General features: G+C 69.9%; 37 protein-coding genes and 4 pseudogenes (1 of these 41 running past the window's edge). 27 read left to right on the top strand and 14 right to left on the bottom strand.

Annotated features, from left to right (window positions below; all coding sequences use genetic code 11):
* Both T398_RS21865 and T398_RS21860 read right to left on the bottom strand, forming a co-directional pair.
* On the bottom strand, positions 1 to 30 hold the 5' portion of the coding sequence (locus tag T398_RS21865) for an isocitrate lyase/PEP mutase family protein (RefSeq protein ID WP_496449575.1). It extends 825 nt beyond the left edge of the window; 30 of the gene's 855 nt are visible here — the first part of the coding sequence; its start codon is at positions 28 to 30; its stop codon lies off the left edge, out of view.
* A gap of 18 nt (positions 31 to 48) precedes the next feature.
* On the bottom strand, positions 49 to 831 hold the full coding sequence (locus tag T398_RS21860; RefSeq protein WP_496449574.1) for a thioesterase II family protein: 783 nt from the start codon (positions 829 to 831) through the stop codon (positions 49 to 51).
* 631 nt (positions 832 to 1,462) lie between these two features.
* Between T398_RS21860 and T398_RS21855 the strand changes: the two genes are divergently transcribed.
* From T398_RS21855 to T398_RS21810, 10 genes are read left to right on the top strand one after another with little or no spacing between them, the layout of a single operon-like run.
* A complete protein-coding gene (locus tag T398_RS21855; protein WP_496449572.1) occupies positions 1,463 to 2,800 on the top strand; it encodes a lysine N(6)-hydroxylase/L-ornithine N(5)-oxygenase family protein in 1,338 nt (445 codons plus the stop codon).
* Entirely contained in the window at positions 2,793 to 3,860 is a 1,068-nt protein-coding gene (locus T398_RS21850; RefSeq protein ID WP_496449570.1) for an NAD(P)/FAD-dependent oxidoreductase, read from the top strand. The genes T398_RS21855 and T398_RS21850 overlap by 8 nt, the downstream gene beginning before the upstream one ends.
* Positions 3,841 to 6,144, top strand: a complete 2,304-nt coding sequence (locus tag T398_RS21845; protein ID WP_496449568.1) for a class I tRNA ligase family protein — start codon at positions 3,841 to 3,843, stop codon at positions 6,142 to 6,144. Before T398_RS21850 ends, T398_RS21845 begins: the two co-directional genes overlap by 20 nt.
* Entirely contained in the window at positions 6,141 to 9,449 is a 3,309-nt protein-coding gene (locus T398_RS21840) for a non-ribosomal peptide synthetase (protein ID WP_496449566.1), read from the top strand. The genes T398_RS21845 and T398_RS21840 overlap by 4 nt, the downstream gene beginning before the upstream one ends.
* The gene (locus T398_RS21835) at positions 9,442 to 10,965 is read left to right on the top strand and encodes an AMP-binding protein (RefSeq protein ID WP_496449565.1); all 1,524 of its coding nucleotides are present in this window, start codon (positions 9,442 to 9,444) and stop codon (positions 10,963 to 10,965) included. Before T398_RS21840 ends, T398_RS21835 begins: the two co-directional genes overlap by 8 nt.
* Positions 10,962 to 11,246: a phosphopantetheine-binding protein gene (locus T398_RS21830; protein WP_496449563.1), complete on the top strand. Its 285-nt coding sequence runs from the start codon at positions 10,962 to 10,964 to the stop codon at positions 11,244 to 11,246. Before T398_RS21835 ends, T398_RS21830 begins: the two co-directional genes overlap by 4 nt.
* A 1-nt stretch (position 11,247) precedes the next feature.
* Positions 11,248 to 11,862 carry a GNAT family N-acetyltransferase gene (locus T398_RS21825; RefSeq protein ID WP_496449561.1) on the top strand — a complete coding sequence of 205 codons (615 nt, stop codon included), beginning with the start codon at positions 11,248 to 11,250 and terminating at the stop codon, positions 11,860 to 11,862.
* On the top strand, positions 11,859 to 12,947 hold the full coding sequence (locus T398_RS21820) for a C45 family autoproteolytic acyltransferase/hydrolase (protein ID WP_496449559.1): 1,089 nt from the start codon (positions 11,859 to 11,861) through the stop codon (positions 12,945 to 12,947). The genes T398_RS21825 and T398_RS21820 overlap by 4 nt, the downstream gene beginning before the upstream one ends.
* A complete protein-coding gene (locus T398_RS21815; protein ID WP_496449558.1) occupies positions 12,922 to 14,259 on the top strand; it encodes an ATP-grasp domain-containing protein in 1,338 nt (445 codons plus the stop codon). The genes T398_RS21820 and T398_RS21815 overlap by 26 nt, the downstream gene beginning before the upstream one ends.
* Entirely contained in the window at positions 14,256 to 15,545 is a 1,290-nt protein-coding gene (locus tag T398_RS21810; RefSeq protein WP_496449556.1) for an MFS transporter, read from the top strand. Before T398_RS21815 ends, T398_RS21810 begins: the two co-directional genes overlap by 4 nt.
* Positions 15,546 to 15,577: 32 nt before the next feature.
* On the opposite strand, the gene T398_RS21805 is transcribed toward T398_RS21810, so the two are convergent.
* The 6 genes from T398_RS21805 to T398_RS21780 all read right to left on the bottom strand — a co-directional run bounded on the left by T398_RS21805 (position 15,578) and on the right by T398_RS21780 (position 20,817).
* Positions 15,578 to 16,159 carry a prepilin peptidase gene (locus T398_RS21805; RefSeq protein ID WP_496449555.1) on the bottom strand — a complete coding sequence of 194 codons (582 nt, stop codon included), beginning with the start codon at positions 16,157 to 16,159 and terminating at the stop codon, positions 15,578 to 15,580.
* A gap of 90 nt (positions 16,160 to 16,249) precedes the next feature.
* Entirely contained in the window at positions 16,250 to 17,101 is an 852-nt protein-coding gene (locus T398_RS21800) for an oxygenase MpaB family protein (protein WP_496449553.1), read from the bottom strand.
* Positions 17,098 to 18,336 carry an MAB_1171c family putative transporter gene (locus tag T398_RS21795; RefSeq protein WP_496449551.1) on the bottom strand — a complete coding sequence of 413 codons (1,239 nt, stop codon included), beginning with the start codon at positions 18,334 to 18,336 and terminating at the stop codon, positions 17,098 to 17,100. The genes T398_RS21800 and T398_RS21795 overlap by 4 nt, the downstream gene beginning before the upstream one ends.
* 5 nt (positions 18,337 to 18,341) lie before the next feature.
* On the bottom strand, positions 18,342 to 18,911 hold the full coding sequence (locus T398_RS21790) for a hypothetical protein (RefSeq protein WP_496449589.1): 570 nt from the start codon (positions 18,909 to 18,911) through the stop codon (positions 18,342 to 18,344).
* A gap of 5 nt (positions 18,912 to 18,916) precedes the next feature.
* Positions 18,917 to 19,438, bottom strand: a complete 522-nt coding sequence (locus T398_RS21785) for a hypothetical protein (RefSeq protein WP_496449550.1) — start codon at positions 19,436 to 19,438, stop codon at positions 18,917 to 18,919.
* A 338-nt stretch (positions 19,439 to 19,776) separates the two neighbouring features.
* Positions 19,777 to 20,817, bottom strand: a complete 1,041-nt coding sequence (locus T398_RS21780) for an alkaline phosphatase family protein (RefSeq protein WP_496449548.1) — start codon at positions 20,815 to 20,817, stop codon at positions 19,777 to 19,779.
* 428 nt (positions 20,818 to 21,245) lie between these two features.
* Here T398_RS21780 and T398_RS21775 point away from each other — a divergent pair, with 428 nt between their 5' ends.
* The 12 genes and pseudogenes from T398_RS21775 (at position 21,246) to T398_RS21720 (ending at position 45,739) form a co-directional block, all read left to right on the top strand.
* The gene (locus T398_RS21775) at positions 21,246 to 21,455 is read left to right on the top strand and encodes an MbtH family protein (RefSeq protein WP_026185846.1); all 210 of its coding nucleotides are present in this window, start codon (positions 21,246 to 21,248) and stop codon (positions 21,453 to 21,455) included.
* A gap of 531 nt (positions 21,456 to 21,986) precedes the next feature.
* A pseudogene (locus T398_RS21770) lies at positions 21,987 to 23,084 on the top strand (condensation domain-containing protein); the annotation flags it as partial.
* Positions 23,085 to 23,351: 267 nt separating this feature from the next.
* A pseudogene (locus tag T398_RS21765) lies at positions 23,352 to 27,017 on the top strand (amino acid adenylation domain-containing protein); the annotation flags it as partial.
* Between the two features lie 303 nt (positions 27,018 to 27,320).
* A complete protein-coding gene (locus T398_RS21760; protein ID WP_496449587.1) occupies positions 27,321 to 27,839 on the top strand; it encodes a lantibiotic dehydratase in 519 nt (172 codons plus the stop codon).
* Entirely contained in the window at positions 27,836 to 31,090 is a 3,255-nt protein-coding gene (locus T398_RS21755) for a non-ribosomal peptide synthetase (protein ID WP_496449546.1), read from the top strand. The genes T398_RS21760 and T398_RS21755 overlap by 4 nt, the downstream gene beginning before the upstream one ends.
* Entirely contained in the window at positions 31,087 to 32,442 is a 1,356-nt protein-coding gene (locus T398_RS21750; protein ID WP_496449545.1) for an FAD-dependent oxidoreductase, read from the top strand. The genes T398_RS21755 and T398_RS21750 overlap by 4 nt, the downstream gene beginning before the upstream one ends.
* A gap of 5 nt (positions 32,443 to 32,447) precedes the next feature.
* A complete protein-coding gene (locus tag T398_RS21745; protein WP_496449544.1) occupies positions 32,448 to 33,182 on the top strand; it encodes a DUF6875 domain-containing protein in 735 nt (244 codons plus the stop codon).
* Complete coding sequence (locus T398_RS21740; RefSeq protein WP_496449542.1) at positions 33,179 to 36,538, top strand: amino acid adenylation domain-containing protein; 3,360 nt, start codon at positions 33,179 to 33,181, stop codon at positions 36,536 to 36,538. The genes T398_RS21745 and T398_RS21740 overlap by 4 nt, the downstream gene beginning before the upstream one ends.
* Before the next feature lie 35 nt (positions 36,539 to 36,573).
* Positions 36,574 to 41,028 (top strand): SDR family oxidoreductase, encoded by a 4,455-nt coding sequence (locus T398_RS21735; RefSeq protein ID WP_496449586.1) that lies wholly within the window; start codon positions 36,574 to 36,576, stop codon positions 41,026 to 41,028.
* Positions 41,021 to 42,370: an MFS transporter gene (locus tag T398_RS21730; protein WP_496449540.1), complete on the top strand. Its 1,350-nt coding sequence runs from the start codon at positions 41,021 to 41,023 to the stop codon at positions 42,368 to 42,370. The genes T398_RS21735 and T398_RS21730 overlap by 8 nt, the downstream gene beginning before the upstream one ends.
* A gap of 13 nt (positions 42,371 to 42,383) precedes the next feature.
* Positions 42,384 to 43,439, top strand: coding sequence for a methyltransferase (locus T398_RS21725; protein WP_496449538.1), 1,056 nt, complete (start codon positions 42,384 to 42,386; stop codon positions 43,437 to 43,439).
* On the top strand, positions 43,439 to 45,739 hold the full coding sequence (locus T398_RS21720) for a lantibiotic dehydratase (protein WP_496449536.1): 2,301 nt from the start codon (positions 43,439 to 43,441) through the stop codon (positions 45,737 to 45,739). Before T398_RS21725 ends, T398_RS21720 begins: the two co-directional genes overlap by 1 nt.
* 21 nt (positions 45,740 to 45,760) lie before the next feature.
* Here the strand turns inward: T398_RS21720 and T398_RS21715 are convergent, their stop codons facing one another.
* Together T398_RS21715 and T398_RS21710 are read right to left on the bottom strand one after the other, a co-directional pair.
* A complete protein-coding gene (locus T398_RS21715; RefSeq protein WP_496449535.1) occupies positions 45,761 to 45,946 on the bottom strand; it encodes a hypothetical protein in 186 nt (61 codons plus the stop codon).
* A gap of 167 nt (positions 45,947 to 46,113) precedes the next feature.
* Positions 46,114 to 46,434: a transposase gene (locus T398_RS21710; RefSeq protein WP_018812469.1), complete on the bottom strand. Its 321-nt coding sequence runs from the start codon at positions 46,432 to 46,434 to the stop codon at positions 46,114 to 46,116.
* A 1,101-nt stretch (positions 46,435 to 47,535) separates the two neighbouring features.
* Between T398_RS21710 and T398_RS21705 the strand changes: the two genes are divergently transcribed.
* The gene (locus T398_RS21705) at positions 47,536 to 48,324 is read left to right on the top strand and encodes a transposase family protein (RefSeq protein ID WP_496449534.1); all 789 of its coding nucleotides are present in this window, start codon (positions 47,536 to 47,538) and stop codon (positions 48,322 to 48,324) included.
* Here the strand turns inward: T398_RS21705 and T398_RS21700 are convergent.
* The 3 genes from T398_RS21700 to T398_RS21690 form a co-directional block, all read right to left on the bottom strand.
* Entirely contained in the window at positions 48,234 to 49,490 is a 1,257-nt protein-coding gene (locus T398_RS21700) for an ISAs1 family transposase (protein ID WP_496449532.1), read from the bottom strand. The two genes, T398_RS21705 and T398_RS21700, sit on opposite strands and share 91 nt — an antisense overlap.
* 180 nt (positions 49,491 to 49,670) lie before the next feature.
* Positions 49,671 to 51,194: a glycerol kinase GlpK gene (gene glpK / locus T398_RS21695; protein ID WP_496449530.1), complete on the bottom strand. Its 1,524-nt coding sequence runs from the start codon at positions 51,192 to 51,194 to the stop codon at positions 49,671 to 49,673.
* A gap of 39 nt (positions 51,195 to 51,233) precedes the next feature.
* Positions 51,234 to 52,001 (bottom strand): IclR family transcriptional regulator, encoded by a 768-nt coding sequence (locus T398_RS21690; RefSeq protein WP_496449529.1) that lies wholly within the window; start codon positions 51,999 to 52,001, stop codon positions 51,234 to 51,236.
* 183 nt (positions 52,002 to 52,184) lie between these two features.
* On the opposite strand from T398_RS21690, the gene T398_RS21685 reads away from it, so the two are divergent.
* The 4 genes and pseudogenes from T398_RS21685 to T398_RS21670 form a co-directional block, all read left to right on the top strand.
* Positions 52,185 to 53,012 carry an MIP/aquaporin family protein gene (locus tag T398_RS21685; protein ID WP_496449527.1) on the top strand — a complete coding sequence of 276 codons (828 nt, stop codon included), beginning with the start codon at positions 52,185 to 52,187 and terminating at the stop codon, positions 53,010 to 53,012.
* Between the two features lie 38 nt (positions 53,013 to 53,050).
* Positions 53,051 to 54,568 carry a glycerol kinase GlpK gene (glpK, locus tag T398_RS21680; RefSeq protein ID WP_496449525.1) on the top strand — a complete coding sequence of 506 codons (1,518 nt, stop codon included), beginning with the start codon at positions 53,051 to 53,053 and terminating at the stop codon, positions 54,566 to 54,568.
* A 72-nt stretch (positions 54,569 to 54,640) separates the two neighbouring features.
* On the top strand, positions 54,641 to 56,365 hold the full coding sequence (locus tag T398_RS21675) for a glycerol-3-phosphate dehydrogenase/oxidase (RefSeq protein ID WP_496449523.1): 1,725 nt from the start codon (positions 54,641 to 54,643) through the stop codon (positions 56,363 to 56,365).
* Positions 56,366 to 56,961: 596 nt separating this feature from the next.
* A pseudogene (locus tag T398_RS21670) lies at positions 56,962 to 57,303 on the top strand (IS701 family transposase); the annotation flags it as partial.
* Here T398_RS21670 and T398_RS21665 read toward each other — a convergent pair.
* Positions 57,242 to 57,671, bottom strand: a pseudogene (locus T398_RS21665) (methyltransferase type 11); the annotation flags it as partial. The pseudogenes T398_RS21670 and T398_RS21665 sit on opposite strands and share 62 nt — an antisense overlap.

Genomic DNA, 57,671 nt, shown 5'->3' with positions numbered 1-57,671 from the left:
ACGGTGCTGGTCAGCAGCGTTGAGCGGCATGTGGTGAGCCCTTCTCGGTCAGATAAGTTCGGTATGGGTCCCGGCGCTCGTCGCGCCGAGAGCGTCGTCTCGCAAGAACGACCGGATCAGCTTTACTGGCGCGGACGGCTGTTGCACAAGGTAGAAGTGGCCGCCCTCGGCCCAGTGGCGGTCCGGCTCCTCCTGGCAGTCCCGACGCCATGGGTCGAGTGCTGACGCGTCGATATGCGGGTCGTCGCGGCCGTTCACCAGGCTGACCGGCAGGGAGAGGGGAGCGGCGGGCCGGTAACGGTAGCGGGCGACCAGGCGGAAATCCGCCGCCACCGCCGGCAGCAGCAGCTCCCGAAGGTCGTCGTCGCCGAGTACCTCGTTCGGGAGGCCTCCGAAGAACGCCACGGCCTCGGCGAACTCCCGGCCCTGTAAGTGGGCGATGCGGCGCACCCGCTCCGACGGCAGGAGACTCGGCGCGGCACACCCGGAGGCGATGAGCCGATGAAGCTGCGGGTGGCCGCGGAGCCGACGGGCGACCTCGAAGGCCACCAGAGCGCCCAGGCTGTGACCGAACAGGTAGCTGGGACGGTCCATGGCCGTCGACAGGGCGACCGCTGCGGCCGCTGCCAGGTCGGCGACGCTGGCCAGCGCGGACTGGTCGTCCCGGCGAGGACCGGGCGGACAGACCGCCACGACCTGCGCGTCGTGGTCGAGCAGTCGTTGCCAGTCCAGGTACGCCCGGGGATTGCCGCCAGCGTGCGCGAAGCAAAAAACGCGGGCCGGCGCCGCGGAGTTGGTCGGATGGTAGGCAAACCAGTTTACGTCGGACATTTGATTCCTTCGCCGAACATGGATAGCTCCTACTCCCAGGAGAGATTAGCGCACCGTCACAACCATCGAGTGCCGGTGATCGTTCATTAGTCGGTCGGTCAAAGTGTTCATACATCGTTTCAAGTCGCCGCCGGGGCGAAACGGACTTTTCTCCGCCGCGATTGTAGCCACAAGCTCCGAGTGTTGCGGGTGATTTGTGGGCTTGACGGCCAGCAATGCGCTGGGTATGTTACGGCGGTGCGACACGCCGAGTAGGGGATAGAGGCGCAGCGTCTGGATGGTAAGAGCAGCCCGTACGGGGGTGTTGAGTGCTTGTTTCATACAATGCAGCCGGATAGCCTCCGGTTCTTCTCCGAGGTATTTGCCGAGCCTGCAGCACGTAAAGTCTTTGCTGCGGCGACCTTAATTCGAAACACGCTGCCCCGTGCTAGTGGCAGCCTACGTAGAGCGCGGGCTCCGTCAGCGGCCCCGACCGTGTTTCATCGCGGCGCAGCAGAAAAGACCGTGCCAAAGAATGCTACCTGCCCCACATTATAGGCTGAGGGGCGGTCCCCATCATGCTGCTCTCGAGACGCTCGTCGTAAAGGGTTCGCGACGTTTCAGTCGCCTAAGAGGAAGCACGGAAGGTTGGATGCATATGGCCTTGGATGCGCAGCCCGGAAGGCCTCCGGACTATCGGTGCGTCGGCGTCGGAGTCGGCCCGTCTAATTTGAGCCTGGCCTCGCTGCTCCATGGTCGGCGCGATGTGCCTAATGTCTTTTTTGAGAAGCGCCGTGAATTTGGCTGGCATGATGGTCAACAAATCCCCGGATCCTCGCTGCAGGTGTCCATCCTCAAAGACCTGGTCAGCCTTGCGGATCCGACCAGCGCCTTTTCTTTTCTATCCTATCTGCACGCGCAGGGGCGCATCTATCACTTCATCAACGCTCAGTTCGAGGCCGTGCCCCGGCAAGAGTTCCGCAACTACCTGGAGTGGGTCTGCCAGCGCAACCCGAACGTTCTCCTCGGCGAGAAGGTGACCTCTGTCGACTTCGACGGCTCCTTCGTCGTGACCACGTCGAAGCGGACCATAACCACGGAGAATGTCGTGATCGGGGTAGGGAGTCAGCCATGGGTCCCGCCGCAGGCCAATCTCGGCGTCAACGACACGCAGTTCCATGTAAGTGACTTCATCACGAAGGCGCAGAATCTGGCGGGCCTCCGGGTCGGTGTCGTTGGCGGCGGGCAGTCCGGCGCGGAGGCGTTTCTCGATCTCATCAGTCGTAGCGGTGCCGGGTTGCCGCGTCGCGTTTCCTGGATTTCCCGCAGGAGTAACTTCTTCCCCATTGATGACTCTCCATTCACAAACGACTACTATATGCCATGCCACTCGGACCACTTCGCCAATCTGCCGCTACCGAACCGCGAAGCCTTCAACGTCCGGCACGTGCTGACGAGTGACGGCATTTCGGAGAGCACGCTTCGCGCGATCTATCAGGTCAGCTACGTTCACCGGTTCGTGCAGGGCCGCCAAGACCTGATCGCGCTGTATCCGAACCGGGCCCTCACCGACGTGACCCCAACCGGCGGGTCAGGGTGGACGATCACCACCCGACACAATGACGATCCGAACGTCGTCGAGCAGGTGGAGGTCGACCTCATCGTATGGGCCACCGGGTTTCGGCCAGCGAGCACCGACTTCCTGGCACCCATCGCCCACCGCCTGCAGCATGAGGGGCTAGAGCTCGCCGTCGACGATTCCTTCGCGGTCCGTTGGGACGGCCCGCCGGACCGCAACATCTTCGTCCAGAACGGCGCGCGGCAGCAGCGCGGACTTGCCGACCCTAATCTCAGCCTTGTCGCCTGGCGCAGCCAGCGCATCGTAGACCGGATACGGGGGGTGCGTAGCACCGAGCAGCTTCCCTCCTTTATCGAGTGGTGGGCCAAGGCCCCCGCTGATGAGCTCGACTCGGAGATCAGCATTGGCTGACATCGACGTCGCCATCGTCGGGGCGGGAATCATCGGCTGCCTCACCGCTCGGCAGTTGGCTGCCCGGGTGCCTGGGAGTCGGGTTGTCGTACTCGATCGAGACATCATCGCCAGCGGAGCAACCCGCCATTCCGCGGGGCTGCACTTTCCGCGCGGTGGCAGCGAGCAGGTACGCCGGATGTCCGCCTACAGCCAGCAATACTACGAACGGCTGGCGCGGTCCCGGACAGGCATGCCGATCCGCCCGGTGCCAATGGTCGTGCTCACCGCCGACCCGGTCCGGCTGCACGAGTCCTATTTCGCCGAGGCCGGGCTCCGCCGCACCGCCTTGCCAACCTTCGTACGCCTCTCCGATGGCATCGAGGCGTGGCGCGGCGACGGCTGCCAGTACGCCGACGTCGCAGCATTGACCCAGCAACTCGCCGCCAAGCTGCGAGGATCCGTGCAGTTCCACGAGGGCACCAGGGTGACTCGGCTCACCCCCGACCCGGATGGCGTCACCGTATCGTTGGGTACGGGGGCGGACTTGCGCGCTGGCCAGGTCGTCCTGGCGCCTGGGCCATGGCTGGCCGACCCGGCCTGGAGCGATCTGACCGCACCGCTCGGGGCGCGGGTCAAGAAGGTGGTGGCCCTGCACATCGAGCAGGCCCCAAGCATCGACGACGACGTCGTGGTCTTCGAGGACCAGGACGCCTTCCTGCTTCCCCTGTTTGAGCGCGGCCACTGGCTGTTCAGCTACACCTGCCGGGAATGGGACGTACGACCCGACGAACTCACCACCGGGCTTTCCGCCCGGAACCTCGACGAGGCCCTTACTTGCCTGCGTCGACACGCGCCCGCACTGGCTGGGCGCTGCGTCGGAGGCCGGGTGTTCTGCGACGCCTACAGCGGGGACGGCGAGCCTCGGGTCCGGTATCTCGACCCGGATCGGCGGCTGGTTTTTGCCGGAGCGGCGAACGGCTCCGGCTACCGGTTGGCCCCGGCCATCGCCCGAGCCGTCTGTGGCCTACTCGACGTGTCCACACGACAAGGAGCTTTTCGTGATCATCAGCACCTATGACGACACGGCGCTACACGACGCTTTCGGTATCGAAATGAGCGAAATATCGGATATCGGAGTCGGCGCGGGGTGGGGTCGGGTGGCGCCAGGTTGCCGCTCCGACGCCCACCAGCATGACGAGATCGAGGTCTTCGTCATCGTCGCCGGCCAGGGCGAACTGATCGTTGACGGTGCGCGGCACCCGGTTGGACCGGGGACCGTCGCCAAGTTCGACCCCTTCGAGACCCACGTGCTGGAGAACGTCGGGGGCGAGGATGTTGTCTTCGCCACCTTCTACTGGCGCGCCGCCGGCTTCGCCATCCAGGCGGCGGACCGTTCGCCGCGGCGCCGGTTCGACGAGCGGCCGGTCTTTGTCTTCTCGACGCCTCCCACTCCGAACGGGGACCTCCATCTCGGTCACCTGTCCGGCCCGTACCTCGGAGCCGACGCCTACGTCCGGTTCCAGCGGATGAACGGCGTCCAAGCATGGCATCTGACCGGCAGCGACGACTACCAGAGCTACGTCGTGGGAGCCGCCCGCCGGGACAGCTGCCAACCCGCGCAGACTGCGGCACACTTCAGTGCGGAGATCGCCGCCACTCTCAGCCTAATGGATATCGAACTAGATCAGTATACGGTAACCGGTCGGGACCCGACCTACCGCGACGGGCTTCGGTCCTTCTTTAGCCGGCTGGTCGATTCCGGGCGGGTCGCCCCGCTGCGCGCGCCCGCGCTGTTCCATCCGGACACTGGTGCATACCTGTACGAGGTCGATGTCGCCGGCGGGTGTCCGGGCTGCGGTGAGGGCACCAGCGGCAACATCTGTGAGGAGTGTGGCGAGCCGAACACCTGCGTGGACTTGGTCAACCCGGTCTCACAACCGGAGGGCCGAGCCCCGCGATTCGGCGAGGTGACCCGGTACTCGCTGCCGCTGCACGAGTTCCGCGACGACGTGGCTGCGCATCACCGCCTCGGCCGCGTGCCGGCCCGCCTGCGCGAACTCGCCGAGCGAGTCTTCACCCGGAGGCGGTTTGATCTATCGATTACTCATCCGTCGAGCTGGGGCGTCCCGCCGGCGGAGAACGACGTCACCGACCAGGTGATCTGGGTGTGGCCAGAGATGTCTTACGGCTTCCTGCACGGCATCGAAGTCCTTGGTCAGCGGTTGAACCAGCCATGGCGCGCGGACCATCCCGCACCGGACTGGAAGATCGTCCACTTCTTCGGCTATGACAACAGCTTCTACCACGCCATGCTCTACCCGGTGCTATACCAATTGGCCTTCCCCCAGTGGAAGCCGGACATCGATTACCATCTCAATGAGTTCTACCTGCTTGAGGAGGGCAAGTTCTCAACCAGTCGGCGGCATGGTATCTGGGGAAAGGAGATCCTCGGCCCGGATACCGTTGACGCCGTACGCTTCTATCTCTGCCGTACCCGTCCGGAGGGGCGCCGGACCAACTTCGAGCGAGCCGCGTACCAGAACGAGGTGCGGCGTACTTTGATTGGGACCTGGCAGCGCTGGCTTGACGACGTGGGCCGCCGGGTGGCGGAGCGGTTTAACGGAGCCGCGCCGGACGCAGGCACCTGGACCCCAGAGCAGATCGCCTTTCTGGCTCGGCTCGACGGGCGCCGCACCGCGCTGACCGGATGCCTCGGGCAAGACGGCTTTTCCCTCAATCAGGCTGCGGAGGAACTTGACGGCATTGTCGCCGATGCCCTGCGCCTCGCCAGGATGGACGGAGCCATCGCCGGTATCGCGCGCTGGTGTGACGAGAGCCGCACCACGCTTGCCCTGGAACTGGCCGCTGCCCGGCTGCTGGCACACGCAGCAGCACCGGTGATGCCCCGCTTCGCGGCAAAGCTGGCTGAAGCACTCGGTCTTGAGACGCCGCGCGAGTGGCCCCGGACGATCGAACTGGTGCCTGCCGGCAACAAGATTGACCTTGCGGGACGGGTCTTTTTCACCGAACCGCTGCTGGCTTCGCCGACCATTTCCGCGACCGGGGCAAGCACGGCAACGGAGCCAGCAGAAGAGTCCCCGACTGGTGTGGGGCAGGCCGCCGGCTGGCTGGACGAGCAGGTACGGCAGCTGCTGCGACTGCCCGCCGACGCCCCGCTCGCCGGACGCTCCCTGTCCGCCCTAGGTATGACCTCGTTGCAGATCATGACGCTGCAATACCAGATCCTTGAGCGCTTCGAGCAGGACGTGCCGATCGAGGACCTCACCCGCGTAGATGACCTCGCAGGCCTCGCCCGCCTGCTGTCCCGGCAGCGGGCGGTCTCGGCCGGGAGGCCGGCATGAGCGTCGCGCAACTGTTGGAGGACATCACCGCCCGCGGTCTGACAATCAGCCTCGCCGACGCCGATCTGCGCCTGCAGGGGCCGCGGGAGCGGATCGATGCCGACCTGGTGTCCCGGATCCGGCAGCGCAAGCCCGAGCTGATTGCCCACCTCCGCGGCCAGGCGGGGGACCAGGCGGCCTCGTTCCCGCTCACCCCGTTGCAGCGCAGCTACCTGATTGGCCGCAGCGACGTCTTCGATCTGGGCAATGTGGCTAGTCAGGTCTACCACGAGATAGAGGGTGTGTGGGACATCAACCGGCTGGAAAGTGCGCTGGCGGCCGTCGTGCACCGTCACCCCGGCTTGCGTAGCCGCTTTCCCGCCGAGGATGTCCAAGTCGAGCAGCAGCCACCGCTCGCCGTGACCATCGCGCGGCAGGACCTTCGGGGCGAGTCGCCAGCCGTCCAAGAACAGCGCCTGGCGGAGCTACGCGAGCAACGATCACACCTGGTTTTGCCCGCCGACCGCGCGCCGCTACTCGACGTCGCGGTCACCGTGCTCGCTTCTGACCGCATGGTTATGCACGTCAGTCATGATGGGCTGATTATGGACGGGATCAGCATGTTCCTGTTCTTTCGTGCCTGGTGGCAGGCCTATCAGGGCAACGCTGGGGAGGACCCGGGCGAGCTGCCGTTCCACGAGTACGTCGACGCTCGGAAGCGATCCGCCGGCCAGCCGCCGGTTGCCCGGTCCGAGGCGTATTGGATGTCGCGCCTCGACGACTTCGCCCCCCGGCCGGATCTACCACTGCGTACTAACCCAGCGGAGATTACCTACCCCCGGTTCCGTCAACGCGAGGTACGGCTGGACGCTGCCGGCTGGGTAACGGTCCGCGCCCACGCGGCGGCCGCGGGGCTGACCCCGTCGGCCCTGCTGCTGACCGCGTACGCGGAAACGCTGTCCACCTGGGGGGCGGGTGAACGGTTCACCATAAACACCACCGTGGCCCACCGGCCGCCGATTCATCCCCGCATCTTCGACGCGATCGGTCAGTTCTCCGACACGATCCTGGTCGAGCTCGCGGTGGATCGGAGCACCACCTTCCGGGAACGTGCCCGTACTGTGCAGGCTCGACTACATCAGGACCTGGACAACCGCCACTTCTCCGGGGTGGAGGTGCTGCGCGAGTTGGGCCGCCGTGGCGAGTCCCGAGCGCAGTACACCTTCAATAGCGCCATCGGCCATCCCCAACCGGACGTGGATGGCTCCACCCTGGAACTGTTCGGCAAAGAGGTGTATTCGGTCAGCCAGACACCGCAGGTCTGGCTGAATGCCTTCGCGATGGAACAGCACGGCGGCTTGGTCGTGCAACTCGACGGCGTCGATGCGCTCTACGACGAAGGGCTGCTCGACGCGCTGGCCGACGGCTACCGCTCACTGCTGGAACAACTGCGCGACGAGTCCCGTTGGAACAACCACTCCTTCGACCTGCTCCCGGCCGACCAGCGGCGCCGCCGGCAGCAGGCCAACGACACCGCCGCTCAACTGCTGGACGAGACGCTGACCGACGCGTTCATCGCCCACGCCATGGCGAACCCGGAGGCACCGGCGGTAATCAGTGGGGCCGAGACCGTCAGCTATGGCGAGCTCTACCGCCGGGTCCGCCACGCCGCCTCCTGGTTGCGTGCCCGCAGACTACATCGGGACGAGTTGGTCGGCCTGGTCATGACCCGTGGGCCGGAGCAGATAGTCGGCATCCTGGCCACCGTGCTGGCCGGTGGCGCCTACCTGCCGGTTGATGCAGGGCTTCCCGCCGAGCGGCGTGCGTACCTGCTACGCGACGGCCAGGTTCGGATGGTGCTGACGAACGTCGGCTACGCGGCCGACGAGCCCGACACTGACGTCCTCGACCTGACCCACGAGGTAACGGGCGACCCGCCCCCGGTGGAGCCGCTGCCGGGTGCCGACCTCGATGATCTAGCGTACGTACTCTACACCTCGGGGACGACTGGGCAGCCGAAGGGCGTCATGGTCAGCCGCCGCAGTTTGCTCAACGTGATTACTGACTGTAACCGCCGGTTCCGGGTGGGCCCCGCCGACCGCTTCTTTGCCATCAGTGCCTTCAACTTCGACCTGTCCGTGTACGACGTGTTTGGCGCGCTCTCCGCCGGCGCCGCCCTGGTGCAGCCGGACGCTGACCGGGCGGCGGACCCGGCCCATTGGTTGCACCTCTGCGCCACGGCCGGGGTAACGCTCTGGAACTCCGTGCCGGCCATCGTGTCCCTCGTGCACGAACAGGCAGCCGCAGACGGCGCCGAGCCGCTGGCCCGTCTGCGACTGGTGATGATGAGCGGGGACCGGATCCCGCCGGCACTACCGCCGGCGCTGCGCAAGCTGCGGCCCGGCCTGGAAGTTGTCTCGCTGGGCGGGCCGACCGAGACGACCATCTGGAACATCCTCTACCCGATTGAGCCGGACGGTGGTGAGGGCCACAGCATTCCGTACGGCTGGCCGAACGCCAACAACCGGGCCTATGTGCTGGACCGGAACGGCCTCGACGCCCCGGACTGGGTCACCGGCGAGATCTGCGCTGCCGGGGTCGGGCTGGCTCGGGGCTACTGGCGCGACGAGACCCGTACCGCTGAACGTTTCTGGCACGACGAACAACGCGCCGACCGCATCTACCGTACTGGTGACCTGGGTCGATACCTGCCCGACGGCAGCATCGCCATTCTCGGGCGGTCCGACTTCCAGATCAAAATCAATGGCTACCGAATCGAGGCGGGGGAGGTGGAGACCCGGCTCGTCGACCTCGACGGTGTACGTCAATCGGTAGTGGTCCGCCAGGATGGTGTCGGGGGAGTACGGCTGGTGGCCCACCTGGTCTCCGACGGCAGCCAGCGCCCGGACGAGGATCAGCTGCGGCGGGCGCTGCGCGGGCAGTTGCCGGAGTACATGGTGCCGTCGCTGATGGTGTGGCATGACGAGCTGCCCTTGACCCGTAATGGCAAAGTAGACCGTTCCCGGCTCAGCGCCACCGTAGTTACGGAGACCCCGACCGGCCCGGCCACCGTTGCCCGGGGACGGGCCGCCGACGTCGAGGCGCAGCTGGCCGACCTCTGGATGCAGATCCTCGGTGTTGCCATGGTCGATTTGGGGGCCACTATCTACGAACTCGGCGGCGACTCGATAGCCGCCGCCCGCATCCTTACCGCGGTACGGAAACGGTACGGGGTGTCGATTCCACTGGCCCGACTGCCGGAGATGGAAACCGTCCGAGCGATGGCGGCTCACCTGCTCACTCTGGAGAGGCTCCGGGATGACTGAGTCGATCATGAATCACGTGGTGGCCCATCCGCCCGCCGCCGGCAACCGGATCTCTTTCGTACGGCTTGGTGCCCGCGAATCGATGGACCTGCGCGAGCTCTACGAGCGTGCCGGCCGGGTGGCAGCTGGGCTTCGTCGGATGGGGGTAGGCCCCGGCGACCGCATCGGCATCCTGGCAAGCAACCGGCTGGAGTGGGTACTGCTGGACCTGGCGGCACTGCGTCTGAAGGTCGTTACCGCCGGCCTGGAACCGGGTAAGTTCACCGCCGACGCGCGACTGCGGGCGCGCTACGGTCTGCGCCTGCTCTTCACCGACCAGCAGACCGACGGCGACGGCGTCCACCCCGTCGAGTTGGTGCGTAACCTCGCTGATGGTCCAGACGTGGTGCTGCCGCCGGTGGCGTACGCCTCAGGGGAGGTGACCACCCTGAAGTTCACCTCCGGAAGCACCGGAGAGCCGAAGGGTCTTGCCGCCACGGTGGGCAGCATCGACTCCTCGCTGCGGGCCGTGCAGCACATGTTCGAGCACGGACCGGGCGACGATCTGTTCGTCTTCCTACCTCTCTCGCTACTGCAGCAGCGGTACTGGATCTACTCAGCGCTTCGGTACGGGCACGACATCACCATTTCGACGTATGAGTCCGTGTTCGCCGCCCTGAGCACGGTCCGACCAACTGTCGTGATGGGGGTGCCCGGCTTTTTCGAGACGGCCCGGGCGCACATCGAGGCCCGGGCGGCCCGAGTGACGCCCGCGAGCGGTCGAGGCAAGGACGCTCGCCGCGACGCGGCCGTACGTCTGTTTGGTCCGCAGATCCGTTACCTGTGGACCGGGTCAGCGCCGGCCAGCAACCATACGCTGCGCTTTTTCAGCGAGGTGGGACTGTCGATCTACGAGGGGTACGGCCTCAACGAAACCTGCATCGTCGCCAAAAATTATCCCGGTGCACATCGAGCAGGGAGTGTCGGGAAGGTGCTGCCCGGTAAGGAAGTGCTGTTCGATTCGGATGGTGTAATCAGTGTCCGCAGCGACTACCCGGTCAGCGAGCGATACGAGCACTCCGCCCCGGGCGATTCCGAGCGTGTCTTTGTCGCGCCGAGGACCGTTCGCACGGGTGATGTGGGCTACCTCGACCAGGACGGCTTCCTGTACATTTCTGGGCGAGCCGACGACGTTATCGTGCTCGACAACGGGCGCAAGGTCGTCGTCCAGCCGATCGAGGAGCGCATGCGACGCAGCCCCGCAGTGGCGCACTGCATTCTATTTTGCCCGAGTCAGACTTACCTGGTCGCCGTGATCTCTCCGATGGCGGAACCAGCCGACATGGCGGAGATCGACGCCCAGTTGGCTCGGACGAACGCCGCATCCGGCCCCGACGAGCAGATCCGCAAGGTAGTGGTGAGCGAGCCATTCACCATCGAGAACAACCTGCTCACCTCGCAGTACAAGCCCCGCCGCCGGCTCATTTTTGACCGGTACCGAAACGAGATAACCGACCCTAACGGAGGACTTTCATGAGCTCGGACGTAGCATCTGTCGATTTGAACGGGGCGGCGCGCGACAGCCTCTCCAGCGCGTTGGATGGGGCAGTTGCGCCGGCCGATTTCGCCCCGGACGCCGACCTCGCCGCGGACTATGGGCTGACGTCGCTCAACAAAGTACTCTTTTTGACCGCACTGTGCGAGGACGTCGGGGTGGGCCTGAGCCATCTCACCGAAGAGGACGTGGCGCGGATGCACACTTTGCGGGACGTGGTTGACGCGCTGAGCGGCATAGTCGGTCGGCAGCAGGAGGCCTGAGATGGGCTGGTCTGACATCGCGGCGACAACCCTCGAAAACGAGCACGTCCTGCTGCGCCCGATCACCGCGGCGGATCGCGAGGCGATCCGCGCGATCGCGATGGATCGGCAGATCTGGCGATGGTTCGTGTCGCTCGTCGAGTCAGAGGAAGACTTCGAGCGGTTTTTCGACTGCACTCTTGCCGACCACGAGGCCGGACGCAGAGCCGTCTACCACATCACGGATAAGAGTGCTGGCCTCACTGCCGGTAGCATGAGCTTTGGTAACCTGGCCGAGACCGATCGACGGTTGGAGATTGGGTGGTCCTGGCTTGGTGTCGAGTTCCAAGGCAAGGGCGTCAACCGTTGGGCCAAGTACCTGCTGTTGGAACACGCCTTCGAGCGGATGCAGGCCGAGCGAGTGGAGTTCAAGACGGACATGCGCAACGAGCAGGCACGTCGCGGTCTGCGGAACATCGGCGCTCGCGAGGAAGGCACACTCCGCAGCTACAACTACATGCCCGGCGGCCGGCGGCGGGACGCTGTCTTCTACAGCATCGTCCGCTCCGAGTGGCCCGACGTGAAGGAACAGTTGGCTACCGGCCCGAAGGCTTTGCGCGTCGGCAGGGCGGAATGAGTCCGGCGATCACACGGGTCAGGGCCGAGGGCGACGCCTTCACCGTCGGCCTGTTACACGGCGAAGCCCAGCGAGTCGCACTGCACGCCTTCGTCGAGGATGCCCTCTGCCGGCTGAACCGGCTACTGCCGGAACCGGTCACCCTCGCGCAGTTGCGGCCGACGGTTGCGGCCTACCGCTCGGTGATCGCCGCCGCAACGCCCGCCCTGGCCGAGGAGATAGTCGGCCTGGGACACGGTGCGGGACTCGACGACGACCTCGCGCACCTGCTGCAGCTGCGTCGAGAAATCCTCGGCTACCACCGGGTTCCGACCATCGGTGACTGCACCACCTATGCGCGCACCGGCCCGGCTGGGCAGCCGGTGCTCGCGCAGACCGTCGACCTCAACGGGAACCTCGATGACCAGATCGCCGTGCTGCATGTCGTACGTCCGCATCGGTCGGCCATAGTGTTGAGCTTCGCCGGCCTCCTCGGCTACCTCGGCGTCAACAGCGCCGGTCTGGCTGTCGGGCTTAATCTTGTACTCGGCGGTGTCTGGCGACCCGGGATCCCGCCCTACCTGGCCATCCGGCACCTTCTCGATACCGCTGATACCGTCGAGCAGGCTGTCGAGATCCTCGGGAAGTTGCCGCTGGCCAGCTCCCGATCCATCATGCTCTGTGACACTCGGTTGGCTGCCTATGTCGAGATCCTCGGCGAGGAGATCCGGGTGACCTCTGGTGCCGAACTCACGCATACCAACCACTTCCTGCACCCGGATTTCGTTAGCAGCGACGAGCTGAACATTTTCGCGCGCAATTCGTCCCTCAACCGGCTGGCGGCCATCCGCACGGGCTTGGCCCGGCTGACCGGCGACGCCGAACCGGAGCAGCACTTCGGGCTGCTGTCCCAGCCGCCGGTCTGCGTGCCGGACAGCGGGGACATCCGGCGGGAACGAAGCGTCGCTGCTGTCGTGATGCTGCCCGCCGAAGGCGAGCTACACCTCCGCCCTGGCGACCCGTCCCGTGCCACCACCAGAGTCTTCCGGCCGCAGCCCGACAACTCCGAGAGGTACATAGATGACGCAACAAGCCAACCCGGCTGATAGGTGCCCCCCGGCGTTCATTCTGACTGGCGCGTTCGCCGTCGTTTGTCGTAACCCCCTGTATCTCACGGAGCTACGCAGGCGCGGCCTCAAGATCCTGGTACTGACCGCTGAGAGCTGGCGGAAGCGTGCGACGGCGGCTCGGCAGGATCCGGAGCACGTCGCCCAGATGATTGACGAGATTGCCTTCGTGGAGGGGTCCTTTGACGTCGAGGGGTCGTTCACTGCCGGCGCTATCGCCCAGGCGCAAAACTGGCGCGACCGGTATACGATCCGGGGCGTCTACGCGGTGGGCGAGACGCTGGTGGAGCCCACGGGCATCGTCGCCGACGCTCTCGGGCTGCCCGGCCCGGGCCTTCGGGCGAGCCGGGTCTGTCGCAGTAAGTACCTGCAGCGGTGGTACCTGAGTGAGCTCAGCCCTGTCTCGGTGACTGTTCCAGGCGGGCAGCGCGCCGCGTTCGACCCGTACGCGGCGCCATTTCCGGCGGTGCTTAAGCCAGCGAGCCGGCACTCCAGCTCGGGCGTCATCACCGTCGAAACCCCGGCTCAACTAGCTGAGGTTGTGGCCAGCTACCCGGAACACGAACATTTGTTGGTTGAGGAAAAGATAGTTGGGCAGGAATACTCGGTCGAGTGTCTAGTGCAGGAAGGAAAGACCATTTTCGCCTCGGTGACCCGCAAGGAAACCACCGAGTCACACGCGAACACCTTCGTGGAGATTTCGCATAGCGTTCCCGAGGGCCATGTTGACGTGCAGGCGATGCTCCTCGATGCGAACCAGCAGCTATTGGAACGGCTGGCCTTCGGTAGCGGCATCGCCCACTCGGAGTGGCGAGTGGACGCGCGTGGTCGCGTGTACCTAATGGAAGTCGCCGCCCGCACCCCCGGCGACGGCCTGCTCGCGCTGTACCAACTGGCCACGGGCGCCGCGCTGGAGCCGGAGATCATGCGAATCTCGCTGGGGGAGCCCGCCTCGTACCCCTCACCGCGGCGTTTCACCCGACAGGTCTACCTCGAGCACCCGGTTGGGACCTTGAACGACGTGGCCGTGGACTGGCCCGAGGTTCGACCGCTCTGGCTGAGCGGTTCCGGCGTCTGGCCGGTGGTGCCCCCGGGTGCTTCCGACGAACCGCCTACCCTGCGCGCGGTCTTCGTGCTGAAGGACCGCGGCAGTCGACTGGGTGAGCTGCGCGAGTCCGACGACCGGGTGGTGACCTTCTTCATCGACGCACCGGTGGAGACGGAACTCGACGAGCTCGAACGGCGAGTGCGTGCGGCCATTACCGTGCACGTTTCGGACTCTGCGCAATGATGTACGGCCAGGGTGCCAAGGGCCCCGCCATCACTTCCACGTTTCGGCAGGCGCCGCTGGCGGTGAAGGCTATCCTCGCGGGCGTCTTCATTAACCGGCTCAGCGGCTTCCTCAACATCTTTCTTGTCCTGTACCTGTTAGCCGAGGGATACAGCACCGAGCAGGCCGCGCTGGCACTCGGTGTCTACGGTGGCGGTGCAGTCGTCGGCGTGCTGATCGGCGGCGGTTTGGCCGATCGGCTCGGTGCCCGGAATGCAACTGTGATCAGCATGGCCAGCTCCAGCGTGCTGATCGCCTCGCTGCTATTTCTGCCGAACTACCCGATGGTGCTCCTCGCGGTAGCCCTGGTCGGTCTCGGCGGGCAGCTCTACCGACCGGCATCGGCGACCCTGCTGTCCGAACTCACCCCACACGATCAGCAGGTCATGATCTTCGCTATGTACCGGTTCGGCCTGAATCTAGGTGCAATGGCCGCCCCGTTACTCGGATTTGCCCTCTACAACCTGGGGCGCCAACAGTATGAACTCTTGTTCTGGGGCGAGGCGGCGATTGCGCTGCTGTACGCGGGACTCGCATGGGTCGCTTTGCCCGCCCGCAGCCGCGTCCGGCCGACCGTCGACCCGGCGGAGGACTCAAACCAAGGTAGCTACTCCGACGTGCTGCGGGATCGGCGGTTCCTCAGCTATCTCGTAGCGACATTCCTGCATTCCGCCGTCTACGTGCAATACCTTTCCACCCTGCCACTTGACATGACAGCCGAGGGGTCGCCCATATTCTGGTACACGGCGGCGGTCTCGCTCAACGGGTTCATCGTCATCGCCTTCGAGCTTCTGCTCACCAAGGTCACTCAGAACTGGCCCTTCAAGGTCACGATAGGCTTGGCCTTTGGCCTACTCGGCGCGGGTGTTGCGTTCTATGCGCTCCCGCTGGGTCCAGCAATCATCATCGGCGGCACGCTGATTTGGTCTCTTGGTGAGATCATCGGTGGACCGGCGGCGTTCGCGTATCCCGCCGTCGCCGGACCCGCGTCCCTCAAGTCCCGCTATATCGGTAGCTTTCAGTTTATGTTCGGGCTTGGAACGGCGGTCGGGCCGATGGCGGGAGGTTGGCTCTTCGTTCGGCTAGGTCACAGCGTGTGGCTGGTCATCGCACTAAGCTCCGTGCTGGCCACACTGCTAGCCGTGACGGCCGTACGCCAACCACGAGGCGAGCAGCCGGCCATCGAGACCATTGCCGACGCGGCGGCGGACCGAGAAGAGCCTCCCGTAGCGCGAGCCGGTCAGTGAGTGGCTGTACCTGGCCACCGTCATCGACCTGGCTACCCGCCGCGTGGTCGGCTGGATAGTGAACGGGCCCATCGGGATGCGAGTCCCGCGGTGGACACGTCGGCTGGCCAGCAGCACGACACCCACGACTCCCGCACCCAGGTAGCCCAAGAACACCGCGCTGAAGGCCGTGCCCCAGCCCCACCACCCAGCAGGGCGGTCACCGAGAGGATCAGCTTGGCGTGGCCCAGGCCCATGCCGCGGTTGCGCAGGATCAGCCCCGTGCTGACGAACACCGTAGTGGCGACGGCCGCGCAGATCGCCGCGCCGAGCACGCGCTCCCACCGATCGGTGACCGCTGCGTCGACGGTGAGCAGAGCGAAGACGCCGGCCGCCGCCGGCAGGGTGATGACGTTGGGCAGGCGGTGCACCTGAGCGTCGATGAACACGAGCGGGACGGCGCAGCCGGCCCACCACAGGCCGGCCAGCAGCACCGGCATGGTGGGAGCGGCGAGAAGCACGGTGGTGACCGCGACCGCAGCGCAGAGCTCCAGCAGGTACGGAGGGGCGCCCATCCGCTGCCAGCAGCGGCCGCTCGGTAGCAGCGCGGCCCAGCCGGGTCCGACCGGACTCACCTCGACGCCGCAGCCCTCGCAGGACCGCCGGCTGAACTGGCCCGCTGGGACGACCAGCCTGGCGTGACAGAGAGACCGAGCATGACCAGCTTAACCGTCTTGCTGCGGACCGAGCTGGCTGATCTCGTACCCGTCGGGATAGCTCTTGGTCTTGATCCCGTTGGCGAACAGCGCCGTGGTGTGCGGCGCGCCGAACCACCGTTGGAGCCGCGACCGCAGCTTCAGGGCCGCATGCAGGCCAGCCCGGATCGGCCACGCCGGTGCGGCGACTCGCATCGCGTGCCGGAGCGGCGCGTCGTATATGGCGCTGACCAGCGCGTTGCCCAGCGGTGCGAGGGGCGTGGGGATGCGGGTGAGCATCAGCATGCGGGTGGCTCGCTCGATGGCGGCCGCGTCGTCGTTGGGCTGCAGGTGGGTGGCGTCGTGGGCGTCGAACCAGGTCTCGAACTCTTCGTAGGAGCTCGGGATCTCGGTGCTGCCCATCCGCCGGCCCAACTCCCGATAGAACAGGTAGGTGGCCCGTCGCTCGTGGCAGCAGGGTTGGCGCCAGCCGTACTGCTGCAGCCACCGGGTGGGGATCACCATCAAGCAGCCGAGGACGTAGAGGTAGTCGTCGTTGGGGATGTCGTAGGGGCGGTGGATCTGGTTGACCCGTCGCAGCGCGTCCCGGCCGCGCGGCTGGTCGAACCCGTTGAGCACCATTTCGTACATCAGGAGGCCGGTGTCGTCGATGCGCTTTTGGGTTCGCTCGGTTAGCTCACCAGTGGCGGTGTGCACTGCGGCGATGGCGGGGACGGAGAAGGACCGGTTGAAGGCAAGGTTCAGCCCGAGCTTCATGTCCCAGGGGAACTCGTAGCGCAGCATGGTCTGGTAGATGGCCAGGTAGTCATGCTCAGGGTCCAGAGCGCGGATGCGAGTCAGGTTGGCGTAGCGGTGTCTCATCGTTGGGCATCTCCAACCACTGGGTGCGGAAAGTCCTTCGCGGCTGCGAGCCGGGCCGCGACGAGCGTCCGGGCCACCACGGGGGATTGGGCATAGGCAGCGGTGACCCGCATCAGCCATGCGATCTCGCCGGTGTAGCCACCGCCTGGACGATGGAGATCGTCCGCCGGCTGGGGGACCGCAGCGACAATGCCGGCCTGGTGTCGATGCAGGGCGCAAGCCAAATGGGCCGCCTCTAGGTTCGACCGCCGCTCGTCAGCGGTCAGCCCGGCCTGCTCAGCGAATTGCTCGGCCAGCTCCGTCACCTTGACGTCCATGTACGGGCGGAGCGCGAGACGTCCGTCGCGAATCTCGGCCACCCGGCGGGTCAGTGCGTAGTCGATATCGCGGACCGCCCCGAGCGGTCGGCGCAGGCTTGTATCGAGCTCGAGTTCGGGCAGGGCGCTGACGAGGTCCCGCCAGAGCGGTTCCAGTCGTCGATAGGAGCGGAAGTCGTCCCAGCGCCGAGTGATTGTGAGGATCGGGCCCCAGGCCGGCATGGTGAGGCCGGCCATCATGAGCAACGCGCTGATGGTCACCAGGATTGCGGCGATCTCTCTCTCACTAGACGGTTGGTGGCCGCTCCAGTAAGCGATGAGGTAGACGATCTTGTTGGTGCTGTAGAGCAGTGCGAAGGCGGCACCAACGGCGGTTATGCGGAGGCCGCGCCGGAGCCAGGGGCGTCCGCAGACGCGGGCGAAGCGCCAGCATAGGCGGGTGATGTCGGTGCAGTAGGCAAAGAAGCCGACCAGCATGAAGATCAGCAGGTAGGCAGTTACGACAGGATCCCGCGCGTATTCGACCGTCAGAAGGACCGGGGTGTCGTAGGTGAGCGTGTAGACGAACAGGCCAGCCATGGCGAGGAACGCGCCGCTGGTGACCCACACCCAGAACCGGCTCCGCACTGCGGCCTTCGCCGGTGGCAGGGCGAGGTGAAGCAGCATGTTCTCGGCACTCGCAGCGATCGTCATAGCGCAGGCGTGGGAGATGACTTTGGCCAGGTTGGGTAGCCCTGATGCGTGGTCGATGCCGGCGGCGAGGGGTGGGATGGCGAGGGTGATCCCGGCGGCGAAGGCCCCGAGCGCCACACAAATCGCGCCTCGGACCCGGCCGGGCTGCCGGTGCTGGAGCCGCAGCATGTAGCCGAAGGCGAACCAGCCGGCGACCGCGCAGACGGCGTACAGGGTGGTATCCATCTCGACTACCAGTCGGGGTGTTCCAGCGAGTGCCGCAGCCGGCCGTACAACTCGGCCTGACGGCTGTCCAGCGGCGACTCCTGTCCCTCGTCACGGCCAGCGCGTGCCCGTCGCAACAGCAGCGATCCGATCATCTCGGCCTCGCGCTCCTCGGCGGCTGCGTAGTTGCTCCGGCCGAGGCTGCGCCGGACCAGCTGCGGGTCGAGGTCGGGCAGTAGCAGGCGGGAGGCGTCCGGGTCCAGGACTTCGGTAGCCCGGTGGCCGGCGAGCAGGTGGCCCAGTTCGTGACCGATGATCAGTAGTTGATGCAGGGGTGAGGTGTCCTGCTCGAAGAAGATGGCGTCGAACTCGCCGGTCGGCACGCACATCCCGCATACCGCGTGCGCCGGGAGCCTGATCGGCACCAGATGGATGGGCCGGCCGCGCCGTTCGCCAAGCAGGTCGCACAGCTTCTTGATGTCGAACGGCTCCGGTATCTCCACCTCGGCGGCGATCTGCTCGCAGCGTTTGCGTAGTCGGTGCAACTTCACGTCAGCGTTCCCCCGCTCGTCGGCGTACTGCCACCGAAGGATCAGCACAGCTAACTGCGATCACCCGGCACGGCACCACTTCCGCCCGGGCTGGTGCCCTCGGCTACGGCCTGCAATCGGGCCACCATCTGCTCAATGAGCTGCATATCTGTTGAGGACAGTCCGTTGTCGGTGAGCACTTGGCGCAGGGCCACCTGCTTGACGTCCATTCGCCGCAACTCGCTGAGCAGCGTGATCTGGTCCTGTATCCGTCGTGCCGCCGCGTCATCCACGAAGTAGCCCGAGTTCACGCCGAACGCGAAGGCCAGAGCGCGCACGTGTGAGGTGCGAGGATCGCTCGCTACGCCGCGGCGCAACTCTCCGATGTAGGCGGCGCTGATCGTCACACCAGTGTCGGCCGCCGTCGCGTTGATCTTGTCGGCGATCTCCTTGTTGGTGTACCTGCGGCCCGACTCGTCGGGGTCGCTGAGTTCCTCAGCGGTCGGGCGGATCTTGTCGAACAGGTACTCCAGCCGGGCTGCCAGCGTGTCAAGGGGCGGCAGCTCCTGCTCAACGTGCCCATCGTCGACCATGACTCTTCACCCTCCAGCGACTAAACAACAGTGTCGCAGATGCAAGCGCCAGCAAAACAGATGTTGACGCATGCACGGAACGTGAGCATATCCTCGTTCTTGTTTGGAGCAACGTGCGTTGAGTACAGGACCACACCGCTCAACGCCTGTCGCGTGGCTGGCGCCTGGTCTAGGTCCGGCCACTGGCACGGGGGAGTCGTCAGTGAGAGGGATCAGCTCCGTCACGGGCGCAAAGCGGGGACGCGTCCCGGGACGCTCGCTGGCGCGCTCGGCTGTCAGCAGGGCAGCACCCATCGGCACCCCTGCCCGGATGCAGCACATCCAGGACCGCGCGGCGTTCAACCGGAGTCAGCGTTGACGGCGGAGGATCTCCAGAGCGGTCTTCGTCCGGGCCAGATTCGCTTCCAGACGCTCGTTGCGCCGACGCACTCCGCCGTGCCGGCCAGCAGCGCGGCCAGTCGGGCCCGTACCGGCTCGGCCTCGCTCGGGTCGGCGAGGTAGAGGAGGTAGTCCCGCGGCGAGCCGCCCGGGCCCACCGCTGGACCGGCGGACCAGCGGCGCAGGTGGGACTCCAGCCCCGGCCGCAGCCGATTGAGCTGGATCGTCCGGGTCGGGTCGACGTCGATATGCCCGTGGTCGGCGGTCAGTGCGAAGAGCGTGCCCGGCGCCAGCGCCGTGAAGAGGTCCTCCAGTATGTCGAGGAGCGTCGTCACCGTCTCGCGGTAGGCCTGCGAGGAGGCCCCCTTCAGGTGCGCCACCGCGTCGGCCTGGTTGAGATAGACGACCGGGTAGCGCGGGCGCCGGTCGCCGGCGGGTCCGCCGCGCTGCGCGCCGCCTCCCGCGGGTCCGCGTAGGGCACCAGCCGGGCGCCCTCCATGACCACCGAGGAGAAGGTCGACGGGGGTGAAGGCAAGGCTCTGGTGTACCACGCACTCGCCCCCGCGGTCGGTCAGCGTCCGGTAGTGGCTCGGCAGTGGCAGCACCGCACGCGGGTCGGCGACGGTAGAGCGGAGAGTGTCCCGGCTCCGGTCGCCCGCGTACGAGAACATCAGCGGAGACACCAGTGCCTCGACCGAGGGCTCATACATGATCCACTCGAACAGTCCGGTCCGGCTCACCAGTAGACCACAGTGCAGGGTGGTGATGTTGGCCGCGGTGGTGGTGGGGAACTGGGTCTGCAGTTTGCCGGCGATCCCCTCGCCCAGCAGCCGGCGCAGTAGGGGAGAGGAGTCGGCGTACCGCCCCAGCAGGCTCCAGCCGAAGCCGTCGAGGATGACCAGCAGCAACTCCGGCCGTGGCGGGTCCAGACCGGCCAGCCGCTCCGACAACGTCACGTTCGCCCCGGTCACCGCCCGCCACGTACGGGTGTACGGGGTCAAGCGGGCCACCGTCCGGGCCGGCCCCGCGACGTCCGGGCCGGCCCCGACGTCGCGGGGCCGGGCGCTCCGGCGGATCGCCGAGTGACAGGAGCGTACGGCCGGCGGGCCGGCGCGCGGATGCCACGCGCGCCCAATGGTGGCGCGCCGGTCCGTCCTCGACGGCTGGAAACGCTCCCGCAACGGTCCGTGGACGATCGCGCGCGGCCGCCTTCGACGCGGTGCGCGATGGCGAAAAAAATGACCCCGGGTGTGAGAATCTACCTCGAACGTCCGTCGGTTTGGTTCTGGCGTACCCCCGGCGCGCGGGTCCGGCTATTGTCGATGAGCAAACGGACAAGACAATGGCGCCGATCGGTCAACGCCGACCGGCCGAACCGGGGGTATATTGGCCGATCTAACTTGTGGCTACAGCGCCTTGGAGAGTGTCGATGGAAGAGCCTGGGGACCGGCGCCGCTATCACGTGGTGCTCAACGATGAGGAGCAGTACTCGATTTGGCCGATCGGCTCGGAGATTCCGGCCGGATGGCGTCCGGCGGGCTTCGACGGCGATCGGGCCAGATGCCTCGCGCATATCGACGAGATCTGGACCGACCTGCGGCCGCGCAGCCTGCGGGAGTGGCTGGCCGTGCAGGGCTGACCGCCACCGCACCACCCGACGACCGCGGACGCACCGGGAGAACCGGTACGTCCGCGGTCGTTTTGCCTGCCCAGGTAGCGGGCGACGGTGCCGCTGGCGGTCCCTGCGCGTGCCGGGACGCCCCGTCGCGCCCGCCGCCTGTCTCCTCCGAGGGGCGACGCGCCCTCCTGCGCGCCGGTGTCCTGGTCAGCCGCGCGACCGGGTGTCGTCGCTGCGGGATCGGTGGAGGTGTCGGCGGAAGACACAACCTTCTGCCCACTGATCTGGCTATCGGTGGGGGCGGGAGTCGATTCACCATTGCCTCGGAAATATCCGAATAGTTCATCGGATGCAGGCCACCCGTCGGCGGTTCGGACCGGACATTCCGACCGGTTGACAGACCCGAATCGCTCTCGTAATTTTTGGTGAGTTATTCCCGGCCCAGTTAATTCCGCATATTGCGGCAACAGGGCGCCGGGAATTCGATCCTCCCTGCTTACCGACTGGTCCAGAGGTTTTTATGTCCGGTGTGCCGGACACGAAGGAGTCAATGTGCCGGCAACGCCCTTCGATGCCGCCGTCGATCCGGACAGCCGCTACGACACGGTGACGTTGCAGCCCGGCATGCTGTTCACCCGGGAACACCAGCCCCGCTCGGGTGTCGACATCCTCCAGGTGGCCGTCGACTGGCCCGTGCCGCTGGACCCGACCGCCATGCGAACCGCCTGGCAACACGCCGTCGCGCGCCACCCGGTGCTGCGTACCGCCTTCGTCTGGTCCCCGAACGGCGACCTCGCGCAGGAGGTCCGCCCGGCGGTGACCCTGCCGGTGGCGCACCACGACTGGTCCGCTGCTCCGTCCACCGGCCACGCCGAGCGGCTCGCCCGATTCCTCGCCGACGACCGCGCCGCCGGCTTCGACCCCTCGATCGCCCCACTCGCCCGGGTCGCCCTGCTCACCCATGGGCCGGACCGGCACACCCTGGCGGTCACCCTGCACCACGCCATCCTCGATGGACGGTCGGTGCACATGCTGCTCGGCGAGGTCTTCACCGACCACGACGCGCTCCGGACCGGTCGGCCGTACGACCCGCCGGGGCGACGACCGTTCCGCGACTACGCGGTCTGGGCCGCGCGGCGCCCGCTCACCGGAGACCAGCGCTTCTGGACCCGCCGGCTGGCCGGCGTGCCCCTGCCGACCCCGGTGCCGCAGGACCGGGCGCCGGTCGACCTGCCCCGCGGGGTGGACACGGTCGGCGAATGGGTCCGGACGTTCACCCCGGAGGCCACCGCGGCCGTCCACGAGGCGGCCCGGACCGTCGGCGTCCCGGTCGGCACGCTGGTCACCGCGGCCTGGTCCATGCTGCTGCACCGCCACACCGGACTCACCGAGGTCGTCTTCGGTCACACCCGCAGCTGCCGGAGAGCCACCGTGGACGGCGCCGACGAGATGCTCGGCCTGCTGATCAATACGGTGCCGTTGCGTACCGACGTCGACCCGCGTCGGCCGGTCCGGGACTGGCTTCTCGACGTGCGCCGGCAGGTCGACGAGATCCGCCCGCACCAGCTCGCCCCCCTGCCCCGGATCCAGCAGTGGAGCGGAGTGCCGGCCAGCATCCCGATCTTCGACTCCCTCCTCATGTACGAGCGCCGCGACCTGCAGACCACGCTGAGCCGTACGGTGCCCGACTGGGGTGCTCGGGTCGCCCGCGTCCACCGGCACCCGGGTCCGACGGTCACCCTCTGCGTCTACGGCGAACCGGTGCTGAAGGCCCTGCTCTACCACGACCGACGCCGGCTCAGCGGGGCCGGCGCGGAGGCGGTGCTGCGTCACTTCGCGGTGATCCTCACCGGACTGGCCGACGGGCTCGACCGGCCGGTCGCCGCGCTGCCCCTGCTCGACGCCGCCGACCGGGCCATGCTGGCCGGCTTCCGCGCCGTCGGCGATCCGGTGCCGTCCGGGGCGTACCCGGTGGACGCGACCGTGCCGGACCTCGTCGCCGCCGTGGTCCGGCGGCAACCCGAGGCGGTGGCGGTGGTCGGCGCCGACGGGGTCAGCCTCACTTACCGGGAGTTGGCCGGCCGGGCCGACGCCCTCGCCCGTCGTCTCGTCGCCTGGGGGGTACGCCGGGACGAGCCGGTGGCGGTGGCCCTGCCCCGCTCGGTGGAGCTGGTCGTCACCCTTCTCGCCGTGCTCAGGGCCGGTGGCGGATACCTGCCACTCGACCCCACCGACCCGCCGGCGCGGACCCGGCAGCTGCTCGCCGCCGCCGGGGATCCGCCGGTGCTGGCCACCGCCGAGGTGCCCGGCGCGACCCGGCTGTTCCGCCTGGACGACCCCGACGCCGGCACGCCGGCGGGCGTCGCGGTACGGCGACCGCACCCCGCCGGGCTCGCCTACGTCAGCTTCACCTCCGGTTCGACCGGCACCCCGAAGGGTGTCGCCGTCACCCACTCCGCCGTGGTTCGCCTGGTTCACCGGCCCGGCTACCTGCGACTGGGTCCGGCCGAGACGGTCCTTCACCTCGCCCCGGCCGCCTTCGACGCGGCCACCCTGGAGATCTGGGGTGCCCTGACCTCCGGTGCGCGGCTCGTGGTCGCCCCGCCCGGTACGCCGGACCTCGTCGAGCTGGCCCGGTTGCTCCGCCGGGAGAAGATCACCGTGCTCTGGTTGACCGCCGGGCTCTTCCACCAACTGGTGGAGTTCGACCCGGACTGCCTCGCCGACGTCGGGCAACTCCTCGCTGGCGGGGACGTGCTCGCCCCGGAGGCGGTCCGCCGGGCCCTGCGGGTTCGTGGCGGTGCGGTCCTGGTCAACGGGTACGGACCAACCGAGAACACCACCTTCACCTGCGTGCACCCGATGACCGACCCGGCGGCCGTGCCGGACCCGGTGCCGATCGGTCGGCCGGTGCCCCGCACCACGGTGTACGTCCTCGACCCGGCGGGCCGGCCGGTGCCGGTCGGCGTGCCCGGTGAACTCCACACCGGCGGCGCAGGAGTCGCCCGGGGCTACCTCGGACATCCGGCGGCGACGGCCGCGGCGTTCGTCCCCGACCCGTTCGACCCCCGTCCTGGTGCCCGGATGTACCGCACCGGTGACCGGGTCCGATGGCGGCCGGACGGCACTCTCGACTTCCTCGGCCGCATCGACGAGCAGGTGAAGATCCGCGGCTTCCGGGTCGAGCCGGGAGAGGTCGCCGCGGTGCTGCGGACCCACCCCGCCGTCTCCGAGGCAGCCGTCCTGGTCGACGGGGAGGGAGAGCGGCGCCGGCTGCTGGCGTACCTGACCTCCCGCCCCGGCGTAACGGCCCCGACTCCGCAGGACCTGGCCCGGTACGCGGCTGACCGGCTTCCGGTCCACCTCCGGCCGGCCGCCCACCTGGTCCTGCCGACCCTGCCGCTGACCCGCAACGGCAAGATCGACCGGCGGGCACTGCCCCTGCCGGACCAGCCGGCGGCCCATCCGGTCGCTGACCTGACCGACCCGGTCCAGGTGCGCCTGGCCGCCCTCTGGGCCGACCTGCTCGGCACCGCCCCGTCCACCCCGGACGACGACTTCTTCGTGCTGGGCGGGAACTCGCTGCTCGCCACCCGGCTGACCTTCGTCGTCGCCGACCAGTTCGGCGTCGAACTGCCGGTGCGGGTCGTCTACGACCACCCGACCCTCGCCGGGCTGGCCGGGCTGCTCGGCAAGCGGGCCACCGGGGTGCGACCGGCGAGCCCCGGGGTGACCCGCCGGGATCGGGCCGGTTACCGGTCGTCACCCACCGACCCGGCCGTCGACCTCACCCGGTCGCACCTGGTCCGGCCGGCCGACGGGCCCTGGGCGCTGTGGCGCTGGGTAGGCCTGCGCGCGGCCGGCTTCCCGCTGCGGACGCTGACCGCCCTCGGTGACCTGGAACTGGTCCGGGCCGCCGACGCGGTGCTGGCCGCCGAACAGCGGCTCACCGAGGCCCGCCGGGACCTCGCCGAGGCGCTGCGCCGGGCCCGCACGGCCAGCCCACCCGGCGAGCGCGCCCGGTGGAACCGGGCGGTCCGGCAGGTGCGCCGGGACGGCCCGCCGGACCCGCTGCCGCCGGAGGCCGCCACGGTCGGCGGGGGCGCGCTGCTCCGGGCTGACACCGCCCTGCGGGTCGCCCACTCCGCGCGGGAGGCCGCGCTCGCCGCCTACCGGCAGGTCTACGGCGACGCCGGCGCGCGACGCACCGCGGCGTTGCGTGCCGCCGCCACCGATCCGCTCTTCCGGGCCGCCGTGACCTGGCAGAACCGGCATGCGCTGCGCACCGGGGTGGACCCCCTCCGCGCCGCCGCTCCTGGTGCCACCGACTCGCGGCACCGGCAGCACGAGGCGCTCGTCGCCACCTACCTCCAGCGGTACTGCGCAAAGAACGACACCATCGGTTTCTTCGGCCCGGTCGGGTGGGCCCGGATCGACGACGGCGTGCCCGCGCTGACCGTCCGGCACGGACCCGCGGCGCTCGCCAGCCGGACCGTCCACTTCGAGAACTGGGCGATCGTCGAGACGGCCGAGGCGCTCACCACCCGCGACCCGGGGCTGCGCCCCTGGTTGGTGCCCCGGCGGATGCCCTTCCTCGCCCTCGTCGGCGACGAGTTGCACGTGCCGCTGACCGCACCGGTGCCTCTCGCCCCGGTGACCGCCCGACTTCTGCGTGCCTGTGACGGCACCCGACCGGCCGGAGCGATCACCGCCGAACTGGTCGCCGACCCGAGCAGCGGGATCACCGACGCCGACCAGGTCCACCGGCTGCTCGCGGAACTTCGGGACGCCCGCCGGATCACCTGGTCGCTGGAGGTGCCGAGGGAGGACCTGCACCCGGAACGCGCCCTGCGCGCCCGCCTCGCGGCCGTCACCGACCCGGCGGTACGCGAACCGGCGCTGGCCGCCCTCGACGAGTTGGACCGGGCCCGGGACGCGGTCGCCGCGGCGGCCGGGGACGCCGACCGGCTGGGCGCGGCGGTCGAGGCGTTGGAGGAGCGGTTCAGTGCCCTCACCGGTCAGTCGCCCAACCGCCGGGCCGGCATGGTGTACGCCGGGCGGACCCTGGTCTACGAGGAGTGCGCCTCGGGCACCGACGTGACCCTCTCCACCGACCTCACCGCGACCCTCTGGCCGGCGCTGAGCCTGCTGTTGGAGAGTGCCCGCTGGTTCACCTCCGCCGGGGCGGCGCTGTTCCGGCGGGCCGCGACGCAGCGGTACCGGGAACTGGTCGCCCGCACCGGCGCGGCGACGGTTCCGTTCGCCGACTTCTGGCTCTGGGTCAACGACCTGCTCTTCGACCCGCCGGAGAAATTGATCGCCCCGGTCGTGCGGGGATTGCAGGACCGCTGGGCGCGGATCCTGCCCGACCCGGTCGACCACCGGATCACCGCCACCTCGGACGAGCTTCGGCAGCGGGTCGCCACCGCGTTCGCCGCGCCCCGGCCGGGCTGGGTCGGCGCGTACCAGCACAGCCCGGACGTGCTTCTCGCCGCCGCCGGGCCGGAGGCGGTCGCCAGCGGCGACTTCCACTGGGTGGTCGGCGAGGTGCACCCGGGGGTGAACACGCTCCGCGCGGCGCTCTTCGTCGGCCAGCACCCCGCGCCGCAGGAACTGCGGGCGGCGACCACCGCCGACCTGCCGCACGGCCGGATCGCCCTCGCCGCGACCGGGGAGGTGGGTGGCGCATCGTCCCGGCTGGCCGACGCGCTCGTCACCGACCGGGACGTCCGGCTGGTCTTCGGCCATGACAGCTGCGGCCTCGACCCGGCCACGTCGCTGCCGATCGGTGACTGCGTCCTCGGCCCGGTCGACGGCGTGCTGACCGTGAGCAGCCGGGACGGACGCTACCGGCTGCCGCTGGCCGAGGTGCTCGCCGAGCCGCTGATGCTGCACCTGGTGCAGCGCTTCGACCTTCGCCGCCCCGCCGACCACCAGCCCCGGATCACCGTCGACCGGGTGGTGCTGGCCCGGGAGAGCTGGCGTTTCGCCGCGGCGGAACTGGACCTCGCCACGCTGACCGACGAGGGCGAGCGGTTCCGCCGGCTCCGGCGGTGGCAGCAGGAGCACGGGTTGCCCCGGCACCTCTTCGTGAAGACCCCGGTGGAGGCGAAACCGTTCCACCTGGACCTCGCCAGCCTCGCCTCGGTGGACGTCCTCGCCCGCGCGGTCCGTCGTACCGTCGCCGACGACCCGGCGGCCACGCTGCGGTGCAGCGAGATGCTGCCCGGCCCGGAACACGCCTGGCTGACCGACGCCCAGGGGCAGCGCCACACCGCGGAACTGCGGCTCGTCGCCGTCGACACGCGTACGCCCGGAGCCGTCGACGCCGCGTCAACCGGCCCCGAGACCCCGGCCGCCGACCGGCGGCCGGCCCCTCCACACCGTAACCAGGCGGGGGTATGAACACCGAAACCTATATCCTGCCGTCGTCGTTCACCCAGCGTCGACTGTGGATGCTCGACCAGATGACCCCGGGGGCGGTGACCTACCACATCGCCTGGGCGGTCGAGCTGACCGGACAACTCGACGTGCCCGCGCTGGAGGCCACCCTCAGCTGGCTGGTCGAGCGGCACGAGACCCTGCGCACCCACTTCACCGCGGTCGACGGGGAACCCGCCCAGGTGATCGTCCCGGCCGCGCCGGTTCACCTGCCGGTGGTCGACGCCGGTCCCGGTGGGGCCTGGCGGGATCTGGTCGATGTCGCCGCCCGGGAGCCGTTCGACCTGGCGACCGGCCCGCTGGCCCGATTCGGCCTGGTCCGCCGGGACGCCGGGGCGCACGTGCTCGTCGTCGTGGTGCACCACGGCGTCGCCGACGGCTGGTCGTTCGGGATCCTCTTCCGCGAGCTGGCCACCGGCTACGCGGCGGCGGTGGCCGGCGCCCGCCCCGCCCTGCCCGCACTCGAGGTGCAGTACGCGGACTTCGCGGTCTGGCAACGGGAGGAGGCCGACCGGGGCGCGTTCGACGCCGACGTGGACTTCTGGCACGCCGAACTGGCCGGCGCGCCCACCCTGCTCGACCTGCCCGCCGACCGGCCCCGCCCGGCCGAGCAGTCCGACGCCGGGGCCGAGGTGGTCTTCGACGTGCCGGACGAGCTGACCCGGCGGCTGCGGGCCGGCCGGGACGGCACCCTCTTCACCCGGCTCCTGGCCGGCTTCCAGATCCTCCTGCACCGGGTCACCGGCGCCGACGAACTGCTGGTGGCGGTCCCGGTGTCCGGGCGGACCCGGCCCGAGACCCGGGACGTGGTGGGCTTCTTCGCCAACACCCTCGCCCTGCGGGCCGGTTTCGCCGACCAACCGTCCTTCGCGGGCGTCCACGCGCGGGCCCGCGCCTCGGCCACCGCCGCGCAGGCCCGCCAGGACGTCCCCTACGACCGGATCGTGGATCGGCTCGCCCCCACCCGCAGTCTCGCCCACTCCCCGGTGGCGCAGGTGATGTTCGCCCTCGACGAGCCAACCCCGGACGTCACCTCGGCCGGGCTGCGGATCGCCCCCCGCCTCTGGGAGAACGGCACGGTCAAGTTCGACCTGACGCTCACCGTGGAGGACCGCCCGGCCGGGCTGCGCGGTCGGATCACCTACCGCACCGACCTCTACGACGAGATCCGGATCCGCCACCTCGCACAGCGGTACCTCACCCTGCTCACCGCCGCCCTCGACCGGCCCGGCACACCCGTCGGCGAGTTGCCCCTGCTCGACCCCGCCGAACGCGAGCGGATCCTGCGCGACGGCAACGACACCGAGCTGCCGCTGCCCGAGGTGGCCGGAGTCGGCGAACTGCTCGACCGGTTTCCGCCGGCCGATCCGGACGCGGTCGCGGTCGCCGGCCCGGACGGGTCCCTGCGCCACCACGACCTAACCGCCCGCGCCAATCGCCTCGCCCACCGGTTGCGCGCCCACGGTGTCGGCCCGGACGTGGCGGTCGGGATCTGTGTGGGTCGGGGCACCGAACTGGTGGCGGCGCTCCTCGCCGTCTGGCGGGCCGGCGGGGGATACCTGCCGCTGGACCCGACGCTGCCGCCGGCCCGGCTCGCCGGCATGCTCGCCGACGCGGCCCCGCCGGTGCTTCTCACCGACGCCGCCGGGGCGGCCCTCGTCGCCGACGCCGTCGCGACGGCCGGCACCACCCCGGTGGTGCTCCGCGTCGACCAGCTCGACCCGACCGGCCCGTCGAGCGACCCGCCGCCGGTCACCGGCCACCCGGACGGGCTCGCCTACCTGCTCTACACCTCCGGCTCCACCGGAGTGCCCAAGGGCGTGGCGGTCAGCCATCGCGCGGTGGTCAACCTCCTCCTCGGCTGCCACCGGCTGTTCGGGCTCACCGCCGCCGACCGGGTCGCGGCGATCACCACCCCGGCCTTCGACATTTCGCTGGTCGAGCTGGTGCTGCCGTTGCTGGCCGGGGCCCGGATCGAGGTCCTCGACGCGGAGACCGCGCGGGACGCCGCCGCGCTCCGCGCCGCCTGCGTCGACCGGGGCGTCACGGTGCTGCAGGCCACGCCGGCGACGTGGCGGATGGTGGTCACGTCGGCCGGCGTACCGGCGGGGGTTCGCCTGCGGATCAGCGGCGGCGAGGCGCTGCCCCGCGACCTGGCCGACGCGCTGCGCGTCGACGGCGCCCGGGTGGTCAACGGATACGGTCCGTCGGAGACCACCGTCTACTCCTCGGTCGGCCCGGTCGGCGACTCCGGCCCGGTCGACCTGGGCGGCCCGGTCGCCAACACCCGGATCCACCTGCTCGACCCCGCGGGCGAGCCGGTCCCCGAGGGCGTGGTCGGAGAGATCCACGTCGGCGGCGCCGGGGTGGCGCGCGGCTACCACGGCCGCCCCGGCCCCACCGCCGCCCGGTTCCGGCCCGACCCGTTCGGCCCGCGCCCCGGCGGCCGGCTCTACGCCACCGGCGATCTGGCCCGCCGGCTGCCCGACGGACGACTCGACTACCTGGGCCGCGCCGACCAGCAGGTCAAGGTCCGGGGATTCCGGATCGAACTGGGCGAGATCGAGGCGGCGCTGTGCGACCATCCGGCCGTCCGGGAGGCCGCAGTGACCACCTGGGGCGCGGGGGCCGACGTGCGGATCGCCGCCTACGCGGTCACCGATCCGCCCGTCGCCGAGGCGGCGTCGATCTGGCCGGCGGTCCGGGCCGACCTGGCCCGTCGGCTGCCCGACTACATGGTGCCGGCGACCCTGGTCCTGCTCGGCGCGCTGCCCCGCACTACGAGCGGCAAACTGGACCGGCGGGTGCTGCCCGAGCCGACCTGGCGGGAAACCACCGGCAACGGGCCGACCGCACCCCGCACCCGCACCGAGGAGCAGCTCGTCGGGCTCTGGCGCGACGTGCTCGGCCGCACCGAGGTCGGCGTGCACGACAACTTCTTCGCCCTCGGCGGCCACTCGCTCACCGCGACCCGGCTGATCGCCCGCATCCGTGCCACCTTCGGCGTCGACCTGGCGCTGCGCAGCCTCTTCGCCGCGCCCACCGTCGCCGAACTCGCCGTCGAGGTCGGCAACACCGCGGGGACCCCCGCCGGGCCGGATCGGATCGGCCCGGCCGGCCCGACGCCGCAGGACCTACTCGCCTCGCTCGACGACCTCTCCGACAGCGAGGTCGACGAACTCCTGGACACCCTGATCGCCGAGGAGGGCGCGTGACCGAGCGCAGAGAACGTGTGGTCGTCGTCGGGGCCGGTCTGGCCGGTTCCCTCGCCGCCCTGCACCTCGCCCGTCGGGGCTACGAGGTGCGGGTCCACGAGCGACGTCCCGACCCCCGCTCGGCACTTGCCGGCCCGGGTGGGCGATCGATAAACCTGGGGCTGTCCGCCCGGGGCATGCGGGCGCTGGACGGGGTGGGTCTCCTCGACGACGTGCTCAAGCAGAGCGTGCCGATGCGCGGCCGGGTGGTGCACTCGCCGGAGGGCGCCGTCCGCTTCCAGCCCTACGGGGTGCGCGAGCACGAGATCCTCCACTCGGTGCTCCGCGAGGAACTGATCTCGCGGGTGGTGGACGCCGCCGAGGCCGAACCGGGTGTCCGGTTCCACTTCGGCAGCCGGATGGTGCACCTGGACCGGGAGACCGCCACGGTGCGGGTCGCGCCGACCGGTGGCGGCGACCCGGCCACGGTCCGCGCCGACCTGGTCGTCGGCGCGGACGGGGTCTTCTCCGCCGTCCGGCAACAGATGCAGCACGGCCTCCGCGCCGACTACGCCCAGGAGTTCCTCCCCTGGGGCTACAAGGAGCTGACGATCCCGGTCGGCGACGACGGCCGCCCCCGGGTACGGCTGGAAGCCCTGCACGTCTGGCCCGGCCACGAGGCGCTGATGGTCGCCCACCCCAACCGGGACGGCTCGCTGACCTGCTCGCTCTTCATGGCCCACGAGGGGCCGGTGAGCTTTGCCGCCCTCGACACCCCGACGGCGGTGGGGGACTTCTTCCGCCGGCACTTCCCCGACGTGGAGGACCTGATGCCCGACCTGGCCCGCCAGGTGGCCGACCACCCCGTCGGCCACCTGGTGACCGTCCGCACCGCCCCCTGGCGGCACGCCGACCGGGTGGTGTTGATCGGTGACGCCGCCCACGCCGTCTACCCGTTCTACGGACAGGGCATGAACTCGGCCTTCGAGGACTGCGCGGTCCTCGACCGCTGCCTCGCCGAGCACCCCGACCGGGCCTCCGCGCTCGCCGCGTTCGAGGCGGCCCGCAAGCCGCACACCGACGTGCTCGCCGACCTCTCCACGGCGAACTTCGAGGACCTGCGGGGCCGGGTGCACCGGCTCGGGTACACGATCTCCGCCGCCGCCGACCGGACCCTCGCCCGGCTGCTGCCGGGTCGGTGGGTGCCGCTGTACGCGATGGTCGCGCACACCACCGCCCCGTACGCCGACGCGTTGGCCCGGGCCGACCGGCAGGACCGCATCCTGCGGGGCGCCGGTGCCGGTCTCGTCCTGGCTGCCGCTCTCGCCGCCACCGCGCTGCGCGCGGGCCGGCGCCGGTCCGCCGGGCGGTGAGTGGGTTGTTGACCCAGCCGCACTTCCCCGAGCAGATCCTCTTCACCGATCCCGACCTGCACGCTGAGCCGTTGCACCCGCTGCTGACCGGGATCGTCGACCAGTTGCGGGCGGTGGTCGACTGGGCCCGCGAGTACCTCTGCGAACCGCACCCGGAACTGGGCCGCAAGGGCCCGGTTTGTCCCTTCGCCCAGGGCTCCCTGGACCGGGACACGTTCTATCTGGCGGTGCACCGGGGGGACACCGTCGACGAGGCCGGCCTGGACGAGGTGCTCGCCGTCTACCGGGACTGGTTCCGCCGTCTGGAACCGCTTGCCGGACTACCCGCCCAGTTCAAGACGATCCTGCTCACCCTCCCCGACCTCCCGCCCGACGTGGCCCGGGACGCCGTGGACCGGACGCAGGCGCGGCTCAAGCCGGACTACACCGAGCAGGGGTTGATGCTCGGCGAGTTCCACGACGGCCCGCCGGCCAAGGGCGGCCTGTGGAACACCGCGTTCCGGCCGCTGCGCGGCCCGGTGCCGATGCTGGTGGTCCGGCACATGGTCGCCAGTGACCTGCCGTTCCTCGCCGATGACCCGGTGACCCTCGCCGGCTACCTGCGGCACTTCGGGCAGCACGGCCCGGCGTCGCTGCGCCGGCAGGTCGCGGTGGCGGCCCAGCGGCACGGCCTTCCGATACCCGGAAATTCCACCGACGTCCCGATTCTGCACGACACCACGAACCAGGGGGTTCGATGACGACCGCCGACTCCACCGCGTCCGCCGCCGGCGGCAAGCGGGCCCTGCTGGCCAGACTGCTCACCGAACGGGCCCGGGCGGCCCGCAGCCACCCGGCCTCCTTCGGCCAGCAGCGGTTGTGGTTCCTGGACCGGCTCACCGGCGGGGTGCCGGTCTACAACATTCCGGTCGCCTACCGGGTGCACGGCCCGCTGGATGTCGCGGCGCTGCGCACCGCGCTGACCACGATCGTCAACCGGCACGGGGCGCTGCGCACCACGTTCGACGAGTCCGGCGGGGAACCGGTGCAGGTGGTCCGGCCCACCGGCGAGGTGGACCTCACCGAGGTCGACCTGACCGGCCTCCCGGCGGATCGGCGCGACGCCGAGGCCACCCGGCTCGTCTGGGAACAGTCCGGGCAGCCGTTCGACCTGGCCGGGGGCCCGCTGATGCGGGTGCAGGTGGTCCGGACCGGGGCGGACCGACACCACGTGGCGTTCTGCGTCCACCACATCGTCTTCGACGCCTGGTCGATCGGGGTGCTCTTCGGGGAGTTGGAGGTCGCGTACGCCGCCGTGTCGACCGGCACCCCCGCCCACCTGCCCGACCTGCCCACCCAGTACGCCGACTTCGCCGCCTGGCAGCGCGACCGGCTGGCCGGCGACGCCCTGCGCCGGCAACTCGACTACTGGGTGGAACACCTGCGCGGGGCGCCGGCCCTGCTCAGTCTCCCCACCGACCGGCCCCGCCCGACCGTCCGCTCATACCGGGGCGCCTGTCACTACTTCACCGTCCCGGCGTCGGTCACCGCGCGCGTCGAGGAGTTCAACCGGGACAACGGGGTCACCTTGTTCATGACCCTGCTCGCCGCCTTCCAGGCCGTCCTGTCCCGACACAGCGGGCAGGACGACATCGTGGTCGGCACTCCGGTCGCCGGCCGGGAGCACCCCGACCTGGAGCGGCTGGCCGGGTTCTTCGTGAACACTCTCGCGCTGCGGGTGTCGTCCGCCGACCGCCCGTCCCTGCGGCAACTCGTCGCGCGGGTGCGGGAGGCCACCCTGGTCGGCCTCGGCAACGCGGAGGTGCCCTTCGAGAGGGTGGTCGAGGAACTGCAACCCGACCGCAGCATGTCCCACGCGCCGGTCTTCCAGGCCCAGTTCATCCTGCAGAACGCCCCGAACACCGCCTTCCGGCTCACCGGCTGCACCGTCGCCTCCTTGGAGGTCGACAGCGGCACCGCCAAGTTCGATCTCACCCTGGTCGCCGAGACGGCCTCCGCCGGCACCCTGCGGCTGGCACTGGAGTACGACACCGACCTGTTCGACGCGTCCACGATCGACCGCCTGGCCCGGCACCTGGGCACGCTGCTGGAGGCGGGGGTCGCCGACCCGGATCTCGCCCTGGCCCGGATCCCGCTGCTGAGCGGGGTGGAGCGGTGGCGTGCCGTGGTCGAGTGGAGCCAGACGGACCGGGGCGCACCGCCGGCCGCCACCGTCCTGGACCTGCTCGCCACCGACCCCACCGACCCCACCGACCCCACCGACCCCACCGACCCCACCGACCCCACCGACCCCGGCGACCGGCCGGCCGTCATCGGCGAGGACGGGCAGGTGGACCGGGCCGGGCTGCACCGGCGGGCAGGACAGATCGCCCGCCGGCTGCTCGGCGCCGGTGTCGCCCCGGACACCCCGGTCGGCATCTGCCTGGACCGCGGCGTCGACATGGTCGCGGCCGTGCTCGGCGTCTGGCGGGCCGGGGCCGGCTACCTGCCGCTGGACCCCGGCCTTCCCCCGGAGCGACTGCGCTACATGCTCGCCGACTCCGGCACCCGCGTCGTCCTCACGCAACGGGCGGTCCGCGCGCGCCTCGGCGCGGTGCTGGACGGCTCGGTGACGGTGCTCCTCGACGACGACACGGATGATCCGGCCCCCGACGAACCGATCCCGACGGTGCCGTCGCACCCGGACGGGCTGGCGTACCTCATCTACACCTCCGGCTCGACCGGCCGGCCGAAGGGGGTGGCGGTCCCGCACCGCTGCGTGACCAACCTCGTCGCCTCCTTCCACGACGACCTGGACCTGACGCCCGGGGACCGGTTCGCCGCGGTCACCACCCTGTCGTTCGACATCTCGGTGCTGGAGCTGCTGGTGCCGCTGCTGCTGGACGTTCCGCTGCTGGTCGTCGGTGCCGACGAGGTGGGCGACGGCCCGGCGCTGCGCCGTCGCCTGACCGACGCGGGGATCACCGCCATGCAGGCGACCCCGGCGACCTGGCGGCTGCTGCTGGCCTCCGGCGGCGTACCGACGGCGTTGCGGACTCGACTCTGTGGCGGTGAGGCCCTGCCCCGGGACCTCGCCGACGCCCTGCTGTCCGACGGCGCGACGCTGTGGAACTGCTACGGGCCCACCGAGACCACCGTCTGGTCCGCGGCCACCGTCGTGCCACCCGCCCCGGCCGCGGTGGACCTCGGCGCGCCGATCGCCAACACCCGCATCTACCTGCTCGACGACGCCTGCCAGCCGGTGCCGGTGGGCGTGGTGGGCGAGGTCCACATCGGTGGTTCCGGGGTGGTCCGGGGATACCACGGCCGGCCCGGCCTGACCGCCGGCCGGTTCGTTCCCGACCCGTTCGCCGACCAGCCGGGCGCCCGGCTCTACGCCACCGGTGACCTGGCCCGGCAACGCGCCGACGGCCGGCTGGAATTCCTCGGCCGCGTCGATCACCAGGTCAAGGTGCGGGGTTTCCGGATCGAGCTGGGCGAGATCGAGGCCCTGCTGCGCAGCCACGACCTGGTCGCGGACGCGGTGGTCAGCACCTGGGCCGGTGGCGACGGCGACACCCGACTGGTGGCGTACGCCGTGCCCGCGCCCGGCGTCGACCCGGAGTCCCTCGCCGACCGGGTCCGACCCGGACTCGCCGGCCGGCTGCCCGAGTATATGCTGCCCGCCGCCCTGGTGCCGCTGGCCGCGTTGCCCCTCAACGGCAACGGCAAGGTCGACCGGAGTGCCCTTCCCGCCGTCCGGTGGACCGACCGGCGAGCGGCGCGGGTCGCCCCCCGCGACGCGCTGGAGAAGGTGCTCGCCGGGATCTGGGCGGAGGTGCTGCGGGTCGAGGGGATCGGCGTGCACGACGACTTCTTCCGCCTCGGTGGGCATTCGCTGCTCGGCGCGCAGGCGCTGAGCCGGATCGGCGCCGCGCTGGAGATGGAGGTGCCAATCCGGGTCCTCTTCGAGGCACCGACGATCGCCGCGCTGGCCGGCGTGCTGCGCGCCACCGAACCGGTCGCCGGTCAGGTCGACGCCGTCGCCGCCCTCCGGCACGAGGTGGCCGACCTCTCCGACGAGGAACTGCGGGCGCTGCTGGGTGGCCAGGAGTGACCGGCGCCGACCGGGAGCGCCTGATCCGGGAGCTGATGGCCCGCCGGGGGCTCGCCGGCGGGGCCCGGCCCGCCGGCATCCCCCGGCGGGCACCGGGCACCCGGGTGCCGCTCTCGCCGATGCAGGAGGGTATGTGGTTCCTCGACCGGCTCCAGCCGGGCAATCCGGCGTACGTGCTCAACCAGGCGGTCCGGATCACCGGCCGGTTGGATCTCGCCGCGTTGCAGTCCGCGCTGGACGAGGTCGTCGCCGCGCACGACGCCCTGCGCACAACGTTCGTGGAGCGCGACGGGGAGGTGGAGCAGGTCGTCCTGCCCGCCGCCGACCCGTCCGCCCGGTGCGTACTCGCCGTGGAGGACCTGACCGCGGTGGCACCCGCCGGCCGTGAGGCGGCGGTCGCCGTCGCCGTCCACCGGGAGAGCGAAACCCCCTTCGACCTGAGTCGGGCACCCCTGGTCCGGGTCCGGGTGGGCCGGCTGGCCGCCGACGAGCACCTGGTGGTGGTCAGCCTGCACCACATCATCGCCGACGAGCAGTCCCTCGGCATCGTGCTCACCGGCCTTCTCGACGGTCACCGCCGGCGTCTCTCCGGGGTGGCCGCGCCGCCGGCTCCTCCGGCCGCGCAGTTCCCGGACTACGTGCTGTGGCAACAGGACCGGTCGGCCGGGACCGCCGCCGACGAACTGCGGAGGTTCTGGGCCGACCGACTGGCCGGCTCCTCCGGTCTGCTCGACCTCCCGACCGACCGGCCGCGACCGGCCGTGCAGACCTTCCCCGGCCGCACCCACGGCTTCGACATCGGCGATGATCTGGTCGCGTCACTCGACGCCCTGGGGCGGCGGACCGGCTGCACCCGATTCATGATTCTGCTTACCGGCCTCCAGGTGCTGCTGGCCCGCCTCGGCGACACCGACGACGTGTGTGTGGCCTCCCCGGTGACGTTGCGTGCCGACGCCGAACAGCAGCGGATGGTCGGCCTGCTGGTGAACAGTCTGCCGTTGCGCACCGACCTCTCCGGGGACCCGACCCTGGCCGAGGCGCTGACCCGGGTCCGGGCCACCTGCGTGGAATCCCTGGCCCACGCCGCGTTGCCCTTCGAACGGATCGTCGAGACCGTCCGGCTGCCCCGCGACGCCAGCCGCAACCCGCTCTTCCAGGTGATGCTGGTCCTGAACCAGGCCGGCGTCGCCGGTCCGCGGGCCGGTCTCGCCGTCCGCCCGGTGCCGGTCCGCCGGGAGACCTCCCGCCTGGACCTCACCGTGGCGGTGCACGAGTCCCCGGCCGGACTCGGCGGCCTGGTCGACTACAACACCGACCTCTTCGACCAGGTGACCATCGACCGGTTCGTCGACCGGTTCCGCTCCGTGCTGTCGGCGCTGGCTGCCCGGTCGCACGTCCGCCTTTCCGCGGTGGAGCTGACCGGTCCCGCCGAGCGGCACGACCTGGCCGCCTGGAACGCCACCGACCGGGCGTACCCGGACGGGGTGGGGCTGCACGATCTGGTCGGCGCGCGGGCGGCGGCCGACCCGGACGCGCCCGCGCTGCTGGACGTCAGCCCGGACGGGCCGACCCGGCCGGTGCTGACCTACGGCCAACTGGACGCCGGCGCCGACCGGCTCGCCGCCCACCTGCGCCGCGTCGGCGTCGGCCCCGACCAGCCGGTCGGGCTCGCGCTGGCCGCCGGCCACGCCGCCGTCACCGGCCTGCTGGCGATCCTCAAGGCCGGCGCCGGATACCTGCCACTGGACCCCACCCACCCGCCGGCCCGGCTGCGCGCCTTGCTCGCCGCCGCGGGCACCACGGTCTGCCTCACCGACTCCGACCTCGCCGCCACCCTGGCCGGTGCGCCGGACGAGGGCGGCGACCGGCCGTACGCCGGCAGGCTCCTCGCCGTCGACGCCGACGGCCAACCGGTCGACGCCGGTGGGGCCGGGGACCCGTCCCCGGTGGAACCCCGGCCGGTCCACCCGGACCAGCTCGCCTACGTCATCCACACCTCCGGCTCCACCGGTACGCCCAAGGGGGTGATGGTCAGCCACCGCACCGCCGTCAACCTGGCGCTGGCGTTCGCCGACCTGCACGGCATCGCCCCCGGTGACCGGCTGCTCATGCTGCCCCCGCTGAGCTTCGACGCCTCCGTCGGCGACATCCTTCCGGCGCTGGTCAGCGGGGCCACGCTCGTGGTGCACCGGCAGCCGGCCGCGATCACCGGGGCGGGCCTGACCGCCCTGTGCCGGGAGCACGGCCTCACCCTGGTCGACACCGCCGCGCCGCTCTGGGCACGCTGGGTCGGTGACCTCGCCGCCCTGACCGGCGTCGTCGACGTCGGCCCGCTTCGCGCAATGATGGTCGGCGGGGAGGCCGTCGACCTGGAGACCGTCCGCCGCTGGGCCGGGCTCACCGCCGGCCGGGTCACCCTGCACAACCACTACGGGCCGACCGAGGCGACCGTCTGCGCCACCACGTACGCCACCGTGGACGCCGGTGAACTGCCCGGCCTGACCCGGTTGCCGATCGGCCGACCGGTGCCGAACGTGCGGGTGCACGTCCTCGACGCCCACCAGCGGCCGGTGCCGATCGGGCTGGGCGGCGAGGTGTACGTCGGCGGCACCGCCCCCGCCCGGGGCTACCTCGGCAACCCCGCCGAGACCGCCGCCCGGTTCGTGCCCGACCCGTACGGCCCGCCCGGGGCGCGGCTCTACCGCACCGGTGACCTGGCCCGGCACCGCGCCGACGGCACCCTCGAATTCCTCGGCCGCACCGACCAGCAGGTCAAGATCCGGGGCCACCGGATCGAGATCGGCGAGGTCGAGGCGGCCTGCGCCACCCTGCCCGGGGTACGCCGTACCGCCGTCGTCGTCGACCACGCCCCGGCCGGCCCCCGGCTCGTCGCCTACCTGGTCGGCGACGACACCACCCCGGACGGGCCGGCGGCGCGGATCGCGCTGCGCCGCCGGATGCCGGAACACCTCGTGCCCGCCTCCTTCGTCCGGGTGCCCGACCTGCCCACCAACCGGCACGGCAAGCTCGACCTGGCCGCCCTGCCCCGGCCCGGCGAGACCGGCCGGCCGGCGCACGAAGCACCGGCCACCCCGACCGAGAAGACACTCGCCGACATCTGGGCCGAGCTGCTCGACACCGGCCCGGTCGGGCGGCACGACAACTTCTTCGACCTGGGCGGACACTCGCTGCTCGCGGCGACCGTGGCGACCCGGATCCGGGCCGTGCTCGGGGTGGAGTTGCCACTGCGGGAACTCTTCTCCACCGCCGACCTGGCCGGTCTCGCCGCTGTCCTCGACGGCGGCGCTCCCACGTCGCGCGGCGGCGGTGACCTGCTCCGCGCCGAGGCCCGTCTTCCCGAGGACCTGTCCGTGCCCCCCGGGACGCCGGTCTCGCCGCCCCGCACGGTGCTCTGCACCGGGGCGACCGGCTTCCTCGGGGCGTATCTGCTCGCCGACTGGCTCGCCGCGAGCACCGCCACCATGCACTGCCTGGTCCGCGCCGACACCCCGGTCGCCGCCGTCAACCGGGTCCGCGCCAACCTCCACCGGTACGGCCTCTGGCGACCGGAGTACGCCGACCGTGTCGTCGGTGTCCCCGGTGACCTCGGGGCACCCCGCCTCGGCCTGACCGGTGTGGCCTTCGCCGAGCTGGGCGAACGGCTGGACGCGATCGTGCACAACGGCGGCGTGGTCAACTTCGTCCAGCCATACCCGGTGCTGCGTCCGGCCAACGTCGGCGGCACCTGGGAGGTGCTCCGGTTGGCCACCGCCGGCGGCCCGAGCGCGGTGCACTTCGTCTCCACCCTCGGGGTGTTCGTCACCCCGTCCCGCACCGGCACCCTGGTCCGCGAGGGCGACGTCCCGGACGAATGCGACGGCCTCCACGACGGCTACAACGCCAGCAAGTGGGTGGCCGACGCGCTGGTCCGCGCCGCCCGGGAACGGGGACTGCCGGTCAGCGTGCACCGCCCGGCCCGGATCACCGGCGACGCCGGCAGCGGCGTCGGCAACACCGACGACTTCTTCAGCCGGCTGCTGAAAACCTGTGTGCAGCTCGGTGCCGTACCGGAGATCGACGACCCGGCCGATCTCGCGCCGGTCGACTACGTCGGGGCCGGCATCGGGCACCTGACCCGGACCGGTTCCACCGGAGACCACCACTACTACAACAACCGGACCATCTCGTACCCCGCCCTGGCCGCCGCGCTCGCCAGCTTCGGCTACCCGGTGACGGTGGTGGCGTACCCCCGTTGGCGGGCGGCCCTGCTGGACCGCCCGGACGCCGCGCTGGCCCATTTCGCCCCGCTCCTCGGCGCGGACACCCCGGTCCGGACGCAGCCGGACTTCGACTGCGCCGGCACCGAGGCGGTGCTTGCGGCGGCCGGGGTCACCTGCCCGGCGGCCGACGAGCGGATGGTGCACACCTACCTGGCGGCGTTCGTGGCCGCCGGCTTTCTCGACCCACCGCCCGGGCGGCCCCATGGATGACCGTGCGACACCCACCGCCCGGTGGGCGGCGATCTGGTTCGGGCAGCTCGTGTCGCTCGTCGGATCGAGCCTCACCGGGTTCGTCCTCGGTGTCTGGGTCTACCAGCGCACCGGCTCGGTCACCCAGTTCGCGTTGATCTTCCTCGCCGCGACGCTGCCGGCGGTGCTGTTCGCGCCCGTCGCCGGCGCGCTCGCGGACCGCCGGGACCGCCGCCGTTTGATGGTGGCCGCCGACACCGTCGCCGCCGCCGGTACGGCGGCGCTCGCCGCGCTGGTCGCCGCCGACGCCCTCGCGGTCTGGCACATCTACCTCGCCACCGCGGTGAGCGCCGCCGCGTCCACCGTGCACCAGGTCGCCTACCAGGCGATGACCCCGGCGTTGGTCGGCAAGCGTCACCTGGGCCGGTTCAACGGGTTGATGCAGATCTCCCGGGCCGTGCAGATCGCCGCCCCGCTGATCGCCGGGGTGCTGGTGGTGACCATCGGGATCGGCGGGGTGATGGCCATCGACCTGGGCACCTTCGTGGTCGCGGCCTCGACTCTGCTGCTGGTCCGGCTCCCCGCCGAGGTGACCCGCCCCGCCCGATCCGGTCCCGCCGAGGCGGTGCTGCGGGGAGCCACCGCCGGGTGGCGGTACCTGCGGCAACGGCGCGGCCTGCTCCAGCTCATGATGGTTTTCGGCGGGTACAACTTCCTCTTCGGACTCGCCGGGGTGCTGGTCCAGCCGCTGATCCTGTCGTTCACCACGGCGGACACCCTCGGTGTGCTGATGTTCGCCGGGGGCGCCGGTCTCTTCGCCGGCAGCCTCGTGATGGGGGCGTGGGGCGGGCCGACCCGCCGGGTCACCGCTGTCTGCGGTGGACTCGCCGGCGGGGGAGTGGCCCTCGTCCTGCACGCCGCGTCCCCCTCCGCCTGGCTGATCGGCGTGGTCGCCCCGCTGTTCCTCTTCACCCTGCCGATCGTGAACAGCTCCACCATGACGCTGATCCAGACCAAGACCGAACCGGCGCTGCTGGGCCGGGTGCTGGCCACCGCCCGGGTGATCGGCGACGCCAGCGTGCCGCTGGCGTACGTGCTGGCCGGGCCGGTCGCCGACGGCGTCTTCGAGCCGCTGCTGCGTCCCGGCGGGGCGCTCGCCGACTCGGTGGGCCGGGTGGTCGGCACCGGGGACGGCCGGGGGATCGCGGTGCTCTTCGCGGTCACCGGGTTGGCGATGGTGCTCCTCGCCGCGCTCGCCTGGACCCGGCCGGCGCTGCGCGGCGCCGACGACCTGCCCGACGCCCTGCCCGACGACACTCCGGACCCCGAGACCGTCCCGGCCGACAGTCGACCAGCCACGTGAAGGAGCCCCCGCCATGCCGGTGCCGCTGACTCCGGAGGAGGAACAGCAGTTCCTCACCTCCGACGCCGCCCCCGCCGCGTACCTCGACCTGCTCGACGCGGTCTCCTTCCGCAGCGTCGGAACGGCGCTGCGCCTGGGGGTCTTCGAGGCGCTGGCCGACGGCCCGCTGCCGGCCGACCAGCTCGCCGCGCGTACCGGCACCGACCCGCTCGGCCTGCGCATCCTCCTCGACGCGCTGGCTGGCTACGGCTACCTGACCCGTGCCGACGGCCGGTACGCCAACAGCGCCAACACCGCGCGCTGGCTGCTGCGTGCCGCCCCGGACAGCTTCGCGCCGGTGCTCTCCTTCTGGTCGGGGCTTCTCACCGGCTGGTGGCACGACCTGGAGGCGTCGATCCGCTCCGGCGCACCGACCGGCGACTTCTACGCCTGGCTGGAGACGCAACCGCAGACCCTCGCGGACTTCCAGACCATGCTGCGTCGCCTCGCCGACCGGCTCGGTGCGGAGATCGTCGAGCGGGTACCGGTACCGGCCGACGCGCGCAGCCTGCTCGACGTCGGCGGCGGGCACGCGAGCTACCCGGTGGCCTTCCTCACCGCGAATCCGCGGTTGCGGGCGACCGTCGTGGACCTGGCCGGCGCGCTGGCCCAGGGTGCGGAGACCGTCGCCGCCGCCGGGCTCACCGACCGGGTCACCCTGCGCGCGGGCGACCTCTTCGAGGTCGACTACGGCACCGGCCACGACCTGGTGCTGCTCTTCAACATCGTGCACGGCTACCAGCCGGCCGCGACGCGGACCCTGCTGCGCCGGGTCGCCGCCGCGCTGCGACCCGGTGGGCGGGTGGCCCTGCTCGAACCGCTCGCGGAGGTGCCCGAGCGGCCGGCCGGACCGGGCGAGGCGTTCGTCCGGATGTTCAGCCTGAACCTCTTCCACACCCAGGGCGGTCGGGCCTACGCCCGTGACGAACTCGTCGGCCTGCTGCACGAGGCCGGCTTCACCGAGGTACGCCAGCAGGTGCTCGGTGGCTCGGAGACCGACCACCTGGTGACCGCGGTCCGGGCGGGCTGATGGCCGCCCCGCATCAGATGGCGCTCGGCGGCGGCTGGGGCCTGTGGCAGTGGTTCTGCGTCCGCGCGGCCGGTTTCCCCGCCGACCTCGTGGAGTCCCTGGTCGACCCGGAGCTGGCCGGGTTGGCCGACGCGGTGAACGGCGGCGCTCCCGCGGAGGACTACCTCGCCCGGTTCCGGGTCGCCGAGCGGGGCCTCGCGCGGGCACTGCACCGGGTGGCCGCCGACCCGCGGGTCCGCGAGGCGGTCGCCTGGCAGAACCCGGCCGCGCTGGACAACGGGTTCGACACGCTGCTGCGACGTGACCCGCGGACGGTCTCCCGCACCGGTCGGCACCGCCGGACCGAGGCCCTGGTCACCAGCTACCTGCACCGGTACTGCCTGAAGAACGACACGATCGGCTTCTTCGGGCCGCTGCGGTGGGGGCGGATCGACCCGGCGCAGGTGGAGCCCGTCCGCCTCGCGCACGACGGCACCGGCGGCGACCGCACCCTCTACCTGGAGGGCTGGGCCCTCGCGGCACTCGGTCGGGCGCTCGCCCCGCCGCTGCGTCCGTGGCTGGTTCCCCGGCTACTGCCCCTGCTCGACGCCGACGGGGAGGCCCTGCGTGTCCCGTTGGCCGAGCCGGTGCTTCTGGATCCGGTGGACGCCGCCGTGCTGCGGGCGCTGCGACCCGACCGGACCGCACGGGAGGTGGTCGACGTGGTCCGCGCCGACCCGGCGGCCCGCACCACCGACCCGGAGCGGATCCGCGCCGCCCTGGACCGGCTGTACGCCGACCGCCGGATCGAGTGGACCCTGGAGGCACCCCCGGACGACCTGCACCCGGCCGCCACCATGCGGGCCGTCGTGGACCGGGTCGACGATCCCGCCGTACGCGGACCCGCCCGCGCCGCCCTCGACCGGTTCACCGCCGCGGCGGCCGGAGTGGCGGCGGCCCGGGGTGACGCGACGGCGGTCCGCGACGCACTGTCCACGCTGGACGCTACCTTCACCGACCTGACCGGCGAGGCCCCGGTCCGCGCGGCTGGTCAGCTGTACGCCGGTCGCACCCTGGTCTTCGAGGAGTGCCGGGAGCCGGACACGATCACGATCGGTCCGGCGGCGCTGGACGCGCTCCGCGCTCCGCTGGCTCTGCTGCTGGACAGTGCCCGGTGGTACACGGCGGCCGGTGCGGCCCTCTACCGGCGGGCGCTTCGGACCCTCTTCGACCAGCTCGCCACCCGGCCGGGCGGGCCGGTGCCGCTGGCGGAGCTGTGGCTGGCCGCCCGGGGGGTGCTCATCGACGACCCGGAGCCGGTGGTGCGACCGCTGACCCGCGCCCTGGCCGCCCGCTGGGAACGGCTGCTCGCCGTCGACGACGGCGAGCGCCGGGTGTGGCGGGACGCCGCCGGTCTGCGGGCCGGCGTCGCCGCCGCGTTCCCCGCCGGCCCGCCGGGCTGGCCGGCGGCGGCCCAGCACAGCCCGGACCTGATGATCGCCGCGCCGGACCTGGCCGCCGTGGTCGCCGGGAACGTCGACTGGGTCCTCGGGGAGCTGCACCCCGGATACCACACGATGCGGTACGCCAGCTGGGTGGAGTGCCACCCCGCGCCGGACGAGTTGGCCCGGGCGATGGCGGCGGACCTGTCGGCCGGCACGGTCCGGCTGGCGTCCACGGGCGCGCAGGGCGGCAGCGCGACCCGGTCGTCCCCGAGACTGCACGCCCCCGCGGATCGTCGTCTGGTCTTCGCCCCCGACACCTGCGGCCACGACCCGGAGCACGACCTGGTGGTCGGTGGCTGCGAGGTGCTCGACAGCGACGGCCGGCTCGTCGTCCGGCGGCGCCGCGACGGCGTGTGCCACGACCTGCTGGAGGTGCTGGCGGACCTGGTGGCGGCCAACCTGATGCCGCACTTCCGGCTCCTCTCCCCGGCTGCGCACCGTCCCCGGTTGACCATCGGCAGGCTCGTGGTGAGCCGTGAGTCGTGGACCCTGCCCGCCGGCGCCATCGACTTCGCCGCCGACCCCGACGAGGCCCGCCGGTTCCGCCGCGCCCGGGCCTGGGCGGGCCGGCACGGGCTGCCCCGGCACGTCTTCGTCCGGTGCACCGGGGAGAAGAAGCCGGTCTATGTCGACCTGGCCGGCCTCGCCTCGGTGGAGGTGCTCTCCCGCGCCGCGCGACGGGCGGCTCGGACCGCCGGGGCAGACGCCCGGGTCACCGTCACCGAGATGCTGCCCGCCCCCGACCAGCTCTGGTTCACCGGCCCGGACGGTCAGCGGCGCAGTGCCGAACTGCGCTTCGTCGCCTCGCCGGGGTGACCCACCGTCGATCCCCGGCGATCAGGACCGGTCATCGTTGGACGGTTGCGCCTGGTGGTCCTTGACCGCGACCAGTGCGGCCTGGCGGAACAAGCCGGTCTGCTCCGCCAGCAGAGACGGGTCGATCTCGGTGCGGCCCGCAGCGCGGGCCGTGTCGGCGGCGGTCTTGAGCGTCAGCAGCGCATCGCTCGCCTGTGCGGGCCACACCGCCTCGGGTGCCAGTTCGGCGGCGTCGATCCTAGGAACCCCTGCCGCCGGTTCCCGTGTATCGCGGGTTCGATTCCTGCCGGAGGCGCCAGGTGAAACTCAGATCAACCTTGGCGCGCCAGCTTGGGCTCGGCTCAGGGTTCCGGCAAGGTGACGATATGGCCGTTTCAGTCGAGTCCGAGTAGTTGGAGTGGCCGGTATGGGTTTCGGCTGTTGTGGCGTAGGGCTGCAGCGATGGTGGTGATGCCGGTTAGCCGGAGCAGGTTGATCGCCGTGTTGCGCAGAGTGGCCATGGCGCGGGGTGCGTTGCCGGTGCGTAGGCGGCTGGCGTCCTCGGCGTAGGTGGTGTCGCGGATGTGGTGCAGAGTTTCGATGGCCCAGTGCCCGCGCAGCCAGTCGGCCAGTTCGGCAGGGCCGGCCTGGGCTGCGCTCAGGTTGGTGATCGCGTAGACGGTGACGGTGGAATCAACTCCCCGCAGATCGCACATACTCGTTCAGAGTGCAAGCAAACAACCTGGCGGGTGACAGCGATTTCTCCAACATTGCCACGGCGACACCATGGGAGCCGACTTTCGAATGGGCTAGGTACTCACCGAGGAAAACGTTCCTATGGGAGCGGACGTCCAAATGGCTTATTATGCGACAGACGTACAACTGTGGCGGGCTGCCAGGTAACGACCTCTGCGTGGAAGAGATGCAATTCAGGTCGACGGGTGGCGAGTACTACTGGCAGGTAGGCACCGACGGCGCGAGATACCAAACATTCGTAGCTGGCGCGAATTATTACAGAGCAAGAAAATGCGCTTCACCCGGACTCATTTGCACGCTACCCGGAAATTGGGAATGGAATTCCAGTCCAGCATGCCAGGGGTAGCCGTTGATCTACGGGTAGTTGTGATGTGTGATCCATCGACCGGCATCCGGATGCTAATGAATACACCGCCGCCTCCTGTCGCCCATCCTGTTTAAGAAGAAAACGGGTCTGCCGCTGCCGTGTTCGAGCAGCGGCAGAACCCTACATAGGCTTGTCAACTCGTTGGCCGGTTGTGCGTGGCATCTTTGGGAGGACATACTGTGACGATGGCAAGTTCAGATCCGGACAAACCCAACAGGCCAGACACCGGACCACCCACCGACCCACTGAAGTTCAGGACCGCCGACAGTCCCAGCCCGTACCTGTTTGAGTCGAAGGTCGAGATGCTTGGCCGGCTAGCCGAGGCCCGTACACCTCGTGCACGACTCGCGACCAAAGCCTTGGTCTGGATGATTTTGCTGGCGATGCTTGTGAGCATTCTTTGGTCGATCATATCTGCACATTAGCCCGGGTTTTTACGAAGTGACGCGCCCCGGTTGGCTGCCTCGCCAGGGTCCGGCAAGTGACGATATGGCCGTTTCAGTCGAGTCCGAGTAGTTGGAGTGGCCGGAGGGTCATTCAAAACTCGGGTCGACACTCTTGGATGTCACGTTTGGTGATGTTCGAGGGCGACCGCGCCACGGAGGACTGTCCGTAGTAGACGCAGCGGCCGGGATCCTGTAGATCATCTTTTGTGAGGAAGTTGATCGAGGGCCAGCCGCTGCGCTGTGAAAGTATGACAGGACTTCCCGCTGACCGGCTCGCCGACCTGATCGGCAGGGTACGTGAGATCGTCGGCGACGAGTGGGAGACGCCGCCGGTCGGGCGTCCACACGTGTTGCCGCTGCCCACGGCGGTGATCGCGGTCCTGTTCGGGCTGCGGCACAACCTGCCCGACGAGGTCCTCGGCGAGGTTTTCGGCTGCTCCCAGGCGACCATCACCCGCTATCACCAGATTCTGCAACCGATCCTGCGCTGGGTCACCCGACCCGAGGTCGATCAGCGTCTCGACCAGGCTCACCGCGACGGTGTGCTGGTCGACGGGTTCGTCGCCCCGGTCGGCGAACGCGAGGACTACCACGGCCTGTTCTCCGGCAAGAAGCACGTGTGCGGGCAGAACGTGCAGGTCGTCGCCGACCTCGACGGCCGGATCGCCGACGTGGGCGAGCCCGTCAACGGCGCCCGCCACGACGCGGCCGCGTTCTACATCTCCGGCATCGCCGAACGCTGGGCAGAGCACCTGGCCACCGGCGGACCGGGCATGATCGGCGACTGCGGCTACCAGGGCACCGGCCCGATCACCCCACACAAGAAACCGCCCGGCGGGGAACTCACCGCCAAGCAGAAGGCCTACAACTACAGCGTCAACCGGCCCCGCGCCGCCGTCGAACGTGCCATCAGCCACCTGAAGAACTGGAAAATCCTCAAGACCGGCTACCACCGAATCATGACCGACTTCCCCGACACGTTACTCACCGTCACCGCACTGGAGATCTTCAGAACCGCCACACCGGGTTTTGAATGACCCTCCCGGTATGGGTTTCGGCTGTTGTGGCGTAGGGCTGCAGCGATGGTGGTGATGCCGGTTAGCCGGAGCAGGTTGATCGCCGTGTTGCGCAGAGTGGCCATGGCGCGGGGTGCGTTGCCGGTGCGTAGGCGGCTGGCGTCCTCGGCGTAGGTGGTGTCGCGGATGTGGTGCAGAGTTTCGATGGCCCAGTGCCCGCGCAGCCAGTCGGCCAGTTCGGCAGGGCCGGCCTGGGCTGCGCTCAGGTTGGTGATCGCGTAGACGGTGACGGTGGACCAGCGGCCAGTGGCCAGGTTCAGCCGTCGGCGGCGGATCCGTAGTGCTTGTACGGCGTGGGGAAAGTCCAGGGCGAGTGGCCCGGTGCAGGTGACTGCTTGCAGGCGGCGGATGTCGTAGCGGCCGTGCCCGCGGGTGCTGGTCTCGTCCTGGATCGGGATCTTCGTCCAGGGCAGGGTCTTGAGCTGCCGATACAGACGCGGCTGGTTCTTCTTCACGGTGAAGACGTAGGCGGCCTTCTTGGTGTCGACCAGCCAGCGGGCATGCTCGCGCTGGATGTGTAACGCGTCGGCGGTGACGACCACCGCGGTCAGGTCGAGAGGGCCCAGCAGCGGCTGGAAGCGGGCCAGCTCGTTGGTCTTGCCGTCGACGTCGACCTGGCCCAGGACCGTCCCGGTGTGCTGGTCAAGCACTGCGAGGAGATGCACCTGTTCACCGGCCGGGCCGCTGCCCCGCAAGGTTTTGCCGTCCACGCTGTACACCCGTCGCCCGGTGGTCGCCGCCGGCTGGCACGCGAGGACCCACCGACCGACCGTGTCGTCCAGGGCGTCGGCGTCGACACCGGCCAGGATTCGCCGGAACGTGGACTCGTCCGGAGCTCGATGCACCCCGGTGAACGGATCCCGGAACACGCCCAGTTCAGCGAGGACCTGCTGCGGCGCATCAGCGGCCCATTCCGCGACCGCCGCCGCGGAGCGGGCACCGGTCAGCACCGCCGCGACGGCAGTGGCCAGGACCGCGGGCAACGCATGGACGACACCGCGGGGGTCTCGCCGGTCCGGCACTGCCGCCAACGCCGTGACCAGGCTCGACCGGCGTTGGACCGGCAACGACTCATCCAGGTGGTCCGCGTGCACGGCCAACACATCAATCAGCGATGATGATCCCAACGGGCGTGGTCCTCTTTGATCTTCCCAGACTCGACACCTGGATGATCATCGAAAGGCCGCGCCCGTCTCTATACCACCATGATCCGGAGCGTCCCCACCCAACCGGCCACAACGGTCATATCGCTACCTTGCCGGAGCCCTGGGGCTCGGCTGCCTTCAACATTTGATCATGGTAGTGGGTCAGCGGCGAGCAGGCTCCGCTGTGGGCCGGATCCAGTCGAAGGTGCGCTCCACCGCCCGCCGCCAGTTTTCCCGTTCCCGTGTCCGAACTGCGGCATCCATCTCCGGCACCCACCGAGCAGCCGGGTGCCAGTTGCTACGCAGGTCATCCAGGTCTGGCCAGTACTGAACCGCGAGCCCGGCTGCGTATGCAGCCCCGAGAGAGACCGTCTCGGCCGCCATCGGGCGCACCACCGGCACCGCGAGTACGTCCGCGACGAACTGCATCAGCAAATTGTTCGCGGTCATCCCGCCGTCCACCCTCAGGGCGGTCAACTCCAGCCCGGAGTCGGCGTTCATGGCGTCAACCACCTCACGGGTCTGCCACCCGGTCGCCTCCAGCACGGCCCGGGCCAGGTGCCCCTTGGTGATGTATGAGGTGAGTCCGACGATCATGCCGCGCGCCTCGCTGCGCCAGTGTGGGGCGAATAGCCCGGAGAAGGCGGGCACAATGTAGCAGCCGCCGTTGTCGCCGACTGTTCGGGCGAGGGTCTCGATTTCCGGTGCGGTGCTGATCAGCTCCAGCCGGTCGCGGAACCACTGCACCAGGGATCCGGTGATCGCGATGGACCCTTCCAGGGCGTACAAGGCCGGCTCGCCGCCGATCCGGTAGCCGACGGTGGTGAGTAGGCCGTGCCGCGAAGGCACCGGCTCGGTGCCGGTGTTCAGCAGCAGGAAGCTGCCGGTGCCATAGGTGCACTTGGCGTCGCCTGGGTCGAAGCAGGTTTGACCGAACAGGGCAGCCTGCTGGTCACCGAGGGCCGCCGCGATCCGGACGCCGGGCAGGACGGCTGTGGCGGTGCCGTACACCTCCGACGAGGAGCGGATCTGCGGCAGCATGGCGGCCGGCACGCCGAAGAAACTCAGCAGCCTGGGGTGCCAGTCGAGAGTGCGCAGGTCCATCAGCATGGTGCGGCTGGCGTTGGTGACGTCGGTCAGATGCAGGCCGCCGTCCGGGCCGCCGGTAAGGTTCCATATCAGCCAGCTCTCCATGGTCCCAAAGAGCACCTCGCCGCGTTCGGCGCGTTCGGCGAGGCCGGGGACGTGGTCGAGCAGCCAGCGCAGCTTCGGACCGGAGAAGTACGTGGTCAGCGGCAGCCCGCACAGCTCCTGAATATGGTCGGCGCCGCTGGCCCGGTTGAGGGCGTCCACCACCAGGTCGGTGCGGGTGTCCTGCCAGATGAGCGCGGGAGCCACCGGGACACCGGTGCGCCGGTCCCAGACGATCGTGGTTTCGCGCTGGTTGGCGATCCCGATCGCGGCGATCTGGTCGATGGTGAGGCCAGCCTGGGTGAGGGCGCGGGGAACGACCTTGCCGACGTTGCGCCAGATCTCCATAGCGTCGTGCTCTACCCAACCTGGCCGGGGAAAATGCTGCCGGTGTTCCCGCTGGACCACGGAGACGAGGTTGCCACGGCGGTCGAAGACGATGCATCGGGTGGACGTGGTTCCCTGATCGATAGCGACGACAAAGCGCTCGGTCATTACTCGCCCTTCATGAAGCCGGGGTGGTGGGGTGACGGATCACCAGCGCGGGGCGCCGAGATCGCGGGAAACCGCGCGGGCGGCGTCGCGGACGTATGTGACAAGGGCTGAGCGGAGGTTGCCGGACCCGTCGCAGGTGCGGTCCACGGGACCAGAGAGCCCGATTGCGCCCACGACCAAGCCGCCATAGCCGCGGATCGGCGCGGCGATGCCGGCCTCGCCAGGGGTCATCTCTCCGATCTCGGCTCCCCAACCGTTGTCCCGGACTTCGCTGAGGGCCCGGGTGAGTGCCCGTGCAGTGACCAGGGTGCGTCGGGTGTAGGGCTCGGGCTCGCGTTGTATGACCGCGTTGGCGGCGCCCACGTCGTAGGCGAGCAGGACTTTGCCGAGGGCGGTGGCGTGCGGGGGCAGCAGGGATCCGACGTCCAGCGTCTGGAGGGTGTCGTCGGGCCGGAACACGTGGTGGACCACAAGTACCTTGCCGTCTAGCAGAGTGCCGATACGGACCGCCTCGCCGCTGCGCGCGGCGAGTGGGTCCGCCCAGTTGATGGAACGGGAACGGAGCTCGTTGACGTCGAGGGAGCTCGTGCCGAGGTGCAGCAGCGCGGCGCCGAGTTGGTACTTGCCGGAGGTCTTGTCCTGCTCCACGAATCCGACGTCTTTCAGCGTACGTATGATGCCGTGCGTCGTGCCCTTGGGCAGATTGAGAGAACGGGCGATCTCCCCGATGCCGAGCCGGCCGGAACTGCTGGCCAGCAGGCGGAGGATCGCCGCGGCACGCGCGATGGACTGCACCTGACCAGGCATAGGGCGGATGTTAAAGCGTTCGGGGCCAACGCAACAGTGTTCGGCATTGTCGACCGGGGTTCGTTGACCTGCCTCCTCATGTTTCCTACGGTTCACCGCACGGCGACGCCCGCCACTCGCCGATATCGCACGGCCCTCCATCCCCCGACCGCGGAGAGCCGCCACCCCCACCTGGAGACACCAATGACACAGCGTGTGAGAGCGCCCGGACTCCTTGGAGAGTTGGCCGCCGAGTTCGCCGGCACCGCGATCCTGATTCTCTTCGGCGTGGGCGTCGTCGCCCAGGTCAATGCCGGGGGTACCGGTGAGTTCGACAGCATCGCCTGGGCCTGGGGCCTTGGCGTCGCGCTCGGCATCTACGTCGCTGGCCGGATCAGTGGCGCCCACCTCAATCCCGCAGTGACCCTCGCCCTCGCGGTGTTCAAGGGCTTCTCGTGGCGCAAGGTGATGCCCTATGCCCTCGCACAGACCGCCGGGGCGTTCGTCGCGGCCCTGATCATTCGCTGGAACTACAGCGAGGTGCTGCAGCGGTTTGACCCGGGCTTGACCAGCAAGAGTCAGGGCGTCTTCTCGACTCTGCCGGGTGCTGGCATTACTGAGTGGGGCGCCCTGCGTGACCAGATCATTGGCACGGCGATCCTGCTGTTTTTGATCTTTGCCGTAACCGACGCCCGAAACTCTTTGCCCGGTGCCAACCTTGCCCCGCTGATCGTCGGCCTGATCGTGGTCGCGATTGGCATGGCGTTCGCCGTCAACGCCGGCTACGCGATCAACCCAGCCCGCGACTTCGGCCCCCGCCTCGCGTCCTTCCTCACCGGGTACGAGACGGCCTTCCTGGACCCGAGTGGATATCCGTACTTTTGGGTGCCCATCGTCGGGCCGCTGGCCGGTGGTGTCATCGGCGCCGGTCTCTATGAGTTGTTCGTCGGCCGCTTCCTGCCAAGCGATGAGCCGCAGCCGGGCACGAATGACACCGAGACGGCTGCGATGTCCGAGCGCGCCCGTGTCTGATTGACATATCCCTACGACCCGCCGAGGAGAGCTCCCGAATGGCTGACTTCGTTGCCGCCGTGGATCAGGGCACCACCAGTACCCGGTTCATGATTTTTGACCATGCTGGTAACGACCTGGGTCGCCACCAGCTTGAGCACCAGCAGATCCTGCCGCGGCCCGGTTGGGTCGAACATAACCCGGTGGAGATTTGGGAGCGCACCCAGACGGTCATCCGGACCGTGCTGTACGAGCACCGCCTCACCGTCACCGACCTCGCCGCCCTCGGGGTCACCAACCAGCGGGAGACCACCGTGGTGTGGAATCGCCGGACCGGTCGGCCCTACCACAACGCCATTGTGTGGCAGGACACCCGGACCGACCGGATCGCCTCCGCCCTGGAGCGTTCGGGTAGGGGTGAGGTGATCCGGCGTAAGGCCGGTCTGCCGCCGGCGACATATTTCTCCGGCGGCAAGATTCAGTGGATTCTGGAGAATGTGGACGGAGTGCGGGAGGCGGCCGAGCGCGGGGAGGCTATCTTCGGCAACACCGACACCTGGCTGTTGTGGAATCTGACCGGCGGTACCGCGGGTGGCGTGCACGTAACCGATCCGACCAACGCCAGTCGCACCATGCTGATGAACCTGGCGACGCTGGACTGGGACGACGAACTGTTGTCCTTCTTCGACATCCCGCGGGCGATGCTGCCGCGGATCCGGCCGTCGTCTGATCCGGATTCCTACGGTGTCACCGCCGCCCACGGCCCGTTCACCGGCGAGGTCCCGCTCACCGGGGATCTCGGCGACCAGCAGGCAGCGACCGTCGGCCAGGTCTGTTTTGCCCCGGGAGAGGCCAAGAACACCTACGGTACGGGCAACTTCATGCTGCTCAACACCGGCCCGGAGATCGTCCGCTCGCAGGCTGGCCTGCTCACCACCGTCTGCTACCAGTTCGGTGACCAGCCGCCGGTGTACGCGCTGGAGGGCTCGATCGCCGTGACCGGTTCGGCCGTACAGTGGTTGCGCGACCAACTGAAGATCATCAACTCTGCGGCGCAGAGTGAGATCCTGGCCGGCCAGGTGGACGACAACGGCGGCGTGTACTTCGTGCCCGCGTTCTCCGGCCTCTTCGCCCCGTACTGGCGCTCCGACGCCCGCGGCGTGATCGTCGGCCTGTCCCGGTTCAACACCGACGCCCACATCGCCCGGGCCACCCTCGAGTCGATCTGCTACCAGAGCCGAGACGTCGCCGAGGCCATGGCCACGGACTCCGGCGTACCACTGGAGTGTCTCAAGGTCGACGGCGGCGTCACCGAGAACGACCTGTGCATGCAACTGCAGGCCGACATCCTCGGCGTCCCGGTGAGTCGCCCGACGGTCGCCGAGACCACCGCGCTCGGCGCCGCCTACGCCGCCGGCCTCGCCGTCGGATTCTGGCGCAGCACCGACGAACTACGCGAGAACTGGAACGAAAGCCGCCGCTGGCAGCCCACCTGGCCGTTGCCACAACGCGAGGCCGAGTACGGACGCTGGAAGCGGGCCGTCCAACGCACCCTCGACTGGGTCGACGTCGACTGACCACCGCCGTACCCAAGAAGACCCGGGAGGCAGGCGTCCCCACCGGCCTCCCAGATACAGGAGAGAGAACGTATGCACTCCGCGACACTGTCACTGGCCGCCCGCGAGCGGTCGCTGGCCGCGCTGAGCAGCGGCTTGGAACTGGACGTCCTGGTGGTCGGCGGCGGTGTCACCGGCGCCGGCTGCGCACTGGACGCCGTTACTCGGGGCCTGTCTGTCGGCCTCGTCGAGGCCCGCGATTGGGCCAGCGGCACGTCGAGCCGCTCCAGTAAGCTCATCCACGGTGGTCTGCGCTACCTGGAGATGCTCGACTTCGGGCTGGTCCGCGAGGCGCTGCGCGAGCGGGGCCTCCTACTACAGCGACTTGCCCCGCACCTGGTCCGGCCGGTGCCGTTTCTCTACCCGCTGCGACACCGCGGTTGGGAACGACTGTACGCGGGAGCCGGCGTCCTGCTCTACGACACGATGAGCCTTTCCGGCAGCAACTCCCGCGGGGTACCGGCCCACCGGCACTTGACCCGACGTGGCGCGGTACGCGCTTGCCCGTCGCTGCGTCCGGAGTCGCTGGTCGGGGCCTTGCAGTACTACGATGCCCAGGTCGATGACGCCCGGCTGGTGACGTATCTTGTCCGTACCGCCGCAGCCCACGGCGCATACCCCGTTTCCCGAGCCCGGGTCGTGGGCCTCCTGCGCGACGGCCACCGCGTCATCGGAGTGCGGGTCCATGACCTGGAGACCGACCAGGTCTTCGAGGTCCGCGCCCGGCAGGTCATTAACGCCACCGGAGTCTGGACCGACGATATCCAGTCTCTCGTTGATGAGCCGGGGCCGGTGCAGGTTCGCGCTTCGAAGGGTATTCACCTCGTAGTGCCCCGCGACCGGATCCACTCCACCACCGGCCTGATCCTGCGAACCGAATCCAGCGTGCTGTTCGTGATCCCGTGGGATCGGCATTGGCTGATCGGCACCACCGATACCGACTGGGATCTGGACAAGGCGCACCCGGCAGCGACCAGCCGCGACATCGACTACCTGCTGGCACGGGTCAATGAGGTACTGGCCATTCCGCTGACCCGCGACGACGTCGAGGGCGTGTATGCGGGTCTACGCCCGCTGCTGTCCGGGCAGTCGGATGCGACTGCCAAGTTGTCCCGTGAGCACACCGTGGCCAGTCCGATGCCGGGTCTGGTGATGGTCGCTGGCGGGAAGTACACAACGTATCGGGTGATGGCCCGTGACGCTGTCGATGAGGCCGTGCGGGGACTCGGTGGTGGTGTGCCGCGGTCCTGCACCGACCGGGTTCCCCTGCTCGGCGCCGAGGGCTATGTCGCCCGCTGGAACCAGCGCCGCCGCATCGCGCGACAGTACGGCCTGACCGTGGAGCGGGTCGAGCATCTATTGCGTCGCTACGGGGCCGCCGTCGACGAGGTGCTGCACCTGCTCGGAGAGGATTCGACCCTCGTTGAGCCGCTCGACGGCGCCGACGACTATCTGCGTGTGGAGGTCGTTCACGCGGTGTCGGCCGAGGGCGCCCTGCACCTGGAGGACGTGCTTACCCGGCGTACACACGTTTCGATCGAGACGTTCGACCGGGGCCGGGCAGCGGCCCGCCCGACAGCGCAGTTGATGGCGCCGGTGCTCGGCTGGGACGCCGAGCGGATGGACCGCGAGGTGGCTCACTACGTCGCACAGGTGGACGCCGAACGGATTGCGCACGACCAGACCGACGACCAGGCCGCCGACGCGGCCCGGCTGGTCGTGCCGGATGTGGTGCCGCCGGTAGCACTCGCGGCCTGAGCCGACCGGCGGTACGCCGTGTGGTTTGCAATCGTCTTCTCCAGACAAGAGGAATGATCAATCAAGGCGGCCCCGAACGGGCCACACGCACCGCCACCTGCGTAGGCACGTCTACAACGGCGCAGGGCCGCTACTGTCTCGCCCCGTCATGAGTGACGTCGTCATGCGCTCCGGCCTGGATCATGTCGTGCTGGCCGGCTGGGAAAGGCGTATACGCACCAGCAGCACGAGAAGGCCATCCGAAACAGGCCGGAGGTAGTCAGGTGATTAGCTTCTGGCCCGCGCCGTTTATTAAGAACTTTGGGCCAGGGTCGCGGCCACCGTGTCCCTAATACGGCAGCCGGTGCGTCCAGTGATTGAGAGGTGATCGTTCAGCGGTCGTGTCTTGGTCTGAAGCTCATCGCTGCTTGCCGGTGTGAGTCCGGTCCGGGTAGCTGCCAGGAGGCCCGGTAGCAGGCTGGCGGCTTGGTCTGGAAACGGGTCGGGTCGAAGCCCAGCTGTTCAGCATGCGAGGGCTTGGATCCGTTCCATGACGGTCCGGTCCCGTCTGCTGGTACCGGTCGAGCAGATCGTGGAGGAGCTCAATTTGTTCCTGCGCGGACGAGGCTTACGGCAACAGCAGTGTCTTCCGCGCTGGCCTGCGGGAGCACGGGATCGGCTACGTCCTTGCGGTCTCGTGCAGCCACATGGTGCCCATCGACGGCGGCAAGACCCGCCTACGCGTCGACCGGATCGCCGCCGACCTGCCGAACTCGGCGTGGCATCGCCGCAGCGCGGGCGCCGGGTCCAAAGGCCCACGCTTCTACGACTGGGCCTGGATCGATGACGTGTGCACCGACGCCGACCCCGACGACGGCGGCCAGCACAGTCTCCTGATCAGGAAGAACACCACCGGTGAGCTGGCCTTCTACCGCTGCTGGACCCCGAAGCCGGCCACGCGACGGTGATCCGCCCGACGGTGGTCAACGTCAGGTCGCCCTCGGGGGTACGGGCGGATTCCAGCACCCGCGCCGCGTCGGCGGTCGCCGCGTCGAGCCGATCGGCCGGCAGGTGTTGTAGCAGTGCCCGCCCGCCGTGCGACCACATCCACCGCATCCAGTGGTTCACGTCGTGGAACCTGCTCTCGACCCGGTGCTCGCTGATCGCGGCGACGTCGAGGCCGGCCGCCGCCATCGTCGCCGTGATCGTCTGTTCGTCGTCGAACGGGCCGGCGGTCGGCGCGGGCGGGGGCTGCTCCGCCGGTAGGTGCGCGGCCAGGGCGTCCATCGCGGCGATGAAGCCCGGGTCGTACGCGCCGGGGGTGCTC

The sequence above is a fragment of the Salinispora goodfellowii genome, assembly GCF_059570675.1.
This window is presented reverse-complemented; position numbering and strand designations above follow the sequence as displayed.

What these genes read in the sequence shown, in the direction of transcription:
- T398_RS21860 (WP_496449574.1), bottom strand. Translation starts at nt 831, where the DNA reads ATGTCCGACGTAAACTGGTTTGCCTACCATCCGACCAACTCCGCGGCG.
- T398_RS21855 (WP_496449572.1), top strand. Translation starts at nt 1,463, where the DNA reads ATGCATATGGCCTTGGATGCGCAGCCCGGAAGGCCTCCGGACTATCGG.
- T398_RS21840 (WP_496449566.1), top strand. Translation starts at nt 6,141, where the DNA reads ATGAGCGTCGCGCAACTGTTGGAGGACATCACCGCCCGCGGTCTGACA.
- T398_RS21835 (WP_496449565.1), top strand. Translation starts at nt 9,442, where the DNA reads ATGACTGAGTCGATCATGAATCACGTGGTGGCCCATCCGCCCGCCGCC.
- T398_RS21830 (WP_496449563.1), top strand. Translation starts at nt 10,962, where the DNA reads ATGAGCTCGGACGTAGCATCTGTCGATTTGAACGGGGCGGCGCGCGAC.
- T398_RS21825 (WP_496449561.1), top strand. Translation starts at nt 11,248, where the DNA reads ATGGGCTGGTCTGACATCGCGGCGACAACCCTCGAAAACGAGCACGTC.
- T398_RS21820 (WP_496449559.1), top strand. Translation starts at nt 11,859, where the DNA reads ATGAGTCCGGCGATCACACGGGTCAGGGCCGAGGGCGACGCCTTCACC.
- T398_RS21815 (WP_496449558.1), top strand. Translation starts at nt 12,922, where the DNA reads ATGACGCAACAAGCCAACCCGGCTGATAGGTGCCCCCCGGCGTTCATT.
- T398_RS21810 (WP_496449556.1), top strand. Translation starts at nt 14,256, where the DNA reads ATGATGTACGGCCAGGGTGCCAAGGGCCCCGCCATCACTTCCACGTTT.
- T398_RS21800 (WP_496449553.1), bottom strand. Translation starts at nt 17,101, where the DNA reads ATGAGACACCGCTACGCCAACCTGACTCGCATCCGCGCTCTGGACCCT.
- T398_RS21795 (WP_496449551.1), bottom strand. Translation starts at nt 18,336, where the DNA reads ATGGATACCACCCTGTACGCCGTCTGCGCGGTCGCCGGCTGGTTCGCC.
- T398_RS21785 (WP_496449550.1), bottom strand. Translation starts at nt 19,438, where the DNA reads ATGGTCGACGATGGGCACGTTGAGCAGGAGCTGCCGCCCCTTGACACG.
- T398_RS21775 (WP_026185846.1), top strand. Translation starts at nt 21,246, where the DNA reads ATGGAAGAGCCTGGGGACCGGCGCCGCTATCACGTGGTGCTCAACGAT.
- T398_RS21760 (WP_496449587.1), top strand. Translation starts at nt 27,321, where the DNA reads ATGCTGCACCTGGTGCAGCGCTTCGACCTTCGCCGCCCCGCCGACCAC.
- T398_RS21755 (WP_496449546.1), top strand. Translation starts at nt 27,836, where the DNA reads ATGAACACCGAAACCTATATCCTGCCGTCGTCGTTCACCCAGCGTCGA.
- T398_RS21740 (WP_496449542.1), top strand. Translation starts at nt 33,179, where the DNA reads ATGACGACCGCCGACTCCACCGCGTCCGCCGCCGGCGGCAAGCGGGCC.
- T398_RS21735 (WP_496449586.1), top strand. Translation starts at nt 36,574, where the DNA reads ATGGCCCGCCGGGGGCTCGCCGGCGGGGCCCGGCCCGCCGGCATCCCC.
- T398_RS21730 (WP_496449540.1), top strand. Translation starts at nt 41,021, where the DNA reads ATGGATGACCGTGCGACACCCACCGCCCGGTGGGCGGCGATCTGGTTC.
- T398_RS21725 (WP_496449538.1), top strand. Translation starts at nt 42,384, where the DNA reads ATGCCGGTGCCGCTGACTCCGGAGGAGGAACAGCAGTTCCTCACCTCC.
- T398_RS21720 (WP_496449536.1), top strand. Translation starts at nt 43,439, where the DNA reads ATGGCCGCCCCGCATCAGATGGCGCTCGGCGGCGGCTGGGGCCTGTGG.
- T398_RS21710 (WP_018812469.1), bottom strand. Translation starts at nt 46,434, where the DNA reads ATGTGCGATCTGCGGGGAGTTGATTCCACCGTCACCGTCTACGCGATC.
- T398_RS21705 (WP_496449534.1), top strand. Translation starts at nt 47,536, where the DNA reads ATGACAGGACTTCCCGCTGACCGGCTCGCCGACCTGATCGGCAGGGTA.
- glpK (WP_496449530.1), bottom strand. Translation starts at nt 51,194, where the DNA reads ATGACCGAGCGCTTTGTCGTCGCTATCGATCAGGGAACCACGTCCACC.
- T398_RS21690 (WP_496449529.1), bottom strand. Translation starts at nt 52,001, where the DNA reads ATGCCTGGTCAGGTGCAGTCCATCGCGCGTGCCGCGGCGATCCTCCGC.
- T398_RS21685 (WP_496449527.1), top strand. Translation starts at nt 52,185, where the DNA reads ATGACACAGCGTGTGAGAGCGCCCGGACTCCTTGGAGAGTTGGCCGCC.
- glpK (WP_496449525.1), top strand. Translation starts at nt 53,051, where the DNA reads ATGGCTGACTTCGTTGCCGCCGTGGATCAGGGCACCACCAGTACCCGG.
- T398_RS21675 (WP_496449523.1), top strand. Translation starts at nt 54,641, where the DNA reads ATGCACTCCGCGACACTGTCACTGGCCGCCCGCGAGCGGTCGCTGGCC.